This window comes from Streptomyces inhibens, from assembly GCF_003389455.1.
GTDB classification, from domain to species: domain Bacteria; phylum Actinomycetota; class Actinomycetes; order Streptomycetales; family Streptomycetaceae; genus Streptomyces; species Streptomyces inhibens.
Window position 1 is genome coordinate 1 of the sequence record NZ_QUAC01000162.1, and the last position, 47,803, is coordinate 47,803.

44 protein-coding genes and 1 tRNA gene are annotated in these 47,803 nt (G+C 70.4%); 24 read left to right on the top strand and 21 right to left on the bottom strand.

Annotated elements, in window-relative coordinates; translation table 11 throughout:
- Positions 1-181 precede the first annotated feature (181 nt).
- Both DY245_RS20630 and DY245_RS20635 read left to right on the top strand, forming a co-directional pair.
- Positions 182-697, top strand: a complete 516-nt coding sequence (locus tag DY245_RS20630; protein WP_128508725.1) for a YwqJ-related putative deaminase — start codon at positions 182-184, stop codon at positions 695-697.
- An 8-nt stretch (positions 698-705) separates the two neighbouring features.
- The gene (locus DY245_RS20635) at positions 706-1,263 is read left to right on the top strand and encodes an SUKH-3 domain-containing protein (protein WP_128508726.1); all 558 of its coding nucleotides are present in this window, start codon (positions 706-708) and stop codon (positions 1,261-1,263) included.
- 21 nt (positions 1,264-1,284) lie between these two features.
- Here the strand turns inward: DY245_RS20635 and DY245_RS20640 are convergent, their stop codons facing one another.
- The gene (locus DY245_RS20640) at positions 1,285-2,736 is read right to left on the bottom strand and encodes a sensor histidine kinase (RefSeq protein ID WP_128508727.1); all 1,452 of its coding nucleotides are present in this window, start codon (positions 2,734-2,736) and stop codon (positions 1,285-1,287) included.
- 157 nt (positions 2,737-2,893) lie between these two features.
- Between DY245_RS20640 and DY245_RS20645 the strand changes: the two genes are divergently transcribed.
- The 7 genes from DY245_RS20645 to DY245_RS20675 all read left to right on the top strand — a co-directional run bounded on the left by DY245_RS20645 (position 2,894) and on the right by DY245_RS20675 (position 8,614).
- Complete coding sequence (locus DY245_RS20645; RefSeq protein ID WP_128508728.1) at positions 2,894-3,748, top strand: hypothetical protein; 855 nt, start codon at positions 2,894-2,896, stop codon at positions 3,746-3,748.
- Between the two features lie 29 nt (positions 3,749-3,777).
- Positions 3,778-3,849, top strand: a tRNA-Gln gene (locus tag DY245_RS20650).
- 120 nt (positions 3,850-3,969) lie between these two features.
- Positions 3,970-5,427 carry a bifunctional UDP-N-acetylglucosamine diphosphorylase/glucosamine-1-phosphate N-acetyltransferase GlmU gene (gene glmU, locus DY245_RS20655; protein ID WP_128508729.1) on the top strand — a complete coding sequence of 486 codons (1,458 nt, stop codon included), beginning with the start codon at positions 3,970-3,972 and terminating at the stop codon, positions 5,425-5,427.
- 72 nt (positions 5,428-5,499) lie between these two features.
- Complete coding sequence (locus tag DY245_RS20660) at positions 5,500-6,474, top strand: ribose-phosphate diphosphokinase (RefSeq protein ID WP_128508730.1); 975 nt, start codon at positions 5,500-5,502, stop codon at positions 6,472-6,474.
- A 190-nt stretch (positions 6,475-6,664) separates the two neighbouring features.
- A complete protein-coding gene (locus DY245_RS20665) occupies positions 6,665-7,255 on the top strand; it encodes a 50S ribosomal protein L25/general stress protein Ctc (protein WP_128508731.1) in 591 nt (196 codons plus the stop codon).
- 166 nt (positions 7,256-7,421) lie between these two features.
- Positions 7,422-8,009: an aminoacyl-tRNA hydrolase gene (pth, locus tag DY245_RS20670; RefSeq protein WP_128508732.1), complete on the top strand. Its 588-nt coding sequence runs from the start codon at positions 7,422-7,424 to the stop codon at positions 8,007-8,009.
- An 80-nt stretch (positions 8,010-8,089) separates the two neighbouring features.
- A complete protein-coding gene (locus DY245_RS20675) occupies positions 8,090-8,614 on the top strand; it encodes a hypothetical protein (RefSeq protein ID WP_128508733.1) in 525 nt (174 codons plus the stop codon).
- Between the two features lie 69 nt (positions 8,615-8,683).
- On the opposite strand, the gene ppc is transcribed toward DY245_RS20675, so the two are convergent.
- On the bottom strand, positions 8,684-11,449 hold the full coding sequence (ppc, locus tag DY245_RS20680) for a phosphoenolpyruvate carboxylase (protein ID WP_128508734.1): 2,766 nt from the start codon (positions 11,447-11,449) through the stop codon (positions 8,684-8,686).
- Between the two features lie 307 nt (positions 11,450-11,756).
- On the opposite strand from ppc, the gene DY245_RS20685 reads away from it, so the two are divergent.
- From DY245_RS20685 to DY245_RS20710, 6 genes are all read left to right on the top strand, one after another.
- Positions 11,757-12,767: an acyl-CoA desaturase gene (locus DY245_RS20685; protein ID WP_128508735.1), complete on the top strand. Its 1,011-nt coding sequence runs from the start codon at positions 11,757-11,759 to the stop codon at positions 12,765-12,767.
- Positions 12,768-12,789: 22 nt separating this feature from the next.
- Positions 12,790-13,476, top strand: a complete 687-nt coding sequence (locus DY245_RS20690) for a TetR/AcrR family transcriptional regulator (RefSeq protein ID WP_181923783.1) — start codon at positions 12,790-12,792, stop codon at positions 13,474-13,476.
- A gap of 342 nt (positions 13,477-13,818) precedes the next feature.
- Positions 13,819-14,109 carry a WXG100 family type VII secretion target gene (locus DY245_RS20695; protein WP_128508736.1) on the top strand — a complete coding sequence of 97 codons (291 nt, stop codon included), beginning with the start codon at positions 13,819-13,821 and terminating at the stop codon, positions 14,107-14,109.
- A gap of 44 nt (positions 14,110-14,153) precedes the next feature.
- The gene (locus tag DY245_RS20700) at positions 14,154-15,410 is read left to right on the top strand and encodes a WXG100 family type VII secretion target (protein WP_128508737.1); all 1,257 of its coding nucleotides are present in this window, start codon (positions 14,154-14,156) and stop codon (positions 15,408-15,410) included.
- Positions 15,411-15,429: 19 nt separating this feature from the next.
- On the top strand, positions 15,430-16,563 hold the full coding sequence (locus tag DY245_RS20705; RefSeq protein ID WP_128508738.1) for a hypothetical protein: 1,134 nt from the start codon (positions 15,430-15,432) through the stop codon (positions 16,561-16,563).
- A gap of 15 nt (positions 16,564-16,578) precedes the next feature.
- Positions 16,579-17,211, top strand: a complete 633-nt coding sequence (locus DY245_RS20710; RefSeq protein WP_128508739.1) for a hypothetical protein — start codon at positions 16,579-16,581, stop codon at positions 17,209-17,211.
- Between the two features lie 32 nt (positions 17,212-17,243).
- Here DY245_RS20710 and DY245_RS20715 read toward each other — a convergent pair whose 3' ends face one another.
- Together DY245_RS20715 and DY245_RS20720 are read right to left on the bottom strand one after the other, a co-directional pair.
- Positions 17,244-17,642 carry a VOC family protein gene (locus DY245_RS20715; protein WP_128508740.1) on the bottom strand — a complete coding sequence of 133 codons (399 nt, stop codon included), beginning with the start codon at positions 17,640-17,642 and terminating at the stop codon, positions 17,244-17,246.
- Positions 17,643-17,667: 25 nt separating this feature from the next.
- Entirely contained in the window at positions 17,668-18,489 is an 822-nt protein-coding gene (locus DY245_RS20720; protein WP_128508741.1) for a trans-aconitate 2-methyltransferase, read from the bottom strand.
- A gap of 165 nt (positions 18,490-18,654) precedes the next feature.
- Here DY245_RS20720 and DY245_RS20725 point away from each other — a divergent pair, with 165 nt between their 5' ends.
- The 3 genes from DY245_RS20725 (at position 18,655) to DY245_RS20735 (ending at position 22,271) form a co-directional block, all read left to right on the top strand.
- On the top strand, positions 18,655-19,152 hold the full coding sequence (locus DY245_RS20725; protein ID WP_128508742.1) for a MarR family winged helix-turn-helix transcriptional regulator: 498 nt from the start codon (positions 18,655-18,657) through the stop codon (positions 19,150-19,152).
- Between the two features lie 274 nt (positions 19,153-19,426).
- Entirely contained in the window at positions 19,427-20,221 is a 795-nt protein-coding gene (locus DY245_RS20730; protein ID WP_128508743.1) for an SDR family NAD(P)-dependent oxidoreductase, read from the top strand.
- A 52-nt stretch (positions 20,222-20,273) separates the two neighbouring features.
- Positions 20,274-22,271 carry a beta-galactosidase gene (locus DY245_RS20735; RefSeq protein ID WP_128508744.1) on the top strand — a complete coding sequence of 666 codons (1,998 nt, stop codon included), beginning with the start codon at positions 20,274-20,276 and terminating at the stop codon, positions 22,269-22,271.
- Positions 22,272-22,294: 23 nt separating this feature from the next.
- Here the strand turns inward: DY245_RS20735 and DY245_RS20740 are convergent, their stop codons facing one another.
- The 4 genes from DY245_RS20740 to galT all read right to left on the bottom strand — a co-directional run bounded on the left by DY245_RS20740 (position 22,295) and on the right by galT (position 26,697).
- Positions 22,295-23,065: a response regulator transcription factor gene (locus DY245_RS20740; protein ID WP_128508745.1), complete on the bottom strand. Its 771-nt coding sequence runs from the start codon at positions 23,063-23,065 to the stop codon at positions 22,295-22,297.
- 269 nt (positions 23,066-23,334) lie between these two features.
- Positions 23,335-24,552: a galactokinase gene (gene galK, locus DY245_RS20745; protein WP_128508746.1), complete on the bottom strand. Its 1,218-nt coding sequence runs from the start codon at positions 24,550-24,552 to the stop codon at positions 23,335-23,337.
- Between the two features lie 97 nt (positions 24,553-24,649).
- Positions 24,650-25,615 (bottom strand): UDP-glucose 4-epimerase GalE, encoded by a 966-nt coding sequence (gene galE / locus DY245_RS20750; RefSeq protein WP_128508766.1) that lies wholly within the window; start codon positions 25,613-25,615, stop codon positions 24,650-24,652.
- An 8-nt stretch (positions 25,616-25,623) separates the two neighbouring features.
- Positions 25,624-26,697 carry a galactose-1-phosphate uridylyltransferase gene (galT, locus tag DY245_RS20755; RefSeq protein WP_128508747.1) on the bottom strand — a complete coding sequence of 358 codons (1,074 nt, stop codon included), beginning with the start codon at positions 26,695-26,697 and terminating at the stop codon, positions 25,624-25,626.
- A gap of 213 nt (positions 26,698-26,910) precedes the next feature.
- On the opposite strand from galT, the gene DY245_RS20760 reads away from it, so the two are divergent.
- Positions 26,911-28,584, top strand: a complete 1,674-nt coding sequence (locus DY245_RS20760) for a sodium:solute symporter family protein (RefSeq protein WP_128508748.1) — start codon at positions 26,911-26,913, stop codon at positions 28,582-28,584.
- Positions 28,585-28,614: 30 nt separating this feature from the next.
- A complete protein-coding gene (locus tag DY245_RS20765; RefSeq protein ID WP_128508749.1) occupies positions 28,615-28,923 on the top strand; it encodes a hypothetical protein in 309 nt (102 codons plus the stop codon).
- A 12-nt stretch (positions 28,924-28,935) separates the two neighbouring features.
- Here DY245_RS20765 and DY245_RS20770 read toward each other — a convergent pair whose 3' ends face one another.
- Together DY245_RS20770 and DY245_RS20775 are read right to left on the bottom strand one after the other, a co-directional pair.
- Positions 28,936-29,655: a response regulator transcription factor gene (locus tag DY245_RS20770; protein WP_128508750.1), complete on the bottom strand. Its 720-nt coding sequence runs from the start codon at positions 29,653-29,655 to the stop codon at positions 28,936-28,938.
- A gap of 203 nt (positions 29,656-29,858) precedes the next feature.
- On the bottom strand, positions 29,859-31,658 hold the full coding sequence (locus DY245_RS20775; RefSeq protein ID WP_128508751.1) for an ABC-F family ATP-binding cassette domain-containing protein: 1,800 nt from the start codon (positions 31,656-31,658) through the stop codon (positions 29,859-29,861).
- A gap of 122 nt (positions 31,659-31,780) precedes the next feature.
- Between DY245_RS20775 and DY245_RS20780 the strand changes: the two genes are divergently transcribed.
- The gene (locus tag DY245_RS20780; protein WP_128508752.1) at positions 31,781-32,512 is read left to right on the top strand and encodes an alpha/beta hydrolase; all 732 of its coding nucleotides are present in this window, start codon (positions 31,781-31,783) and stop codon (positions 32,510-32,512) included.
- On the opposite strand, the gene DY245_RS20785 is transcribed toward DY245_RS20780, so the two are convergent.
- The 6 genes from DY245_RS20785 to rsmI all read right to left on the bottom strand — a co-directional run bounded on the left by DY245_RS20785 (position 32,509) and on the right by rsmI (position 38,089).
- Positions 32,509-33,411: a 4-(cytidine 5'-diphospho)-2-C-methyl-D-erythritol kinase gene (locus DY245_RS20785; protein ID WP_128508753.1), complete on the bottom strand. Its 903-nt coding sequence runs from the start codon at positions 33,409-33,411 to the stop codon at positions 32,509-32,511. The genes DY245_RS20780 and DY245_RS20785 overlap by 4 nt on opposite strands.
- The gene (gene rsmA, locus DY245_RS20790) at positions 33,408-34,322 is read right to left on the bottom strand and encodes a 16S rRNA (adenine(1518)-N(6)/adenine(1519)-N(6))-dimethyltransferase RsmA (protein WP_128508754.1); all 915 of its coding nucleotides are present in this window, start codon (positions 34,320-34,322) and stop codon (positions 33,408-33,410) included. Before rsmA ends, DY245_RS20785 begins: the two co-directional genes overlap by 4 nt.
- Positions 34,319-35,473, bottom strand: coding sequence for a resuscitation-promoting factor (locus tag DY245_RS20795; protein ID WP_128508755.1), 1,155 nt, complete (start codon positions 35,471-35,473; stop codon positions 34,319-34,321). The genes rsmA and DY245_RS20795 overlap by 4 nt, the downstream gene beginning before the upstream one ends.
- Positions 35,474-35,588: 115 nt before the next feature.
- The gene (locus DY245_RS20800; RefSeq protein ID WP_128508756.1) at positions 35,589-36,491 is read right to left on the bottom strand and encodes a TatD family hydrolase; all 903 of its coding nucleotides are present in this window, start codon (positions 36,489-36,491) and stop codon (positions 35,589-35,591) included.
- A 33-nt stretch (positions 36,492-36,524) separates the two neighbouring features.
- On the bottom strand, positions 36,525-36,986 hold the full coding sequence (locus DY245_RS20805) for a hypothetical protein (RefSeq protein WP_128508757.1): 462 nt from the start codon (positions 36,984-36,986) through the stop codon (positions 36,525-36,527).
- Positions 36,987-37,201: 215 nt separating this feature from the next.
- Positions 37,202-38,089 carry a 16S rRNA (cytidine(1402)-2'-O)-methyltransferase gene (rsmI, locus tag DY245_RS20810; RefSeq protein WP_128508758.1) on the bottom strand — a complete coding sequence of 296 codons (888 nt, stop codon included), beginning with the start codon at positions 38,087-38,089 and terminating at the stop codon, positions 37,202-37,204.
- Positions 38,090-38,192: 103 nt separating this feature from the next.
- On the opposite strand from rsmI, the gene DY245_RS20815 reads away from it, so the two are divergent.
- The 3 genes from DY245_RS20815 to DY245_RS20825 all read left to right on the top strand — a co-directional run bounded on the left by DY245_RS20815 (position 38,193) and on the right by DY245_RS20825 (position 42,845).
- Positions 38,193-39,932, top strand: a complete 1,740-nt coding sequence (locus tag DY245_RS20815; RefSeq protein ID WP_128508759.1) for a dolichyl-phosphate-mannose--protein mannosyltransferase — start codon at positions 38,193-38,195, stop codon at positions 39,930-39,932.
- 165 nt (positions 39,933-40,097) lie between these two features.
- Positions 40,098-41,724, top strand: a 1,627-nt coding sequence (locus tag DY245_RS20820) for a penicillin-binding transpeptidase domain-containing protein (protein ID WP_244943167.1), incomplete at its 3' end; no start/stop codon positions are given.
- Between the two features lie 269 nt (positions 41,725-41,993).
- Complete coding sequence (locus tag DY245_RS20825) at positions 41,994-42,845, top strand: DMT family transporter (protein ID WP_128508761.1); 852 nt, start codon at positions 41,994-41,996, stop codon at positions 42,843-42,845.
- 90 nt (positions 42,846-42,935) lie between these two features.
- Here DY245_RS20825 and DY245_RS20830 read toward each other — a convergent pair whose 3' ends face one another.
- The 5 genes from DY245_RS20830 to DY245_RS20850 all read right to left on the bottom strand — a co-directional run.
- Complete coding sequence (locus DY245_RS20830) at positions 42,936-44,447, bottom strand: alpha/beta hydrolase (RefSeq protein WP_244943168.1); 1,512 nt, start codon at positions 44,445-44,447, stop codon at positions 42,936-42,938.
- A gap of 172 nt (positions 44,448-44,619) precedes the next feature.
- Positions 44,620-45,825 carry a serine hydrolase domain-containing protein gene (locus DY245_RS20835; protein WP_128508762.1) on the bottom strand — a complete coding sequence of 402 codons (1,206 nt, stop codon included), beginning with the start codon at positions 45,823-45,825 and terminating at the stop codon, positions 44,620-44,622.
- Positions 45,826-45,902: 77 nt separating this feature from the next.
- Complete coding sequence (locus tag DY245_RS20840) at positions 45,903-46,673, bottom strand: energy-coupling factor ABC transporter ATP-binding protein (RefSeq protein ID WP_128508763.1); 771 nt, start codon at positions 46,671-46,673, stop codon at positions 45,903-45,905.
- Complete coding sequence (gene cbiQ, locus DY245_RS20845; protein WP_128508764.1) at positions 46,670-47,431, bottom strand: cobalt ECF transporter T component CbiQ; 762 nt, start codon at positions 47,429-47,431, stop codon at positions 46,670-46,672. Before cbiQ ends, DY245_RS20840 begins: the two co-directional genes overlap by 4 nt.
- A gap of 1 nt (position 47,432) precedes the next feature.
- On the bottom strand, positions 47,433-47,803 hold a 371-nt coding region (locus DY245_RS20850; protein WP_181923784.1), incomplete at its 5' end, for a PDGLE domain-containing protein.

A 47,803-nucleotide genomic window follows, 5' to 3' on the forward strand; every position in this document is an offset into this window, starting at 1 on the left:
GGCCCACCACCCCCGAGCCCCCCGCGCACCACCCCGCCCACCAGCCCCGTTACCCCACCGACCAACACCCCGTCAGCTCCCAGTGAGATCACCGACAGTGCGCCCGACTACCGCAACACCCAGCACATTTGGCAGGCTGACCTCGCAACCGGGGTGGATTGCAGGGAGGGAAAGCACCACCATGAGCACCACTGCACGCCACCACAGCTCCGCCACCGGCGATCCACGCATCGGCTGGAGCGGCACCGCCGACGACGAACGCGCGCCCGTTCTGCACCACCGGCGCGACGGCATCCTCCCCACCATCGGCGCCGCCTTGTCCGTACGCGGACAAACCCTCACCTGCACCGCAAGCAAGGCGGAACAGCCCCCCGCCCTGCACCCCCTCGTCCAGGACTTCCTCGACACCCTCGCCACCGGACAACGCGAACGCTTCACCGGCCGCTGCCCCGAAGCCGTCCTGCTCTCCCGCCACCTCACCGCCGTCGAAAACAACCGCGGCAAACGCGCCTCCCGCAAACCCCTCACCAACGGCGAAGCCCGCCGCTCCCTGAAACACTCCAAAATCACCGCCCGCCACATCCGCGAGGACGGCGACCCCCAGCACGGCAGCTACGCCCCGCCCTGCCGCTCCTGCGACGCACTCCTCGCCCACTTCGGCGTCATGCCCATCGGCGCGACGCCCACAGGAAGCTGACCGCCACCATGCCGCCCACCACCCCCGGCCCCCGCACCCCCATCCACGACCGCACCGACTCCACCCGCTTCCCCGCCGCCGTCGACATCGCCCTCCACGAAGCAGGATGGCAACCCGGCCGCTGGGACATAAAGCAGGCCGAACACTGGGCCGACACCCTCCGCGCCCACACCTCCCCCGCAGGCCACCGCCACACCGTCTTCCCCGCCGCCGTCGAAGCCTGGGCCGAATTCGGCGGCCTGCGCATCGCCGGCCCCGGCCCCGGCCGCCACCTCGCCCCCGCCCCCTTCGTCATCGACCCCCTGCACGGCCTCCACCTCGCCCGCACCCTCGGCGACCTCGGCCGCGCCCTGGAAACCGACGTCGCCCCCCTCGGCCGCGAAGAACTCACCGCCCCCGACGGCACCACCTGCGCCCAGGCCACCCTCGCCATCGACACCGAAGGCCGCATCTACAGCCTCGACCACACAGGCGACTGGTACCTCGGCCCCACCATCGACACCGCCCTGAACACCCTCGTCCTCGGCACCCGGCCCACCCGCCTGGGCCTCACACCCCAGGGCTGACCACTCGGCGGTACGGCGACGTCACCCGGCGACATGCGACGCCGGCACCACGGCCGACACCCGAAAACCACCCGCCTCCGTAGGGCCGGAAACAAACACACCCCCCAGCGCCGTCACCCGCTCCCGCATCCCCACCAGACCGTTCCCACCGCTCGGCAGCCCCGCATCCGCCGCACCGCCCTCACACGGCCCGTTCTCCACCTGCACCGCCACCTCGCCGTCCCGATGCGCCAGCCGCACCCGCGCCCGCGCACCCGGCGCATGCTTGTGCACATTCGTCAGCGCTTCCTGAACCACCCGGTACACCGTCCGCTCCACCCGCGCCGCATACCGGCGCCCCACGACACCGACACCCTCCACCGACAACTCGACGACCATCCCCGCCGCCCGGGACTGCCCCACCAGATCCCCCAGCTCCGCCAGACACGGCCCCTCGGCATCCGACTCCCCCGCACCGGCCGCCGACACCGACGACGCCGACGACGACACCCCGGCACCGGCACCCTCATCGGACGGCGACCGCACAGAAGCCCGCTCCGCCGACGCCGACACCTGCGCCTTCGCCCCCACCTGCGAAGCCACCGCCGCCAACCGCTCCGGCGCATCCGACCCCGCACCACCACGCACCGCCGAACCCTCGGCCGTACGCAGCACCCCCAACATCTCGCGCAACTCCGTCAGCGCCTGACGCCCCATGTCCCCGACCAGACCCGCGTTCTTCGACGCCTTCTCCGGATCCTTCAACGCCACCGCCTGCAACGCCGCGGCATGCACCACCATCAGACTCACCCGGTGCGCCACCACATCGTGCATCTCCCGGGCAATCCGCGTCCGCTCCTCGTTACGGGCCCACTCCGCCCGCTCCTCGGCCCGGTCCGCCAGCAACGACAGCTCACGCTCCAGACCGTCCGCCCGCTCCCGCAAGCTCTCCACCAGCCGCCGCCGCGCCCCGATGTACAAACCCCACAGCACCGGCGGCGCCGTCAGCACCAGCCCCAGCGCAAGCGACATCGTCGGCACGAACCACATCGGCGGATTGAAGTCCTCCTGCGCCGCCACGTCCTGCCGCATGCTGAGGAACGTCGTCACCAACGTCCCCACCACGGTCATCGACGCCAACAGCGCCGTGATCCGACGCGGCACATCCGACGCGGCAAGCGTGTACAGCCCCACCACACTCAGCAGCCCGCCCATCTCCGCGGGCATCACCGCTATCGAGACCAGCACAACCACCACGGGCCACCGCCGGCGCACCAACAGCACCGGCCCCACCAACAGGCCGAGCAGCATCCCGAGCAGCTCGGGCAGCTGCGCATCCTGCGCGAACAGCACACCCTCGAACGCGCACTCCGCCGCCGAAGCCGCCGCCAGAAACACATCCAGCACGGCACTGCGCCGCCGGGCCCACCACCACGGCCCACTCACCGGCGCACCCCGCGCGCCCACACCTTCACTTGCCCCCGTCGCGGTCATACCGTCCAGCCTACGGGCGGCCCGCCCCCGTTCCCCCGGCGAGTTCCCGGGCACAGGTCAGGCCCATTACGAGCCCTTACCGCCGGTTATCCCTCGAACTGTTGAATCGACCACATTTTCCCCCTTTCCGCACACACGTACCCGACACCCTGTTCCCATGACGCACACCCGCCGGAACCACCCCGACTACGAATCGTTACGCCCCCAAGCCGTCACCCTGCGCCATGCCGGCCTCAGCCGCCGCCAGATCCGCGACCGCCTCCATGTCCACAACAACGACATCCTCAACCGCCTCCTGGAAGGCGTACCGGCCCCGGACTGGACCCGCCGGCCGAACGCCAAGGACGACCTACGGGCGAAGGCACGCGAGCTGCGCCTGCAGGGCATGACCTACGACGAGATCCAGGTCGAACTGGGCTGCTCGAAGAGCTCGATCTCGCTGTGGGTACGCGATCTGCCGAAGCCGGCCCCCCGCACACGCGAGGAGGCGTCCGCCATCGCCCGACGCGGCTGGGAGGCGACGCTCAAGCGACGGGAGGAGGAGCGCCAGGAGACGAAGCGCATCGCGACCGCCGAAATCGGCGAGCTCACCGACCGGGAACTGCTCCTGGTCGGCGTCGGGCTGTACTGGTCGGAGGGCAGCAAGAGCAAGCCGTACCGGCTCAGCGAACGCGCAGTCTTCATCAACAGCGACCCCGACATGATCCGGATCTATCTCAGATGGCTCCGCCTGCTGGGCGTGAAGCCAGAGCGACTGCGCTTCCACGTGCACATCCACGAGTCCGCTGACGTAGGCGCCGCCGAGCGATTCTGGGCGGATCTGGTCGGCATCGACCGTTCGGACCTGGGCAAGACCACGCTCAAGAAGCACAACCCCAAGACTGCGCGCAAGAACGTCGGCGAAAGTTACCGAGGGTGCCTCTCGATCAGAGTCACGCAAAGCGCGGACCTATACCGTCGCATCGAAGGCTGGTGGTACGGCATAGTGTTGGGAGCCGAGCGGCCAGACTGATGGGATGTCCGCTTTAGGTGGCTTTACCGTCCCCCGTGGTGTAATGGGCAACACTGTCGGTTTTGGTCCGACCATTAGAGGTTCGAGTCCTCTCGGGGGAGCAAGCAAAGTTCGGGTCCTGACCGCACGGTCAGGACCCGCGCGCGTTTCGGGTGCAATACGCACCGGTATCCTTCGGATGACCACCACCCGAAGTAGCCAAGAAGCCGAAGGGCATCCCCGTGAGCGCCAACCGCCCGGCAGCCGTCGTCGTTCTCGCAGCGGGTGAGGGAACCCGCATGAAGTCGGCGACCCCAAAGGTCCTGCACGCCATCTGCGGCCGCTCCCTCGTCGGACATGTCGTCGCCGCCTCCCGTGAGCTGGACCCCGAGAATCTCATCGTGGTCGTCGGCCATGCCCGTGAGCAGGTGCAGGCCCATCTTTCCGAGGTCGACCCGGCCGTGCGCACCGTGGTGCAGCACGAGCAGAAGGGCACCGGCCACGCCGTCCGTACGGCTCTGGACGAGCTGACCAACAGCGGTGTCGCCCTCGACGGCACCGTGATCGTGGTCTGTGGTGACACCCCGCTGCTGACCGGCGAGACCCTTGAGCAGCTCAGTGCCACGCACGCGGCGGACGGTAACGCCGTGACCGTTCTTTCGGCGGAGGTCCCGGACTCCACCGGCTACGGTCGCATCGTGCGGGAGGCGGGCACCGGTGCGGTGACCGCGATCGTCGAGCACAAGGACGCCAGCGACTCCCAGCGTGCGATCCGGGAGATCAACTCGGGGGTCTTCGCCTTCGACGCGCGGCTGCTCGTGGACGCGCTGGGCAAGGTGCGTACGGACAACAGTCAGGGTGAGGAGTACCTCACCGATGTGCTGGGGATCGTGCGGGAGGCCGGGCATCGGGTCGGTGCCGCGGTGGCTGCCGATCACCGGGAGATCCTCGGGATCAACAACCGGGTGCAGCTGGCGGAGGCGCGACGGCTGCTGAACGAGCGGTTGCTGGAGCGGGCGATGCTGGCCGGTGTGACGATCGTGGATCCGGCGTCGACGTGGCTGGATGTGTCGGTGTCGTTCGAGCAGGACGCGACGGTGCATCCGGGTACGCAGCTTCTTGGTTCGACGCATATCGGCACGGGTGCCGAGGTGGGTCCGCATTCGCGGCTGGCGGATACGTCGGTGGGTGCGGGTGCGGTGGCGTCGTTCACGGTGGCCGAGGGTGCGCGTATTGGTGAGGGCGCGAGTGTCGGTCCTTACGCGTATCTGCGTCCGGGGACGGATCTTGGTCCTCGTGCGAAGGCCGGTACGTATGTGGAGATGAAGAACGCGTCGATCGGTGAGGGCACGAAGGTGCCGCATCTTTCTTACGTGGGGGATGCGACGATTGGTGAGTTCACCAATATCGGCGCGGCGAGTGTCTTTGTGAACTACGACGGTGAGGCGAAGCACCACACCACGGTCGGTTCGCATTGCAAGACGGGGTCGGACAACATGTTTGTGGCTCCTGTCACGGTCGGGGATGGCGCTTATACGGCTGCCGGCTCGGTCATCACCAAGGATGTGCCCCCGGGTTCGCTGGCGGTCGCGCGTGGCCAGCAGCGGAATATCGAGGGTTGGGTCGCGCGTAAGCGGCCTGGAAGTGCCGCCGCGCAGGCCGCTGCGGCTGCTCGCCAGGAGTCCGAGGGCGAGCGGTGATCGTGCAAGGGGTGCGCCGTGCGGGGCGTACCGTGATAAGCGCAGGCAAACTGTGATTCGAGGAGATTTGCTGTGACCGGGATCAAGACGACCGGCGAGAAGAAGCTGATGCTCTTCTCCGGCCGCGCCCACCCCGAGCTGGCGGAGGAGGTCGCGGATCAGCTGGGTGTGGGCCTGGTCCCGACGAAGGCTTTTGACTTCGCCAACGGTGAGATCTATGTGCGCTATCAGGAGTCGGCGCGTGGTGCGGACTGCTTTTTGATTCAGAGCCACACGGCTCCGATCAATAAGTGGATCATGGAGCAGCTCATCATGATTGATGCTCTCAAGCGGGCTTCGGCCCGGAGCATCACTGTGGTGATCCCTTCCTACGGCTATGCCCGTCAGGACAAGAAGCACCGTGGCCGGGAGCCGATTTCGGCCCGGCTGATCGCCGATCTGCTCAAGACGGCGGGTGCGGACCGTATTGTCACGGTGGATCTGCACACGGACCAGATTCAGGGCTTCTTCGACGGCCCGGTGGACCACCTCTTTGCGCTGCCGATCCTGGCGGACTATGTGGGTGCGAAGGTGGACCGCGACAAGCTGACCGTGGTCTCACCGGATGCGGGCCGGGTGCGTGTGGCGGACCGTTGGTGTGACCGTCTGGATGCTCCTCTTGCGATTGTGCACAAGCGGCGCGACAAGGACGTGGCGAATCAGGTCACCGTCCATGAGGTCGTCGGCGATGTGCAGGACCGGGTGTGTGTCCTGGTCGACGACATGATCGACACCGGTGGCACGATCTGTGCGGCGGCGGATGCGCTGTTCGCCAATGGTGCGGCGGATGTCATCGTGACGGCCACGCACGGCATTCTGTCGGGTCCGGCGGCGGATCGTCTGAAGAACTCCAAGGTGAGTGAGTTCGTCTTTACGAATACGCTGCCGACGCCGGGCGAGCTGGAGCTGGACAAGATCACGGTGCTGTCGATGGCGCCGACGATTGCGCGGGCGATCCGTGAGGTGTTCGAGGACGGTTCGGTGACGAGCCTCTTCGAGGAGCAGTGAGCCTGATCTCGTAATCGGAGATCGACTTTGGGGCGGCCTCCCGGCCGGGTAGACTCGTGGAGTTGCTCGGCGAGGGAGGCCGTCCTCTTTGTGAGGTACGGCGGTCCGTTATCGACGCGCTCTTCGTAGCAGGTCTGTCGTGGGCCGGGTAACGCCCACCAGATGTTTCTGAGATACGAGGAGTGCAGTCATGGCTGAGGTCAAGCTTGCCGCTGAGGTTCGTACCAACTTCGGTAAGGGCGCTGCCCGCCAGACCCGCCGCGAGAAGAAGGTTCCGGGCGTCATCTACGGTCACGGTGCCGAGCCGCAGCACGTCGCGATCGACAGCCACGCGCTGATGATGGCTCTGAAGACCCCGAACGTGCTGCTCCGGCTGGACGTTGACGGCAAGAGCGCGCTGGTCATCCCGAAGGCCGTGCAGCGTGAGGCGATCCGTGGCTTCCTGGTCCACGTGGACTTCCTGGCCGTGAAGAAGGGCGAGAAGGTCACCGTCGAGCTGCCGATCCAGACCGAGGGCGAGCTGGCCCCGGGCGGCAACCTGCTGGAGCACATCCTCAACACCCTGCCGGTCGAGGCCGAGGCCACCCACATCCCGGAGTCGGTGACCGTCTCCATCGCGGGTCTGGACGCCGGTTCTTCGGTGCTGGCCAAGGACATCACGCTGCCGGCGGGTTCGTCGCTGGCCGTTGACGCGGACGCTGTGGTGCTGCAGGTCGTCGCGGCGCAGGCGGAGGCTCCGGCCGAGGAGGCCGCCGAGGCGGGCGAAGAGGCCCAGGCCTGAGTCGCTTTTGCCGGGACGGTTCTTGGCGTTTTCGCTGAGACGGCTCTTGGCGCTTTGTCCAACCGCTGCCGCGCGCCTTTGGGTGCGGGGTGGCGGTTGGGCTGTTTCATGGGCAAATTGTGGTCGGGGCCGGTGGGTGTTGCCGGCGGATGTGGGAGTGGCTGAGATGGCGGACGCTGATCCGTGGCTGGTTGTGGGGTTGGGTAATCCGGGTCCGGAGTATGCGGGCAATCGCCACAATGTGGGGTTCATGGTGGCTGATCTGCTGGCGGAGCGGATGGGTGGCCGTTTCAAGGCGCACAAGGCGCGGGCGCAGGTGGTGGAGGGGCGGATCGGTCCGCCGGGGCTGGGGAGTCGCCGGGTGGTGGTGGCGAAGCCGTTGTCGTTCATGAATCTGTCGGGTGGGCCGACGACGGCGTTGCGGGATTTCTACAAGGTGCCGGTGGCCAACATCATTGCGATTCATGATGAGTTGGACATTGATTTCGGTGCGTTGCGGTTGAAGTTGGGTGGTGGCGACAACGGTCACAACGGTTTGAAGTCGATCACGAAGTCGTTGGGTGCGGAGTATCACCGGGTGCGGTTCGGGATCGGGCGTCCGCCGGGTCGTATGCAGGTGGCGGATTTTGTGCTGAAGGATTTTTCTTCGGCGGAGCGCCGGGAGCTGGATTATTTCGTGGATCGTGCTGCGGATGCCGTGGAGACGTTGATCGTGGATGGTTTGGAACGGGCGCAGAGTACGTACAACACGTGAATGGGACAGCGGGGGTCAGGCTCTGACGAACCGTTGTCCGAGGTTGACCGGGTGCTGGTGGATGGCCAAGGATCGCCGCCATGCCCAGAAGCAGTGCGCGCACCAGTTCGGTCAGACGCAGTCGTTCCCGGCGGGTCGGTGAGAGCGCCTATGGGGTGCTGCTTGTCGCCAGGACCGGGTTGATGGGTCTGCTGGCGTTGCTCCTGCTGGTCGCGGGGGTGTGGACGTCGTGGAACACGGCGCAGTACGCGATGCTCGTCAAGGCGCGGGAGCGCGGGATGATGACGGTGTCGGCGTGTGCGGCGGAGCGGTGCACGGGGCCGTATGTGCCGACGGAGGGGGAGGGCCGGCGGCGGGCGAAGGTGACCATTGCGCAGGCTGCGGCGCCGGACAAGGGTGCGCGGGTCGAGGTGACGATCAAGCCGGGTACGGCGCATGCGGTGCGGACGGGGCCGGCCGGGATCTTGCATGCGTGGGTGCCGTTTGCCGGGTCGTTGTTGCTGGCGGCGTTGGTGGTGGCCGGGGGGATGCGGTTGCGGCGTACGGCGTGGGTGATGGGGTTGTTGGGGGCGGTGTTGCTCGGGGCGGCGTTTGCCGCGTTGTAGGGCCTGTACGGCGGCGGCCCGCCTCCTCTTTGGTGAGGGGGCGGGCCGCTGTCGTGTGGCGGGGGTGGGTCAGCCGGTGTTGCGCAGTCCGGCGGCGACTCCGTTGACGGTGAGCAGCAGGGCGCGGGCCAGTACCCGATCCGGCTCCTCGCTCCGTTCGGCGGCGGTGCGCTGGCGGTGCAGCAGCGAGACCTGGAGGTAGGAGATCGGGTCGAGGTAGGCGTCGCGGATGTGGAAGGTCTGCTTGAGGACCGGGTTGGAGTCGAGGAGTTCGGTCTCTCCGGTGATGCGCAGGACCTCGGCGACGGTGAGCTCGTGCTCGGCCTTGATGACGTCGAAGACGTGCTTGAGGTGGTCGGGGACGAGGGTGTCGACGTAGTGCTGGGCGATCCGCAGGTCGGTCTTGGCCAGCGTCATTTCGACGTTGGACAGGAAGTTGCGGAAGAAGTGCCAGTGCTCGTGCATCTCGTCGAGGACGGTGTCGAGTCCGGCCTCGCGGGCGGCCTTCAGGCCCGTGCCGACGCCGAACCAGCCGGGGACGATCTGGCGGGACTGGGTCCAGCCGAAGACCCACGGGATGGCGCGCAGTCCGTCGAGGCCGGCGCCGGAGTCGGGGCGGCGGGAGGGGCGTGAGCCCAGGTGGAGCTCGGCGAGCTGGTCCACGGGGGTGGAGGCGAAGAAGTAGGCGGGCAGGTCGGGGTCTTCGACCAGGCGCCGGTAGGAGCCGTGGGCGGCTTCGGAGACGGTTTCCATGGCCGCGTCCCAGCGGGCGAGGGCTTCGTCGGACTGCCGGGGCGCGGTGTGCAGGGCGGACGCCTGGAGCGTGGCGGCGACGGTCAGCTCCAGGTTCTCCCGTGCCAGCGACGGCACCAGGTACTTGTCGGAGATGACTTCGCCCTGCTCGGTGACCTTGATCTCGCCTTCCAGCGTCCCGTAGGGCTGGGCGAGGATCGCGTCGTGGGAGGGGCCGCCGCCTCGGCCGACGGTGCCGCCGCGGCCGTGGAAGAGGCGCAGTCGTACGCCGTGCCGGTGGGCGACGTCGCGCAGCAGGCGCTGGGCGCGGTGGATCTCCCACTGGGAGGTGGTGATGCCGCCGAACTTGGAGGAGTCCGAGTAGCCGAGCATGACTTCCTGGACGTCGCCGCGCAGGGCGACCAGGCGCCGGTACGAGGGGTCGGCGAGCATTTCGTCCAGCAGCTGGTCGGCGATCTTGAGCTCGTCGGTGGTCTCCAGGAGCGGGACGATGCCGATCTTGGCCCAGCCGGCGTGCAGGTCGATCAGGCCGGCCTCGCGGGCGAGGACGGTGGCGGCGAGGACGTCGTCGGAGCCCTGGCACATCGAGATGATGTAGGACTCGATGACCTCGGGGCCGAAGGTCCGCTTGGCGTCGAGGATGGTGCGGAAGACGCCGAGGGTCTTGGCGCCGGCCTCGTCGAGCGGCGGCGGGGTGGGGGCGAGGGGGCGGCGGGAGCGCAGTTCCTTGGCGAGGAGCTTGCGGCGGTACTCGCGCGGCATGTCCACATAGCGCCAGGATTCTTCGCCGAGGCGGTCGAAGAGCTGGCCGAGCGCGTGGTGGTGGGCGTCGGCGTGCTCGCGGATGTCCATGGTGGCGAGCTGGAGGCCGAAGGCGGCGATCGTGCGGATCGTGCGTTCCAGCTGGCCGTGGGCGACCAGGCCGCCGCGGTGTTCGCGCAGCGAGCTCTGGATGAGGGCGAGGTCGTCGAGGAGTTCCGCGGTGCCGAGGTAGTCGCGGCCGGGGACGTGGGGGGTGTCGGCGGCGAGGCGGTCACGGGTGTTGACGAGCTTTTGCCGGATGCAGGTCGCCTTGAGGCGGTAGGGCTCTTCGCTGTTGAGCCGCTTGTAGCGCGGGCTGATCTCCGGGAGGAGTTCGAGGTCGCGGTTGAGCGAGGCGAGGAGCTCGTCGGTGGCTCCGCAGTTGCGGATGGAGTTGGACAGCGCGCCGCGCAGCTCGTCGATGTGCTCCAGGGCGTCGGTGATGCCGTGCTCGTGCTGGAGGATCAGGACGTCCCAGGTCACCTGGGGGGTGACGTTGGGGTTGCCGTCGCGGTCGCCGCCGATCCAGGTGCCGAAGGTGAGCGGGCGGGTGCCGGCGGGCAGCTCGGTGCCGGCGCGCTCCAGCTCGGCGGCGAGGTCTTCGAGGACGTCGCCGACCGCGCCGCGTCCCAGCTCATCGAGGTAGTAGATGGCGTTGCGGGCCTCGTCGGTCGGCTCGGGGCGGGCCACCCGCAGCTCGTCCGTCTGCCAGATGAGGTCGATGTTCTCGGCGAGGCGGAGGTCGACGCGGCGGCGCTCGGTGGTGTCCGTGCGGTCCAGCAGCTCGGCGACCTTGCGGAGCTTGGTGAGGACGGAGCGCCGGGCGGCCTCGGTGGGGTGTGCGGTGAAGACGGGGCGGACGCCGAGGTTGGCCGCGGTTTCGCGCAGGTGCTCGGGGTCGGCGTCCTTGAGCATGTCGGCGGTGCGGGCGAGGATGCCGCCCTCGGCGGCGCGTCGGGCGCGCAGCTCGCGGCCGCGGTGGACCTGCTCGGTGACGTTGGCGAGGTGGAAGTACGTGGAGAAGGCGCGGACCAGCTTGGCGGCGGTGGCCAGGTCGGTGTCGCCCAGGAGGCGGGCCGCGGCTTCGCCGTCGGAGCGGGTCAGGGCGCGTACCTGCTCGACGAGGTCGAGCAGCTCCTGTCCCTCCTGTCGCACGAGGGTTTCGCCGAGGAGGTCACCGAGGCGGCGGATGTCGGCACGCAGGGCGATGTTGTCGCTGGTGCCGGCTTCGGGGCGCTCGGTGGGTGCGGTCTCGGCAGCGGTGTTGTCGGCACTGCTCACAGGTGCGGCTCCTTGCAGTGATCTAGGAGGGGCGTCGCACCGCGGCTCGTGGAAGGGTGGCGGCGGGCGACGGGTTGGCACGTCTGATGCGGGCGGGGTGCGGACCGCGCTGTCCGACGTCCCCAGGATAGGTCTGCCCGGCGTCGGCGGATCACACCGTCCGCTGGGTGGGCATCCGCGGGGGCAGGTGGGGTGCGGGGGCCTGTCACGGCCTTGCCCGTGGCGGTGTCGCTGCCATACTTACGAGACCGTAGGTTACGGTCCCGTAGCCGTAGCCGTGCCCCCGAGCCCCCCGACGAGGGACACCATGACCGCTGGCCCTGAAGCCGTAGAAGATCCACCGATTCCTGCCGGTTCGTCCGTTGATGCGGCTGCCGGCGCCCTGCCGTCCGCGACGCTGGGCGGCGAGCAGCGCAGGTCGCTCGAACAGATCACACTCCTGCTCTTCATCACCGTCCCGTTCGTGGCGCTGGTGGCCGCGGTGCCGCTGGCCTGGGGCTGGGGGGTGAGCTGGCTGGATCTCGGGCTGATGACGGCGATGTACTACGTCGGCTGCCATGGCATCACGATCGGCTTCCACCGCTACTTCACGCATGGTTCGTTCAAGGCGAAGCGGCCGTTGCGGATCGCGTTGGCGATCATGGGGTCCCTGGCCGTCGAGGGGCCGCTGGTGCGCTGGGTGGCGGATCACCGCAAACACCACAAGTTCTCCGATGCCGAGGGTGACCCGCACTCGCCGTGGCGCTTCGGCGAGACGGTGCCCGCCCTGATGAAGGGCCTGTGGTGGGCGCATATCGGCTGGATGTTCGACGAGGAGCAGACCCCGCAGCACAAGTACGCACCGGACCTGATCAAGGACGATGCGATCCGTACGATCTCCCGCCAGTTCGTCGTGTGGACGGCGGTGTCGCTGCTCATCCCGCCGCTGGTCGGCGGCCTGGTCACCTGGTCCTGGCAGGGCGCGCTGACCGCGTTCTTCTGGGGCTCGCTCGTCCGGGTCGCGCTGCTGCATCACGTCACGTGGTCGATCAACTCCATCTGCCACGCGGTCGGCAAGCGCCCGTTCAAATCCCGTGACCGTTCCGGCAATGTCTGGTGGCTGGCGGTGCTGTCCTGCGGTGAGTCGTGGCACAACCTCCATCACGCGGACCCGACCAGCGCCCGGCACGGTGTGATGAAGGGGCAGCTGGACTCCAGCGCCCGGTTGATCCGCTGGTTCGAGCTGGCGGGCTGGGCGTATGACGTCCGGTGGCCGAACGCGGCCCGTATCGATGCCCGGCGCAACGAGACGGCCGGTGGGGGTACCTCCCCGCGGTAGCCGGGGGAGGCATGATTGACGGGTGGCGATCGACAACAGCAGCGCGAGCAACAGCAAAGGCAAGCCGTCCCCGGCTGCGGGGACGCGGCGGGCCCGCAGGGTCCGGATGACCGGGGCGGAGCGCCGGGAGCAGCTGCTGGACATCGGTCGCACGCTCTTTGCCGAGCGGGGCTTCGAGGGCACGTCGGTGGAGGAGATCGCGGCCAAGGCCGGGGTGTCCAAGCCGGTGGTCTATGAGCACTTCGGCGGCAAGGAGGGCCTGTACGCGGTGGTGGTGGACCGCGAGATGCGGCAGCTGCTGGACATGGTGACGGGCGCACTGACCGCCGGCCATCCCCGCGAACTCCTCGAACAGGCGGCGTTCGCGCTCCTCGACTACATCGAGACCTTCACCGACGGTTTCCGCATCCTGGTCCGCGACTCCCCCGTGGCCCAGTCGACCGGCACCTTCGCGTCGCTGATCAGCGATATCGCCACCCAGGTCGAGGACATTCTGGGCCTGGAGTTCAAGGCCCGTGGCTTTGACCCCAAGCTGGCGCCGCTCTATGCGCAGGCCCTGGTGGGCATGGTCGCCCTGACCGGCCAGTGGTGGCTGAACGTCCGCAAGCCCAAGAAGGCCGAGGTCGCCGCCCATCTGGTGAACCTGGCCTGGCACGGCCTGGACGGCCTGGAACCGAAGCCACGGCTGATAGGGCACCGCAAGAACTGAGGAATCGCGCTCCGGTTTCCGCCCCAGCCAATATCCGCCGCTTTTCACGCCCCTCCCCAGCGCGCATGATCCCGGACATTTCCGAGAAAATACCGGGCTCACGCATCGCGCTGCACTAGCACGCGATCGCCCTGTCGCACCGCCCCCGACCTGGGCGTTTTCAGCCATTGTTCGATTTTCTCTCTCCCCGGAGTCACGCTACGGTGCCCTGATGCGCCGACCGCGACTCGTTGCACCGACCGGAGCAACCGATTCCGCTACACCGCGCATGGCGTTTCCGCGTAGCGGGCTACGGACCGGAAAGCGCCGGGAAACGGAAAACGCTGAAGGGGGAGTTTCGGCATGGCGTCAGACTTCAAAATCGATGTCGAACGTGTGCAGGGGATGCTCAATAAGCTCTCGAATGCCGACGATCGCATGCGGGACGCGCAGCAACGTCTCAACAAGGTGGGCCCGAAGACTCTGGGTACCGAGGGACTCGACGACGCCTGTGACGAATTCCAGGGTCAGTGGGGCGACGGGATCAAGCGGATCGCGGATGCCGCAAAGGACATCCACGAGAAGCTGAAGATGACGCTGGATGCCTATAAGGCGGGCGAAGAAGAGAACGCCAAGATGCTGGGCAAGAAGTAACCGCCGGCCCGGCGAGACAAACGATAGACATCAGGGGGAGACGCATGTCCTGGCGCAGCATGTTCATCGACGATGATTCGGCGTGGCCCGGCGTCGGTTTCAATCCGGCCAAGGGGGATCTGCATGCCATCCAGGCCCTTGCCTCGGACGTGAAGTCCGTGGGCGACGAACTGGATGAGCTGGATCACCTGCTCAAGTCGGTCGGCAAGAGCGATGGCGCCTGGGAGGGCGAGGCGGCGCAGAACTTCGCGAAGAAGCTCGGCGAACTGCCCAAGTACCTCAAGCAGGGCAGTGAGTCCATGGGCGACTGCGCCAAGGCGCTGCGCGGCTGGCACACCCACTTGCAGGGGTTCCAGGACAAGGCCGGAAAGATCGAGGCGGAGGCCGCGTCGGCCCGTAAACAGGCCGAGTCCGACCTCGATCACTTCAATGATGTCTACCGCAAGTACCAGCCCTACTTCGGTCAGCCGATGGATCCGGCGCAGGCGAAGCAGATCGACGACGAGATGGACGCGGCCAGGGACAAGGCCGACAACTCCAAGGACAAACTCGAAGATCTCATCCGCGAGGCCGAGCGCATCCACGCCCAGTGGAAGGACCGGGCCGGCGAGGCCGAGCGCGCGATCTTGAAGGCCTCGGAGAACCACCCGCCGGACATCCACTGGTGGAACCGCGCGGTGGACGGCCTCAAGAGCGCCTGGCGCGGCTTCAAGGACTGGCTGGTGGAGAACGCAGATCTCCTGTCGACCATCTCTTCCGGCCTGGCGGCTGCCGCTCTCGCGTGCCAGATCATCCCCGGTGTCGGCACAGCGGTGGGCACCGTGCTCGGCGGAGCTTCAGCGGTCTTCGCGGCGGGTGCCATGGCGGGCCACTGGATGGGCAACGCGCGGGGCAACGGCACATCGGGGTGGAAGATCGGGCTCGATGCGCTCGGGATCGTCCCGGGCGTCGGCGGAGCGATCAAGGCGGCGAAGGGCGGCTGGGGCGCGGCCGCCGCGGCCGGAGCCAAGTTCGGCGGAAAGCTGGCCGGGGCGGGCAAGGCGCTCGGGGCGGGGAACATCATCAAGAACACCCCCTCGGGCATGGCCGAGGCCCTCTCCGACGGTCTGGGCCAGAAGGGGATCAACTGGGTCTCCAGCAAACTCCTCAAGACGGAACTCCCGGGCGCCCCCACGCAGTTGATCATCAAGACGGGCTCCACCCTCAACGGCGCCTATCACCAACTCGCCGATGGCGGCGACACAAAGACCCAGGCGCCGGGCCCGTCCGGTGCGAAGTTCCATCAGACGCTGGCCGCCTGAGGGCTGAAGGGAGCGAAGAATGCCGTATCCATCCGCCCCCGCCGAAGAGACGGTCACCGCCACGCCTCCGGCACCTCGGCGGACCCGGCTGAACATTGGCTGGGTCATGCCGCCGTTCGTACGGGAACTGCCCGTGGACGCACCTGACTACGAGACCGGTGCGGAGCAGTTGTACACGCTGGTCACCGATCTGATGGCGGGCCGGTCGGACGAAGAGCGGTTCCGCTTCGCGCTGGCGCTCGGGTCCCAAATGGACCTGATGCTGGAAGCCAACGTCATCTACGCCGGCCTCTGCCTCCTCGAAGTGGAGGGCCGTCCGAGCGGCTCCACCATCATCGTCAGCCAGATCGAGCACGAGAGCGACGACGACGAGGAACTCCTGCGCACCACGCAGCAGACGCTGGAGCGGACCCACCCCGACGACGCGTACCAGCGCGTGGAACTGCCGTGCGGACCCGCTCTCAGCCGCATCGGCGCATCGGGCTTCATCATCTCCGCGCAATGGTCGCCCACGGGTCAGGAGGTGGCGGTCCAGCAGTCACAGATCCAGGTGTACATACCGTTGCCCGGCACGGGCGAGATGCTGATCTTCGCGCTCGACTCCCCGTCCAGCGAGGACTGGGAGCTGCACTCCGAGCTCTTCGCCGAGATCCTGAAGACCATCGACTGGGGTACCGATCAGGAGGTCGAGGACTACCGGGCCATGCGGCAGAGCGCCCCGGCCACGGTCGAGCCGGCGGACGGAGTGAAGCAGGAGCTGTACTGGCACTCCAGCCGGTTGATGGATGCCGTCGCGCTGCACGGCAGCATGGGCGGCGGAGAGATCACCTCCCTCACGTGTGCCCCATGCTGGGCCAAGGGCCTGCGGTCCGCGTGCTCGGCACGGCACGGCTGGTACATCGGCGATGTGACGAGTGACGCTCTCATGGGCGCACTGCCGCGGGTGGTCGAGTCCTTCGCCTCGCAAGGATGGCGGACGGACGGGGAAAGCACCGGGGAAAGAGTCCGCGTATGGGCCGGGGACGAGGCGCCCGAGCGGTCGGTGGGGCATGCGTTCACCGCCTCCGTGGATACCGGAGCCGGCACGTTCACCGCTGAGGTGACCGCGCCGTGTATCCGCGCCTCCGCCACGACTGATTCCCTGTTCGGCTGAGAGGAGCTGAAAGCATTGCGGGCCGATCTGGAGCAGAAGGTCGCCGCGGTACTGCCCGCGGGCGAGGTTTACCTGGGCGGGTTCACCACGGCGCGCTCGCCGTTGTCCAGCGGTACGGACGGCTGCGATGTGCCGGACAGGCGGCGGCCCGTGGTGCTGGCCGACGGCCGGTCCAGCTCGGGAGATTTCCTGGGAAAGCTCGGGGAGTTCTTCTTCCGGGCCGCGACCTCCGATGTTCCGTCGCCCGGTCGGGCGGATACGACGCTCGATCCGGCCAAGAGGGCGAAGAGCCAGAAGAAGAAAAAGCCGTTCTTCGGCGGCTGGGACAGCATGGCCGGCCAGTGGCTGGCAGCCGCTCAGCCGCGGGCCAAGGTGGGCGTCATCATCGCGGTCGCGCTCACCGAAAGGAATTTCCAGTTCGTGTACGCCCAGCACAACCGCTGGAACGGGAAACTGGACGAGGCGATCGAACTGGGTGCGTCTTTCCGCCGGGAGATCCTTTCCTGGACCCGGCTCAAAGACGGCAGCTTCAACGAGGTCCAATTCGGTTTCTCGGACGGCTCGTGGGGGACGTTGCTGGGCCCCGATACGGAGGAACGCGCGCGATTCTTCCCGCACATGCTCGGCGAGGGTGACGCCATCCCGTAGCCGGCTCTGCCGTCCACGGGCCGCGGGCCTGCTCAGATCTGCGCCTCCAGGAACTCCAGCCGGTTGCCCGCCGGGTCGAGTGAGTAGAACCGCCGGTGTCCCGGCAGGTTGTCGTCCCAGGTGACGGGGGCGCCGGCGGCGGTGAGGCGGGCGGCGAGGGCGGCGATGCCGGTGACGCGGATGCCGGGGTGGGCCTTGGCCGACGGGCGGTGGTCCGGGTCGATGCCGAGGTGGAGGTGGGCCGCGCCGGCCTCGAACCAGCATCCCCCACTCACGGCTTCGCTTGAGCGGGAGGTACCCCCATCGCGGGCCGCGAGTGCCGGGGGCTTGGGGATCTCCGTCATGCCGAGGAGGTCCGCGTAGTAGGCCCGCAGGGCGTCTTCGGTGCCGGGGGGTGCGGCGAGCTGGATGTGGTCGAGGCCGGTGATCACGGTGCGTCACCTCGGGGTGTGGGGGTCAGATGGCCGGCTTCTGGGCGACGGCGAAGATGCGGCGGAACGGGAAGACCGTGCCGTGGCGGCTGGTGGGGTAGGCCTTGCGGAGCAGATCCCGGTATTCGGCGAGGAAGGCCTCGCGGGCGGCGGGGTCGTTCTCCAGTGCCGTCAGGACGGGGCGCAGGGCGGTGCCCTTGACCCAGTCGAGGACCGGGTCGTCGCCCTCCAGGAGCTGGACGTAGGTGGTTTCCCATACGTCGGCGGCGCAGCCGAGGTCGGTGAGGCGTTCCAGGTAGTCGGCGGGTTCGAGGATGTGGACGAAGCGGCGGCCGTGGGTATTCAGGCGCTCGCGCCATTGGGGGGCGTCGCACAGTTCGCCGAGGAGGGCGTGGCTGGGTGAGGTGAAGTTGCCGGGGACCTGGAAGGCGAGGGTGCCGCCGGGGGTGAGGGCGTCGATCCAGCGGGGGAAGGACTCGGGGTGGTTGGGGACCCATTGCAGCGCCGCATTGGAGACGATCAGGTCGTAGCGCTCGTCGGGCGCCCAGTCGGCGGCGTCGGCGGGGGCGAAGTCGAGGTGGCCGCCGCCCGGGGTGGGGCCGGCGTGGGTCTCGGCTTCCTTGAGCATCTCGGGGGAGTTGTCGTAGCCGGTGATGTGCGCGTCGGACCAGCGGGCGGCGAGGTGGGCGGTGACGTTTCCGGGACCGCAGCCGAGGTCGGCGATGCGGGCGGGGCGGCCCTGCAAGGGGGGTTCCGGTATCCGGGCCAGCAGGTCGTGGAAGGGACGGGTACGGTGCCCGGAGTGGCGGAGATATTGCTGCGGATCCCAGGTTGGTGCGTCGTGCATGTTCGAAACCCCTTTGCTGGTGCAGGGCTGACACAAGGCCGGCACGGTCTGATTCGGGCCGTCTCGGCTGGAAACCGAGCCCCCGCCGACGATGCCCCATAGTCCAGCGAAATATATCTCGACGTCAAGAGACTTCATGTCGACAGACCCTCTACACTGATCGTCATGGAGGACGAGGTCGACCGACTGGTCGCAGCATGGCGGCGTGAGCGCCCGGACCTCGACGTGGAACCACTTGAGGTCCTCAGCCGCGTCTCCAGGCTGGCCAGGCACCTCGACCGGGCCCGCCGCATCGCGTTTGCCGAGGTGGGCCTGGAGCCCTGGGAGTTCGACGTACTCACCGCGCTGCGCCGCGCCGGGGCGCCGTACCAACTCTCCCCCGGGGCACTGCTGACCCAGACCCTGGTCACCTCCGGCACGATGACCAACCGCATCGACCGGCTCGCCAAGAAGGACCTCGTCGAGCGGCTGCCCGACCCCAGTGACCGGCGTGGAGTGCTGGTCAGGCTGACCGCCGAGGGCCGTGACAAGGCCGATCAGTCGCTGGCCGGACTGCTGATACAGGAACGCGCCATTCTCGCCGAGCTCTCCCGCCAGCAGCGCGGCGAACTGGCCGGATTGCTGCGGCGGTTGACCGCTCCCTTCGACAACACCCCCGGGTAGACGTCCGGCGCCGTCCCCGGCCGGATGCGCGGCACCTTTCCGGGGTGGGTGAGAGGCGCACGCTCCCGGGCGAGCGTCGCGGGCGCTGTCGGCCGAGGTGGCGGACCGGCCCGCGCACACCTCCGGGCAAGGCCCCGCAACGGCGTGCGGCAGGGTGGTGCACGCCCTTTTTGAGGGCGCATGAACATGCCTCGCGCGCCCCCTGTTTCGGCACGCGCCCCTCCCGTACCACGTCCTCTTGCCCGCCGCTCCTCTCGTGGGCTTGGATCGCGCCATGAGCCAGCAGCGCGTACCGCATCCGGCGAACGGCCCGTACGGCAGGCGGTTCGAGGGCCGTACGGTCGTGGTGACCGGGGCCGCCGGCGGGATCGGGGCGGCCACCGCCGACCGGCTGGCCGCCGAGGGCGCCGGCGTACTGCTGCTGGACATCGACGACGCGCGCGGCGAACACACCGCGCGGCGCATCCGGGCGGCCGGCGGCCGGGCCTCGTACGAGCACTGCGATGTGGCCGGCGAGGACGACTGGCGGCGGGCCATCGAGGCGGCGCGGCAGCGCTACGGGCCGGTGGACGGGCTGGTCAGCAACGCCTATCTGCCGTATGTGGCGGCCGCCGACCGCACCCCGCTCGCGGACTGGGACCGGCAGCTGGCGGTCAATCTGACCGGCGCGTTCCTCGGCGTACGCACCGCCCTGGACGATCTGCGGGCGCGCTGCGGCGCGGTCGTGCTGACCTCCTCGGTGCATGCGCTGATCGGACTGCCGGGGCGGCCCGCATACGCCGCGTCCAAGGCCGGGCTGACCGCTCTGGGGCGCCAACTGGCCGTGGAGTACGGGCCCGAGGTGCGGGTCAACAGCGTGCTGCCGGGCCCCGTCCTGACGGCGGCCTGGGAGGACATCGGCGAGGAGGAACGGCAGGCCAGCGCCGCGGAGACGGCGGCCCGGCGGCTGGGACGGCCCGAGGAGATCGCCGCCGCCATCGCCTTTCTGCTCTCCCCCGAGGCGTCCTTCGTCACCGGTGCGAGCCTCGTCGTGGACGGCGGCTGGAGCGTGTACAAGAACTCTTCGTGAACCGGGCGGCGGGGCCGCGCGCCTCGTCCCGAGCTTCGATGCAGGGGGTCCGATGGGCATCCAATTCGGCGGCGACTACAACCCCGAGCAGTGGCCCGAGGAGGTGTGGGCCGAGGATCTGAAGCTGATGAAGGCGGCCCATGTCACCATGGTCACCGCCGGGATCTTCTCCTGGGCGAAGGTCGAACCCCGGTCCGGGGAATGGGACTTCGGCTGGTTCGACCGGGTCATGGACGGTCTGGCGGGCGCCGGTATCGCCGTCTGTCTGGCGACCATGACCGCCTCCCCACCCCCCTGGCTCTCCCGCGCCCACCCCGAGATCCTGCCCGAGGGCCCCGACGGGCAGCGTCGCTGGCCCGGCGGCCGGCAGCACTACTGCCCCTCCAGCCCCGTCTACCGCGCACACGCCGTACGCCTCGTCGAGCAGCTCGCCACCCGCTACGCCGGCCACCCGGCGCTCGCCATGTGGCATGTGGGCAACGAATACGGCTGCCACACCCGCCAGTGCTTCTGCGAGGTGTCGGCCGACGACTTCCGTCGCTGGCTGCGTGCGCGCTACGACAGCGTCGACGCGCTCAACGCCGCCTGGTCGACGGCCTTCTGGTCGCAGGCGTACGGCGACTTCGACGAGGTGCTGCCGCCCCGCGCCGCGCCCACCTTCCCCAACCCCGCCCAGCAGCTGGACTATCTGCGCTTCGGCGACGAGGCGCTGCGCGCCTGCTATCTCGCCGAGAAGGCGGTCCTTACGCGGCTGACCCCCGAGGTGCCCATCACCACCAATCTGATGCCGCAGCACAAGCCGGTCGACGCCTTCGCCTGGTCGGCGCACATGGACGCGATGGCGCTGGACTTCTACCAGGACCCGTACGCGTCCGACGACCACATCCGGGCCGGCTATGTCTTCGACCTGATGCGTTCGGCGCGCTCGGGGCAGCCCTGGATGCTGCTGGAACAGGCGCCGAGCGCCGTCAACTGGCGGCCCCGCAACGGCCCCAAGCCGCCCGGTGCGATGCGGCTGTGGAGCTGGCAGGCCGTCGCCCAGGGCGCGGACGCGGTGCTGTACTTCCAGTGGCGGCAGTCGCTGGGCGGCGCGGAGAAGTTCCACTCGGCGATGCTGCCGCACGGCGGGACCGACACCCGCATCTTCCGCGAAGTGGCGGACCTGGGGCGGGAGCTGGCGTCGCTGCCGGGCATCGAGGGGACGCGGTCACGGGCCGAGGTGGCGCTGCTGGCGGACTGGCACAGCTGGTGGGCGCTGGAGCTGGACTCCAAGCCGTCGACCGCACTGGACCATTCGCGGATCGCGCTGGACCACTACCGGCCGCTGTTCGAGGCGGGCGTGGCCTGCGATGTGGTGCCGCCGCAGCGCGAGCTGTCCGGCTACCGGCTGGTGGTCGTGCCCAATCTGTATCTGCTCACCGCGTCCGACGCCGAGCGGCTGGCCGCCTATGTGCGCGCCGGCGGGCAGCTGCTGGTGTCCTTCTTCTCCGGGATCGTCGACGCGCACGACCGGGTGCATCCGGGTGGCTATCCGGCGCCGCTGCGGGAGCTGCTGGGGCTGCGGGTGGAGGAGTTCTGGCCACTGGACGCGGGCCGGTCGGTTTCGGTCGGCGACGGAGCGTATACGGGGCGGGCGGACCTGTGGTCGGAGGCCATCGACCTCGAAGGAGCCGAGGCGCTGGCCCACTTCACGACCGGAGAGCTCGCCGGGCGGCCCGCGGTGACCCGGCACACCTACGGACAGGGCACCGCCTGGTACGCCGGCACCCGGCTCGACGCGGCGCTGATGCGGGCCCTGCTGGACGACATCCGCGCGGCCGCCGGCGTCGCGCCCGTACTGCCCGGGCTGCCGGCGGGCGTCCAGGCCACCGTCCGCGAGGGCGCCGGCGAGCGGTATGTCTTCCTGCTCAACCACGGGGCCGAGGCCGTCGAGGTCGATCTGCCGGCGCCGATGCGGGACGCCCTCGCAGCAAAGGACGCGGCCGGAGCCACCGGCCGGGTCGCGCTGGCGGCCCGGGGCGTGGCCGTGCTGACGGATCCCGTCGCGTAAGGCCACGCGCCCGTGCGGCGGCCTCAGGGCACCGGCACCGAGGCCGCCGCGGCCGCCGCCTCCAGTTCGACCGGCCCCACCCCGGCCCGGCGGGCCAGCGCCACCGCCGCGAGGGTGGAGTGCACCCCGAGCTTGCCGAGCACATTCTGCATATGGGTGCGGACCGTGTGCGGGGAGAGGAACAGCCGCTCGGCGACCGCCTTGCGGCCCAGGCCCGCCACCATGCAGCGCAGCACCTCGCGCTCGCGCGGCGTCAGCGACTCCACCAGCCGCTCGCTCTCCGAACGGTGCTTGCGGGCGGCCGTCAGCTCGCGCAGCACACCCGTCAGCAGGGCGGGCGGCAGATGCGTCTCGTCGCGCAGTACGCCGCGGATCACGGCGAGCAGCCGGGACAGCGAGCAGTCCTTGGCGACCCAGCCGGAGGCGCCGGCCTGCAGGGCCGCTGCCGCGCGGCGGGCGTCGTCGCGGTCGGCGAGAACGACGGTGCGCAGATATGGGTGGCTGGTGCGCAGGCCGGAGACCAGCGCGATGCCGTCCCGCGGGCAGCCGCGCGGTGCGGCCTCGCGCACCGCGGCCTGCGCGGGCACCGCGAGCAGCGGCGCGGCGAGGTCGGCGTCGGCGAGCAGCACGTCGAAGCGGCGGCCGTCGGTGGCCGCCCGGTCCAGATTGCGCAGGGCCGCCGGGGCACTGCCCGCGGCCGCCACGTCCACGTCCTGTTCCGCGGCGAGCGCGGCGGCCAGGGATTCGGCGAAGATGCGGTGGTCGTCGACCACCAGAACCCGGATGCGTTGCACAGAGACCCCCTGTCTCGGTGAACGGACCATAGCGGGCACGACGCGCGGATTGAAGATCGCCTCAGCCGCACGGCCGCCGCCGTGCCGACATGACTACCCCACCCCGGGCGCCGTACCCGAACGGTCTCGCCCCCTGATCACACCGGCCCCCACCGGTGCTGGATCTCAGAGTACGGACAGGGTGCGGCGAGGGAAGGTGATTGGCGAAACTGCTCCCCCACCCCGGCCATTTGGCGCTTTCCCGGTGGCCGCACGCCGTCGGTCGCGCCCTACCGCAGGCGGTGCGCTCCCGCGCTCGGGACGGCTTCGAAGATCCTCGGCGCGGCATGTCCGGCCGCCGCGAACGCCTCGGTGACCGCCGTGCTGACGGCCGTCGCGTCCGCCGCCTCGACCAGCACGATCGCCGAGCCGCCGAAGCCGCCGCCGGTCATCCGGGCCCCGAGGGCGCCGGCCGCGTGGGCGGTGTCGACGGCGAGATCGAGCTCGCGGCAGGAGATCTTGAAGTCGTCGCGGAGCGAGGCGTGGCCGGCGGTCAGCAGCGGGCCGATGGCGCGGGTGCGGCCGGCGTCGAGGTGGTCGATGACCTCTTCGACGCGGTGGTTCTCGGTGACGATGTGCCGGACGAGGGCCTGTACGACCGGCTCGTCGGCCAAGGTGGCCAGCGCCTCGGGAAGGTGTGCGTAGGGCACCTCACGCAGGGCCCGTACGCCGAGCGCCCGCGCGCCACGCTCACAGCCGGCGCGCCGCTCGGCGTATGCGCCGTCCCCCAGCTCGTGCTGCACCCGGGTGTCCACGACCAGGAGCCGCAGCCCCTCCTGCGCCAGATCGAACGGCACCTGGCGCCGGGTGAGGTCGCGGGTGTCCAGGAACAGGGCGTGGCCCTCGGTGCAGCAGGCCGCGGCGGTCTGGTCCATGATCCCGCAGGGCACGCCGACGAACGCGTTCTCGGCCCGCTGGGCGAGCTGCGCCAGTCGTTGCGGGGCCAGGTCCAGCCCGTAGAGGTCGTTGAGCGCGAGCGCGGTGGCGACCTCCAGGGCGGCGGAGGAGGAGAGTCCGGCGCCGGTGGGCACCGTGCTGTCGTAGTGCAGATCCGCGCCGCCCACGGGCAGGCCGGCCTCCCGCATCGCCCAGACGATGCCCGCCGGGTACGCGGCCCAGCCGCCGCTCCGCTGCGCTCCGCCTCGGCTCTGTTCCAGCACCTCGGAGGCCGAGCCCGGCGCCGGGCGCAGAGCGTCGACGCGCAGCTCGACGATGCCGCCGTCGGCGCCGCCGGAGTGCAGTCGCAGCACCCCGTCGGTGCGGGCCGAGGCGGCGGCCAGGGTGGTGTGCGGGAGGGCCAGTGGCATCACGAAGCCGTCGTTGTAATCGGTGTGTTCACCGATCAGGTTGACCCGGCCGGGCGCCGCCCAGATGCCCTGGGGCTCCGCCCCGTATATGTCGCGGAAGGCGGCTGCGGTGCGGCTGAGACCGTGCTCCGTGGCTGTCACGTGGAATCCTTCGTCCTGTGTGTCGTGGTGCGGGCCGCGAACTCCGGCCCGTCCGGCGCTTGAGGACGAGCCCGGAGGGCGATCGGGCCCGCGGGATCTACGCGGTCCGGCTCTCCTGGGCGAAAGCCCATGCATCGGCGACGATTCCGGCGAGGTCGGCACGGCTGGGCCGCCAGCCGAGGCGGTCGATGGCGGTCTGTGCGGAGGCCACCAGGACGGCGGGGTCGCCGCCGCGGCGCGCGGCGGTGATCTCGGGGATGGGGTGTCCGGTGACCTTGCGGACGGTCTCGATGACCTCGCGGACGGAGAAGCCGTTGCCGTTGCCGAGGTTGCAGATCAGGTGCTCGCCTGACGTCGCCGCTTCGAGGGCGAGGAGGTGGGCCTCGGCGAGGTCGGCGACGTGGATGTAGTCGCGGACGCAGGTGCCGTCGGGGGTGGGGTAGTCGTCACCGAAGACGGAGATCGCCTCGCGCTTGCCCTGGGCGACCTGGAGGACGAGCGGGATGAGGTGCGACTCGGGGTCGTGGCGCTCGCCGCAGCTGCCGTAGGCGCCGGCGACGTTGAAGTAGCGCAGCGAGACGGCGGCCAGGCCATGGGCGGCCGCCTCGCCGCTGATCATGTGGTCGACGGCGAGCTTGCTGGCGCCGTAGGGCGAGGTGGGGGCGGTCGGGTCGGTCTCGGTGATCGGGGTGTTCACCGGCTCGCCGTACGTCGCCGCGGTGGAGGAGAAGACGAGCTTGCGCACGCCCGCCGCACGCATGGCACCCAGCAGCGCCATGGTGCCGCCGACGTTGTTGTCCCAGTACTTCTCGGGCTTCACGACGGACTCGCCGACCTGCGAGAACGCGGCGAAGTGCAGCACCGCGTCGTACGAGTCGTCCAGCCGCTTGGATGCGTCGCGGATGTCGCCCTCGATGAACTCGGCGCCCGCGGGGACGCCGGCCCGGAAGCCGGTGGAGAGGTTGTCGAGGACGGTCACCGCGTGACCGGCCTCCAGCAGGTGCTGGGCCACCACGCTTCCGACGTATCCGGCCCCGCCCGTCACCAGGTACTTGGAAGACACAGGCTTGCTCATGACTCGCTTGCTACCTCTCGCAGTCGCTCGGCCGCGGCCTCCGGCGGCACATCGTTGATGAACACGTTCATGCCGGATTCGGAACCCGCGAGGAACTTCAGCTTGCCGGAAGTACGGCGAATGGTGAAAAGCTCAAGGTGAAGTGCGAATTCGGCACGGTGCTCGGCGCGCAGCGGCGCCTGGTGCCAGGCGGCGATGTACGGCGTGCGGGCGGCGCCGGCCGCGCGCTCTCCCCGGCCGTTCCCCTCGTCGAAGATCCGGTCGAAGCGTCGCAAGACTTCCAGGTAGATCTGTGGGAATTCTGTGCGCGCGGCGTCGTCGAGGGCGAGCAGGTCGGGGACCCGGCGCTTGGGGTAGAGGTGCACCTCGTAGGGCCAGTGGGCGGCGTAGGGGACAAAGACCACCCAGTGCTCGCCTTCGAGGACGATGCGGCGGCCGTCGGCCAGCTCGTCGGCGACCACGTCGTCGAAGAGGTTGCCGCCGGTGGCCTCGCGGTGGGCGGCGAGCGAGCGCAGCATCCGCTCGGTGCGCGGGGTGGTGAAGGGGTAGGCGTAGATCTGGCCGTGCGGGTGGCCGAGGGTGACGCCGATCTCCTCGCCGCGGTTCTCGAAGCAGAAGACCTGTTCCACGCCCGGGAGTTGGGAGAGTTCCGCGGTGCGGTCGGTCCAGGCTTCCAGGACCAGGGCGGCCTGCTCCGCGGTGAGGTCGGCGAAGGAGGCGTCGTGGTCGGAGGTGAAGCAGACGACCTCGCAGCGGCCGCTGTCGCCGGCGAGGGAGGGGAAGCGGTTCTCGAAGACGGCGACGTCGTAGTCGGGGGCGGGGATCTCGGAGAGCCGGCCCCCGAGGGAGGGGCAGAGCGGGCATTCGTCGGCCGGCGGGTGGTAGGTGCGGGCCTGGCGGTGCGAGGCGATGGCGACATCGTCGCCGAGGAGGCGGTCGTGGCGGATCTCGGAGGCGGTGGCGACGGGGTCGAGGGGGCGGTGGTCGACGGCGTCGCGTACGACATCGTCACGCGAGTCGTAATAGATCAGCTCCCGGCCGTCCGCGAGCCGCGTCGTCGTCTTCTTCACGGGAGCTCCTCACCCTCCGACCAAACACAAACAAACACAATGAAGCACAACTAAACAGTTGCGTCAACGCCGGGTCCACCACCGGGCATTGCCTGACATATCGGCCGCGTCCATCACGATCCAACAACTCAACCGAACAAAAGTGTTCAGTTTCTGACCGGCCGCGCGTAGCTTTCTGTGCGTTCCGATCGCGCAACGAAGCGAGTTCCCACCATGATCACCCTGGCCGAAGGGCTACGACTCCCTACCAACGGGCTCGACTACACGATCCTCGCCCTCTACTTCGTCGTCGTCCTCGGCATCGGATTCGCGGCCAGACGCAGCGTGAAGACGAGCCTGGACTTCTTCCTCTCCGGGCGGTCACTGCCCGCCTGGGTCACCGGGCTGGCGTTCGTCGCCGCCAACCTCGGCGCCACCGAGATCCTCGGAATGGCCGCCAACGGCGCGCAGTACGGGGCCTACACCGTCCACTGGTACTGGATCGGCGCCATCCCGGCCATGGTCTTCCTCGGCCTGGTGATGATGCCGTTCTACTACGGCTCCAAGGTCCGCTCGGTGCCCGAGTTCCTGCTGCACCGCTTCGGGCCCTCCTCGCACCTGCTGTCCTCGGTGATCTTCGCCGTCTCCTCGGTGCTGATCGCGGGCGTGAACCTGTACGCCATGGCGATCGTGCTCCAGGCGCTGCTCGGCTGGCCGCAGTGGATCGCGATCGTCGTCGCCGGCTTCTTCGTGCTGGCGTACATCACCATCGGCGGTCTGACCTCGGCGATCTACAACGAGGTGCTGCAGTTCTTCGTCATCCTGGCCGCGCTGATCCCGCTGACCATCGTCGGCCTCAAGCGGGTCGGCGGCTGGGACGGTCTGACCCACTCGCTGAACTCCTCGCACGGCGATGCGTTCCTGACCGCCTGGAAGGGCACCGGCATCGGTGAGGGCAACCCGCTCGGCGCGAACTGGCTGACCATCGTCCTCGGCCTCGGCTTCGTGATGAGCTTCGGCTACTGGACCACCAACTTCGCCGAGGTGCAGCGCGCACTGTCCGCGAAGAACCTCTCGGCCGCCAAGCGCACCCCGCTGATCGCCGCCTTCCCCAAGATCTTCATACCCATGGTGGTCGTCGTACCGGGCCTGATCGCGCTGGTCATGGAGCCGACGCTGGGCAAGGCGGGCGCGGACGGACTCCAGTACAACGACGCGATCCCGGTGCTGATGCGGGACCTGCTGCCCAACGGTGTGCTCGGCATCGCGGTGACCGGTCTGCTGGCCGCGTTCATGGCCGGTATGGCCGCGAATGTGTCGTCCTTCAACACGGTCTTCACCAACGACATCTGGGCCGCGTACCTCAAGAAGGGCCGCGAGGACGCGTACTACCTCAAGACCGGACGGGTGGTCACCGCGGTCGGCGTGCTGATCGGCATGGGTACGGCCTTCATCGCCTCGTCGTTCAGCAACATCATGAACTACCTGCAGACGCTGTTCTCCTTCTTCAACGTCCCGCTGTTCGTGGTGTTCATCATCGGCATGTTCTGGAAGCGGACCAGCGCCGCGGCCGGCTTCTGGGGGCTGCTCTCCGGCACCGTGGCCGCAATGGTCAACTACTTCTGGCTCTACAAGCAGGGCATCATCTCGATCCCCTCCGACCAGGGCGCCAACTTCGTCTCCTCCATCGTCGCCTTCGTCGTCGGTGCGCTCGTGATGTTCGTGGTCACCATGGTCACCAAGCCCAAGTCGACCGAGTCGCTGGCCGGCCTGGTCTACGGCACACGGTCCCCCGACATGGAGGAGCTGCCGGCAAAGGGCGACGACGCCTGGTACCGCAGGCCCGCGCTGCTGGGCTGGGGCGCGATCGTCCTCGCCGCCGTCTGCTACCTCCCCTTCTCCTTCTGAACCTGCCTGAACCAGCGGAGTTGACGCACCATGAGTGACTACCAGCACGAGGTCGAGGAGCTGGAGCGCGAGTCCGCGACCGCCGCGCGCCTCTTCGACGTCCGGCGCATCATCGGCGGCCTGTTCGTCGTCTACGGCGTGATCGTCACCATCGCCGGTCTGATGGCCGACGACGCGGACCTCAAGAAGGCCCAGGACATCAACATCAACCTGTGGACAGGCCTGGGCATGCTTGCCCTCGGACTGTTCTTCCTCGTCTGGCTGAAGCTGCGGCCGGCCGTCCCGCCGACGGCCGCGGAGCTCCAGGGCGAGAGCGAGGAGCGGCCCACCGAGGGCTGAGTTGGGTGGGTGTCACTGCGGCGGGGCCGGATCGTCCGGTCCCGCCGTCGTCATGCGCGCGGCGCGGCCGCCCACCGCCCGGTCCAGCAGCCCGGTACGCGCCGCCAGCGCGGCGGCCTCCAGCCGGGAGCCCACCTCCAGCTTCATCAGCACCCGCTGGACGTGCGTACGCGCGGTGCTCGGCGCGATGTCCATACCCGCCGCGATCAGCCGGGTGTCCTCGCCGTCCGCGACCCGTATCAGCACCTCGACCTCGCGCGGGGTGAGCAGCTCCAGCAGCCGCGCGCCCTCGTCGTCCGGCTGCGCCGCGGGGTGCAACAGCTCCTCGAAGGCCTGCTGGAGCAGCTGCGGGGAGACCGCCGACTCGCCCGCCCGCGCCTTCATCATGGCGCGCTCCACGCCCTCGATCCGCTCGTCGTTACGGACGTACCCGGAGGCCCCGGCCGCGAAGGCGGCGGCGATACCGCGCGGGCTGGGCACCGGGCCCAGCACCACCACCGCGACCTGCGGCCGCTCCTTCTTGATCCGTACGATCGGGTCGAAGGCGCCCGGCTCGGCGGGCGCCGCGGTGCCCAGCAGGCACACCTCGGGCGCCCGGCTCACCACCAGATCCGCGGCACCGGCGCTCGGCGCGGCGGCAGCCAGCACACGGTGCCCCCGCAGCTTCAGCGCCGAGGCGAGCGCCTCCGCGAGCAGACGATGATCGTCGACCACCATGAGCCGCACGCCCATCGAGCAACCCCCTCCACCCCGGCGGGCCCCGGCGCGGCCCCCCGGCCGGGCCGCTTGTCCCCGGGAAGCTACACGCTCGGATCGCCGAGCGCGCCCCCTACCGGGGAGAAGACCCCCGGAATGCTGGAATCCCGGCCAATCCGGGGCCGATTGCCGCCGTCAACGGGCGCACGAGGAGGGCAGCCGGTGCCGCCCGGCGTGCCTTACGCGTCCTCCGCCAGCTCCAGCCAGCGCATCTCCAGCTCGTCCCGCTCACCGCTCAGCTCACGCAGCTGGGCGTCGAGTCCGGCGACCTTCTCGAAGTCGGTGGCGTGCTCGGCGATCTGCGCATGGAGCTTGCTCTCCTTCTCGCCGATCTTGTCCAACTGCCGCTCGATCTTCTGGAGTTCCTTCTGCGCGGCGCGGTTGACGGCGGCGGCCTTCTTGGGCGCCGCCGTCTGCTGCGCGGGGACGGGCGTGGCGGCCTCGACGACCTGCCGGCGGCGTTCCAGGTACTCGTCGATACCGCGCGGCAGCATCCGCAGCGCGGCGTCGCCGAGGAGCGCGAAGACCCGGTCGGTGGTGCGCTCGATGAAGTACCGGTCGTGGCTGATGACGATCAGCGAGCCGGGCCAGCCGTCGAGCAGGTCCTCGAGCTGGGTGAGGGTCTGGATGTCGAGGTCGTTGGTGGGCTCGTCGAGGAAGAGGACGTTCGGCTCGTCCATGAGGAGGCGCAGGATCTGGAGGCGGCGGCGCTCACCGCCCGACAGGTCGCCGACCGGCGTCCACTGCTTCTCCTTGGTGAAGCCGAACTTCTCGCACAGCTGCCCGGCGGTCATCTCCCGGCCCTTGCCGAGGTCGACCCGGTCGCGCACCTTCTGGACGGCTTCCAGCACCCGCCACGACGGGTCGAGCTCGGCGACCTCCTGCGAGAGATACGCCAGCTTGACGGTCTTGCCGACGACGATCTTGCCGGCCGCGGGCTGCGCCTCGCCCTGCGTACGGGCCGCCTCGGACAGCGCCCGCAGCAGCGAGGTCTTGCCGGCGCCGTTCACGCCGACCAGGCCGATCCGGTCGCCGGGGCCCAGCTGCCAGGTCAGATGCTTCAGCAGCTGCTTCGGGCCGGCCTGGACGGTGACGTTCTCCAGCTCGAAGACGGTCCTGCCGAGGCGGGAGTTGGCGAACTTCATCAGCTCGGCGGTGTCCCGCGGCGGCGGCACATCGGCGATCAGCTCGTTGGCGGCCTCGATACGGAACCGCGGCTTGCTCGTACGGGCCGGGGCGCCGCGCCGCAGCCACGCCAGCTCCTTGCGCATCAGGTTCTGCCGCTTGACCTCTTCGGTGGCGGCGATCCGCTCCCGCTCGGCCCGCGCGAAGACGTAGTCGCTGTAGCCGCCCTCGTACTCATGGATCGCGCCGCGCTGGACGTCCCACATCCGCGTACAGACCTGGTCCAGGAACCACCGGTCGTGGGTGACGACCACCAGCGCGCTGCGGCGCGCCCGCAGATGCCCGGCGAGCCACGAAATGCCTTCCACGTCAAGGTGGTTGGTGGGCTCGTCCAGGACGATCAGGTCCTGCTCGGCGATCAGCAGCTTGGCCAGCGCGATCCGCCGCCGCTCGCCACCGGACAGCGGCCCGATGACGGTGTCCAGGCCCTTGTCGAACCCCGGCATGTGCAGATCGCCGAACAGTCCGGTGAGCACATCGCGGATCTTGGCGTTGCCCGCCCACTCGTGGTCGGCCATGTCCCCGATGACCTCGTGCCGGATGGTCGCGGCCGGGTCGAGGGAGTCGTGCTGGGTGAGCACGCCCAGTCGCAGGCCGCCGCTGTGCGTGACCCGGCCGTTGTCCGCGTGCTCCAGCTTGGCGAGGATCCGGATCAGGGTGGTCTTGCCGTCCCCGTTGCGCCCGACGACGCCGATCCGGTCCCCCTCGTTGACGCCGAGGGAGACACCGTCGAGCAGGGCACGGGTTCCGTACACCTTGCCGACGGCTTCCAGATTGACGAGGTTGACGGCCATCTCACTCCTGCGGTTCACATCGATCGACGTTCCCAGCCTAGTCGGCGTGCGGAAGGGCTCCGGCCGGAGCCGAGTATCCGTACCGGATGACCTGGTGATCACTGTTGGATAGCGTGCCCGCCATGGCAACGGACACATGGGTGGAGACGGAACGCGGGCTGGTCTACGGCCCGAGCGGCAAGCAGCTGGACGCCTACCGTCCGGCGGGGGCGCCCGGGCCGGTGCCGACCGTGCTGCTGTGGCACGGCATCGGCCCCGACGAGCGGGATGTCCTCGAACCGCTGGCGCGGACCGCGGCGGCGCACGGCCTGCTGGTGCTCGTACCGGACTGGCGCTCGGACCCCGCGGACGGCGCCCGGGCACAGCTGCTGGAGTCGCTGGCGTTCGCCCGCAAGGAGGCGGGCGGGCTGGGCGGCGACGGGGAGTCGTTCGTGCTGGCCGGCTGGTCGGCCGGTGCGCCGGCCGCGCTGGGGGTCGCACTGCGGCCCGAGGTGGCGGACGGCCGGCGGCCGGCGGCGGTGGTCGGCATCGCGGGCCGCTACGACCTCCCGGCGTTCATCAGCGGCGGCGTTGCGCTGGCCGACCTCGCCGCGGGCCTGGACCCGGCCGTACCGGTCCACCTCGTCCACGGCAGCCGCGACACCATCGTGGACGCCGGGCACTCCCGCGACCTCGCCGAGGCGCTGCGCGCCGCGGGCCGGGAGGTGACGCTGCGGGAGACCGGGACGGACCACGCGGGCGTGATCATGACCGAGTACGACCCCGCGGTGAACCGGTGCCGCCCGACGACGGCGGAGCACGCCGTACGGGCGGGCAGGCTGGTGGCCGAGGTGCTGGTCGCGGCGGCCGGTTAGACGAGCGTCGCGCCCGGGGCGGGCGAGTCCGTCGTCCGCACCGCGCGGCAGGTGCCCGACGCCAGCAGCGCCTCCGCCACCTGCTGGGCCGACTCCGCGTCCTTGACCAGGAAGGCGGTGGTCGGCCCGGAGCCGGAGACCAGCGCGGCCAGCGCACCGGCGGCGGTGCCCGCCTCCAGCGTCGCGGCGAGCGCGGGGCGCAGGGAGAGCGCCGCGGGCTGCAGATCGTTGGCGAGCGTCGCGGCGAGTGCGGTGGCGTCGCCGGCCTCCAGCGCGGCCAGCAGTGCGGGGGCCGCCTCGGGCGCGGGCACGTCCGTGTCCGCCGTCAGCCGGTCGAACTCGCGGTAGACGGCCGGGGTGGACAGCCCGCCGTCGGCGACCGCGAAGACCCAGTGGAAGCCGCCGCCGACGGTGAGCGGCGTCAGCAGCTCGCCCCGGCCCCGGCCCAGCGCCGCCCCGCCGACCAGGCTGAACGGCACATCGCTGCCCAACTCGGCGCAGATCTCCAGGAGTTCGTCGCGCGAGGCGCCCGTCGACCAGAGCGCGTCGCAGGCCACCAGGGCACCGGCGGCGTCCGCGCTGCCGCCTGCCATACCGCCGGCGACCGGGATGTCCTTGGTGATGTGGAGGTGGACGTGCGGTTCGATGCCGTGCCGGGCGGCGAGCAGCTCGGCGGCGCGGGCCGCCAGGTTCGTCCGGTCCAGCGGGATCCGGTCGACGTCATGGCCCTCGGCGGTGATCCGCAGGGTGTCCGAGGGGGTGGCGGTGACCTCGTCGTAGAGGCCGACGGCGAGGAAGACATTCGCCAGGTCGTGGAAGCCGTCCGGGCGGGCGGCGCCGACCGCCAGCTGGACATTGACCTTCGCCGGTACCCGGACGGTGATCGCTGTGGTGGTCATGCGGCCGCTCCCCCGCTCTGCCGGATGCCGGGTGTGCCGCCCGGTCCCTTGTGCTCGGCGATCCGCGCGAACTCCTCGACGGTCAGTGCCTCACCGCGGGCCTGCGGGGAGACCCCCGCGGCGACCAGCGCGGCCTCCGCCGCGGCGGCCGAACCGGCCCACCCCGACAGCGCGGCCCGCAGCGTCTTGCGGCGCTGGGCGAACGCGGCGTCGACGACCGCGAAGACCTCGTCGCGGCTCGCCGAGGTCTCGATCGGCTTGTCGCGGCGTACGAGGGAGACCAGACCGGAGTCGACGTTGGGCGCGGGCCAGAAGACCTTGCGGCCGATGGCGCCGGCCCGCTTGACCTCGGCGTACCAGTTCGCCTTGACCGAGGGCACGCCGTAGACCTTGTTGCCGGGGCGGGCCGCCAGCCGGTCGGCGACCTCGGACTGCACCATGACCAGGGTGCGGTCGATGCTCGGGAAGGTCGCGAGCATGTGCAGCAGCACCGGCACCGCGACGTTGTAGGGCAGGTTGGCGACCAGCGCGGTCGGCGCGGGGCCGGGCAGCTCGGTGACGTGCATGGCGTCGCTGTGCACCAGCGCGAAGCGGTCGGCGCGCCCGGGCAGCCGGGCCGCGACGGTGTCCGGCAGCGCGGCCGCCAGCACCTCGTCGATCTCGACGGCGATGACCCGGTCGGCGGCCTCCAGCAGTGCCAGGGTCAGCGAGCCGAGGCCGGGGCCGATCTCGACGACGACATCGTCGGGCCCGACATCGGCGGTCCGCACGATACGGCGGACGGTGTTGGCGTCGATGACGAAGTTCTGGCCGCGCTGCTTGGTGGGACGAACGCCCAGCGCGGCGGCCAGCTCGCGGATGTCGGCGGGCCCCAGCAGGGGACCTGACTCGTCGGTGGGGCTGTTACTCACCCGTGAAGCTTACGGCCGCAGACCGGCCAGGGGCTCGCCCCCCGGGTGATGTAGAGCTTCTTGGCACGGTACGTCTGCTCCTGGGCGGGTGCGTCCTGCGGGCGGCCCCGGCCGCCCAGGGCCCGCCAGGTGGCGACATCGAACTGGTAGAGCCCGCCATAGTTGCCCGACGCGTCGACGGCGTCCAGCCTCCCGCCCGCCTCGCACTGGGCCAGCGCGTGCCAGGCGAGATGGTCGGCGCCGCGCACGGAGGTGGGCAGCACCCTGGTGCCGATGTGCACGATCTGCGGGCGCGGGGCGTGCACGACCTCGGTGTGCAGCCGCTTCGGCTTCTGCTTGACGCCGTTGACGGTGCGCAGCTTGTAGGTGACCCGGCGCACGCCGGGCCGCCCCTGCTGGACGACCGACTCGGTGCCGAGCGCCAGCTGCGGGTCGGTCCGTTTGACCGTACGGAACGCGATGGGCTCCTCGCGGACCTCCTTGGAGCCGGTGATCCGCAGTACGGAGACGGTCTGGCCCTCGCGCGGGAAGCTGTCCGGCGGCACCGAGGTGGTGTCCTGGTCGCGCAGGGCGAGACCGGCCTCGGCCAGCGCCTCGCGGACGGTGGCGGCGTTGGTGCGTACCCGGTACTCGCGGCCGTCGGCGACGAAGACCACCGAGCGTTCGGTGCGTACCGCCAGCTCCATGCCGTGCCGGCCGATGCGCCGGGAGCGGGAGGTCGACAGATAGGCGCCCTCGGCGCGGACGCCGAGCTGGTGGAGCGCGCCGGCGACGGTGTCGGCGGTGGTCCACACCCGGCGGCGCCGGCCGTCGATGGTGAGGACGACCGGGCGGCCGTGCCGGACGACGACCGCGTCGCCGCTGTCGAGGTCGGTGCCGGGGGCGGGCGCGACGATGTCGTGTGCGCCGATGTCGAGGTGCTCGTCGGCCAGCAGGTCCTCGACGTCGTCGGCGAAGGTGTGCAGGGTGCGCGGGGTGCCGTCGACGCTGAGCCGGATCGCCTTGTCGTGCGCGATGAAGGCGCTGGTGCCGCCTGCGAGGAAGGCGACGACCAGGGCCCGGGGCACCAGCCGGCGCAGCGCTTCGGGGCCATCGGCGCGGCGTCTACGACGGCCGCGCGCGGCGCGGTGGCTGCTCTGCGAATGACTCACGGCGCGCTCCACATGCCACGGATGCGGTTGACGGCCGGAATGTAGCGGAGCGGCGGTGACTCTCCAAAGTTGATCCGATACGGAAAGTGACTTTTCCGGGGGACGGCGGTTCCATTCAGAGGCCGAAAGCGCGCGCCGTATTGGCCGCTATGGCGGTGGCCAGCGCATCCTCCGTCGCCCCCTTGACCTCGGCCATCGCCCGCAAGGTGACCGGAATGAGGTACGGGGCGTTGGCCCGTCCGCGGTACGGCGCGGGGGTGAGGAAGGGCGCATCGGTCTCGACGAGGACGAGTTCGGGCGGGGCGACGGCGAGTGCGTCGCGCAGCGGCTGGGCGTTCTTGAAGGTGACATTGCCGGCGAAGGACATGTAGTAGCCGGCCGCCGCGCAGATCTTGGCCATCTCGGCGTCGCCGGAGTAGCAGTGGAAGACGGTCCGCTCGGGCGCGCCCTCCTCGCGCAGGATCCGCAGCACGTCCTCGTGCGCCTCCCGGTCGTGGATGACCAGGGCCTTGCCGTGCCGCTTGGCGATCTCGATATGGGCGCGGAAGGACCGCTCCTGCGCCGCCATGCCTTCAGGACCTGTACGGAAGTAGTCCAGCCCGGTCTCGCCGACGCCGCGCACCTGCGGCAGCGCGGCGAGCTTGTCGATCTCGGCGAGCGCGGCGTCCAGGGCGCCGTCGCCGCCGGCCTCCCGGGAGCCCTGCCGGGACCAGCCTTCGGGGTCGCCCAGCACGATCCGGGGCGCTTCGTTGGGGTGCAGCGCGACGGTGGCGTGCACGCTGTCGTACGCGGCCGCGGTGTCGGCGGCCCACCGCGAACCGGCCAGGTCGCAGCCCACCTGGACGACGGTGGTCACGCCGACGGAGGCGGCCTTGGCGAGCGCCTCCTCGACCGTGCGTGTGGGGGCACCTCCCAGCGGTAGCTGGGGGAGCATGTCCAGGTGGGTGTGCGAATCCGCCACCGCCACCCGAAGCGGTTCGGGCAGCGGCGGCGGGGTGTTCTTGTCCTGCGGGGCCATGGCCGAGATCCTACGAGGACCGCGGCCGGAACCTCACTTGCGGTGGCTCTGGAAGGGGTGCAGCAGGTCGGACAGGTGCCAGTGGTGGCGCCCGCCGTCCGCGCCCTCGGCGGTGCTGCCGCCACAGTCCGCGGCGCCCTCGGAGGCCGGCTGCTTCTTCTTCTGGTTGCCGTTATGGCGCTGATGCATGTTCGCGATCGCGTCGGAGACCATCGAGACCTGGCCGGAGCGCATGATGCGTACGACGTTGGTGCCGCAGTTGAGGCAGGTGGGGCAGGTCAACGGCGACGGCACCCGCTCGCCGTCCGCGTAGTAGACGACATGGAGCTCGCCCTTGCCGTCGACCTGGTGGACTATCTCGTACGCCTGCTCCCAGCCGTAGCCGCATTTCATGCAGGCGAAGGAGTACGCCTCGTGCGCGGCGGCCTCCGGCTGGGGAATCGGGTGGACTCCGCTGGTGGTGGAAACGCCAGTGGTCTTAGCGATCTCGCTCATGTGCGCTCCTCTTGTCCGCTGGACAAGGTCTCCGGGAACCGTTCGTCCCACGCACCAGTGGACGCCTTTCCCGGCCGCAACGCAGCTGTTCAGCGACGCTATTGGCCCAGATTTGGCCAACGGTAGGAAAATCACCCTATTGCCTCGGCCTGCGCTTTACCTTTCAAGCCAGCCATTTACCTTCTGATGAGTCGGTTTTCGCCGTGGCCCGCGCATCATTTCTCGCCAGGGGCCTTCGCGGAGTTCTTCGCCGGGTCCTTCGCCGCGGTTTTCGCCGCGACCACGGCATCGAAGACCTCCCGCTTGGGCAGCCCGGCCTCCGCGGCGACCGCGGCGATGGCTTCCTTGCGCCGCTCCCCGGCCTCCTCACGGACCCGCACCCGGCGCACCAGCTCCTCGGCTCCCAGATCCTGCGGCCCGCTCTCCGGAGCGCCCTCGACCACGATGGTGATCTCCCCGCGTACGCCCTCGGCCGCCCACGGCGCGAGTTCGCCCAGCGATCCGCGCTTGACCTCCTCGTACGTCTTGGTCAGCTCGCGGCAGACCGCGGCGCGCCGCTCGGCGCCGAAGATCTCGGCCATCGCGGCCAGGGTGTCGTCCAGGCGGTGCGGAGCCTCGAAGTAGACCAGGGTGCGCCGCTCGTCCTCGACCTCGCGCAGCCGGGAGCGCCGCTCTCCGGCCTTGCGGGGCAAGAACCCCTCGAAGCAGAAGCGGTCCACCGGCAGCCCGGACACGGCCAGGGCGGTGAGCACCGCGCTGGGGCCCGGTACGGCCGTGACCTTGATGTCGCGCTCGACGGCCGCGGCGACCAGGCGGTAGCCGGGGTCGGAGACCGAGGGCATCCCCGCGTCGGTGACCAGCAGCACCCGCGCGCCACCGGCCAGCGCATCGGCCAACTCGGGCGTCCTGGCCGCCTCGTTGCCCTCGAAGTACGACACGATCCGCCCGCGCGGCTGGACATCCAGCGCCTGGGTCAGCCGGCGCAGCCGCCGGGTGTCCTCTGCGGCGATCACATCGGCGGCCGCCAGTTCGGTGGCGAGCCGCGGCGGCGCGTCCGCGATCTCACCGATGGGCGTCCCTGCAAGTACCAGCGTTCCAGTCACCTCCCCATCCTCCCAGCCCGTCCTCCCAAGAACGCCGCCGCGCCCCGATCCGCCGTCATCCCCCGGTGGCGCTCCGCGCCGGCCCACAGGCCACTTCCCTACGATGGGCCGGGTGACAAGTGACACCACCGCGACCGACGCCGCCGTGCAGCGCGCCCCGGAGCCGGCCGAGCAGCCCCCTGTGTGGCAGCGGCGGCTGCGCCGCTTCGGGTATCCCGGCCGCCCGCAGGCCGATGTCCGCGCGCGGCTGGTGCCCGCCTTCCCCGAGCCCAGCGGCCGGCTGTGGGCGGTGTTCGGCGCGGGCCCGGACACCGCGGCCCGGCTGACGCGCTGGTCGGGCTGGGCCGGTCCGCTGCTGGTGACGCTATTCGCGGGGGTGCTGCGGTTCTGGGACCTGGGCAGCCCGCGGAAGGTCATATTCGACGAGACGTACTACCCCAAGGACGCCTGGTCGCTGCTGCAGTACGGCTACGAGGGCACCTGGGCCAAGAACGCCAATGACGCGCTGGTCGGGCATCCGTCGCAGATCCTGCTCTCGCCCGAGCACTCGTACGTCGTGCACCCGCCGATGGGCAAGTGGCTGATCGCGCTCGGCGAGTGGGCGTTCGGGATGAACCCCTTCGGCTGGCGGTTCATGGTCGCGCTGCTCGGCACGCTGTCGGTGCTGCTGATCTGCCGGATCGGCCGCCGGCTGATGCGGTCGACGGCGCTCGGCTGTCTGGCGGGCACCTTGCTGGCGCTGGACGGGCTGCACTTCGTGATGAGCCGGACCGCGCTGCTCGATCTGATCGTGATGTTCTGGGTGGTGGCCGCCTTCGGCTGCCTGCTGGTCGACCGGGACCGCACCCGGGCCCGGCTGGCGGCGGCGCTGCCGATCGGCCCGGACAGTCTTGCGCGCCCGGACGACGAGGTCGGCGACCGGCTGCGGCTGGGGTGGCGGCCGTGGCGGATCGCGGCGGGGCTGTGCCTGGGCCTGTCCGCCGCGACGAAATGGAACGGCCTGTATTTCCTCGCGGCGTTCGCCCTGATGTCGGTGCTCTGGGACGTCGCGGCCCGCCGTACGGCCGGCGCCCGCCGCCCCTTCCGCTCGGCCGTGCGCCGCGATGTGCTGCCCGCTTTCGGGTCCACCGTCGTCGTCGCGCTCGCCGCCTACCTCGCGTCCTGGTCGGGCTGGATCGCCACCAAGGGCGGCTACTACCGCGACTGGGCGACCACCGCCGACGGCCAGCGGGCCGGCTGGACCTGGCTGCCGGACTGGCTGCGCAGCCTGTGGCACTACCAGACCGAGGTCTACGCCTTCCACACCGGACTGACCACCCCGCACACCTACCAGTCCAACCCCTGGAGCTGGCTCGTCCTGGGCCGCCCCGTCTCGTACTTCTACGAGGACCCCAAGGCCGGCCAGGACGGCTGCGCCGCGGCCGAGGGCTGTGCGCGCGAGGTGCTCGCACTGGGCACCCCGCTGCTGTGGTGGGCCGCCTGCTTCGCGCTGCTCTACGTCCTCTACCGCTGGCTGTTCCAGCGGGACTGGCGGGCCGGCGCCATCGCCTGCGGGATCGCGGCGGGCTATCTGCCGTGGTTCCTCTACCAGGAGCGGACGATCTTCCTCTTCTACGCGGTGGTGTTCGTCCCGTTCCTGTGTCTGGCGCTGGCCATGATGATCGGCGCGATCATCGGCCCGCCGGGTTCGAGCGAGCGCCGCCGCACCATCGGCGCGGTGGGCGCCGGCGTCCTCATCCTCCTCATCGCCTGGAATTTCATCTACTTCTACCCCCTCTATACGGGTATGCCGATCCCCAAGAGCGCCTGGCACCACCGGATGTGGTTCGACACCTGGGTGTGAGCGGGGCCCGCGGCCGCATGCGACAACTCCGTAACAGACATACAACAGCGCGTCACCGGACCGTGCCCTGATCGAGACGCACGGCCTCGCCCCGTGTCCCTTAGAGTGCGGTGCACGTTCTTGTGTGCGTATTCAAGGACGAGACTCCGGGAGGGAATCGGTGGCATGCGCCGTGAGGTGAAGTACGGGCTGATCGGCGGATCGGTGGCCCTGGTGGCGGGAGTCGTGGGCGGCCTCACGCTGTTCGGCGGCTCGGACGAGTCATCACCGACGGAGGTGAGGTCGGCGGACGCCAAGGCGGGCGACAGCGCGCCCAAGGTGCCGACCGGGCCGCTGTCGGCCAAGGAAGTACAGACGACGGCACAGGAGTTCCTGACCGCCTGGCAGACCGGCGACGCCGCCAAGGCCGCCGCGCTGACGGACAGTCCGGAGGCCGCCAAGAGCGCGCTTGCGGCCTTCGCCAAGCAGGCGCGGTTCTCGAAGGTGACGGTGACGCCGGGCACACCGGCCGGCGCCAAGGTGCCGTACACCGTCGCCGCGCAGATCGACTTCAACGGCACCAAGGCGCCGTACTCGTACCGCACCTCGGCGACCGTGCAGCGCGACAAGACCACCGGGAAGCCGCGGATCGCCTGGCAGCCGGCCGTGCTGCACCCGGGCCTCGCCAAGGGCGACCAGCTGCGTACGGGCGAGGCCGAGGCGCCGCCGATCAAGGCCGTGGACCGCAACGGCAAGGAGCTGACGCCCAAGGCGCATCCGGCGCTTGCCGGGGTGCTGGACAGCCTGCGCGACAAGTACGGTGACAAGACCGACGGCAAGCCCGGTGTGGAGCTGTTCATCCACCGCGCCAAGAGCGCCAAGCCCGCCGACCAGCTGCCCGAAAAGACGCTGAAGGTGCTCTCCAAGGGCACCCCCGGCACCCTCAAGACCACGCTGGACGCCACGCTCCAGTCGGCGGCGGAGAACGCCGTCAAGGGCAAGAAGGCGGCGTCCGCGGCCGCGATCAAGCCCAGCACCGGCGAGATCCTGGCGATCGCCAACTCCCCGACGAAGGGCTTCAACGTCGCCACCCAGGGGTCGCTGGCCCCCGGTTCGACGATGAAGATCGTGACCTCGGCGATGCTGATCGACAAGGGCATGACCACGCCGAACAAGCCGCACCCGTGCCCCAAGTACGTGACGGTCGGCGGCTGGAAGTTCCAGAACCTCGACAAGTCCGAGATCCCGCACGGCACCTTCGCGCAGAGCTTCGCCGCGTCCTGCAACAACGCCTTCATCTCGCAGGCCAAGGACCTCAGCGACGACGATCTGACGAAGGAGGCCCGGGACGTCTTCGGCATCGGCCTCAACTGGCAGACCGGTATCCCCACCTTCGACGGCGCGGTGCCGGTGCAGCACGACGCGCAGATGGCCGCCTCGCTGATCGGCCAGGGCGGGGTGCGGATGAACCCGCTCAATGTGGCCTCGCTCGCCGCGACGGTCCGCGCCGGCTCCTTCCACCAGCCGTACATCGTCGCGCCGCAGCTGGACAACCGGACGTTCGCCAAGGCGGCCCGCACGATGAAGCCGGGCACCGCGTCCGCCCTGAAGTCGCTGATGAGGCTGACCGCGACCGCCGGTACGGCGGCCGAGGCGATGTCCGGGATCGGCGGTGACATCGGCGCCAAGACCGGCTCCGCCGAGGTCGACGGCCAGAAGAAGCCCAACGCCTGGTTCACCGCCTACCGCGACGACCTCGCCGCGGCGGCCGTCGTCCCGGCCAGCGGCCACGGCGGCTCCAACGCGGGCCCGGNGCCGCGGCGGCCGTCGTCCCGGCCAGCGGCCACGGCGGCTCCAACGCGGGCCCGGTGGTCCGCGCCATCCTCACCGCGGGCTGACCGGTAGGGGGCGCCCCCACGGCGCCCCCGCAGCCCCGCCACCGGATTTCGTTCGCATGGCCCGTACAGCTTTCGCTAGCGTGCGGGCCATGAGCGATTCCGCGTCCGACGCCGCCACCCCACAGACCATCAGCTCACCGGCCCACCCCCGGTTCGCCGAGGCGCTCACCGGGCTGGGCCTTTCGTGACGCCGCTCGTCGTCGCGGCCGTCCTGGTCGCCGCTATCACCCACGCCAGCTGGAACGCCATCGCCCACGGCATACGCGACCAGCTGCTGGCCTTCACCCTGGTCGGCGGCGGCGGCACCGTCTGCGGCATCGCGATGGCCGCGTTCACCCCGCTGCCCGCCGCCGGCGCCTGGCCCTGCCTGCTGGCCTCCGCCGTCCTGCACATCGTCTACCAGGCCCTGCTCATGCGGTCGTTCCGGCTGGGCGACTTCGGCCAGATGTACCCCATCGCCCGCGGCACCGCGCCCCTGGTCGTCACCGTCCTGGCCGCCGTCTTCGTCCATGAACTCCCCGACCGCTGGGCGCTGGCGGGCGTCGCCCTGGCCTCGGCGGGCCTGGTCGGCGTCGCCCTGTGGGGCATCCGCGGCTCCGGGGCACGGCCGCACTGGCCGGCCATCATCGCCGCCCTGGCCACCGGCCTGTCCATCGCCGCCTACACCACCGTGGACGGCCTGGGCGTCCGCGCCTCCGGCACCTCCCTCGGCTATATCGCCTGGCTGATGATCCTGGAAGGCACCGCGATCCCCGCCTACGCGCTCGCCACCCGCCGCGGCCGACTCCTCGCCGAACTACGCCCGTTCGCGCTGCGCGGCATGGCCGGCGGCATCCTCTCCGTCTTCGCCTACGGCCTGGTCCTGTGGGCCCAGACCCGCGCCCCGCTGGCCCCCATCGCCGCGCTGCGCGAGTCCTCCATCATCGTCGGCGCCGCCATCGGCGCCCTCTTCTTCAAGGAACGCTTCGGCGCTCCCCGCATCGCCGCGGCCGGCCTGATGGTCATCGGCATCGGCCTGATGCTGCACACGGGGTGAGGCGCCGGGGGCGGCACCGGCCTCGGTCACCCACCCTTCAGGTGGGAGCACCACCCCCGGCAACAAGCAGATGCCGCCGGCCCGGCCCCGTCAACGGTGGGGGTACACCGTGCCGCGGGGCGGGGTCTTCAGCGTACGGAGATAGGTGTCGATCGCCTGTGCCGGGAGCGGCGACTGGCACTTGCGGTAGAGCCAGTGGTCCACCGCGTCGAGGACGGCGAGCCTCCCCTTCGGGAATTCCTGTGCCATGCGCCGCGCACCCGGCAGCGGGGTCGCCAGGTCGTGTGTGGCGTTCACCACCAGGACCGGCGGGAGCGTGCCCTTGGCCTGGGCCGGCTCCGGTTCGGGCGCGGCCGGCCATCCCTGGCAGCCGAGGATCATGTCCAGGGCCTGGGAGTTGTACCGACTGTGCGGGTTGGCGGACATCGCCCGCTGACGCAGCTCGCGGTAGTGGGCCCAGTCACGGAGGCGGAAGTCGTAGTCCCGGCAGATCACGGTGCGCCAGGCGAGCTGCGGAGTGCTGTCGGTCCAGTAGACCTTGCCCGTGCCGCTGTTCAGGGCGTCCAGCTGCTCAGCGGTGGTCTGCGGGTTCCACTTCCCCAGATAGGAGGTGAGGAAGCCGGACAGCTGGTCAGCGGTGACCTTCTTCCGCGTGGGGCCGTGCCGCCCCGGTTCGAACAGCCTGCCCGCATCGGCGCGTGCGAAGAGCCCGCGGACGACGGCCTGCACGTCCTGGCCTTTCAGGGCGCACGAGGTGTCCTTCGCGCACCAGTCCGCGAGCTGCTGCACCCCGCCCTCGGCGGCGGCGGAACCGTCCATGAGGAAGCGCTCGGCGTCCGGCCGGGACGGGTCCATTGCGCTGTCGAGGGCGAGCGCGCGGAGCTTCTGCGGGAAGAGGCGGGCGTATTGCCGGCCGATGAGCGTGCCGTAGGAGTGGCCGAGGAAGCTGATCTTCTTCTCGCCGAGGGCGGTGCGGATCGCGTCCATGTCGCGGGCGACGCTGACGCTGTCCATGTGGTCGGCGAGCGGCCCGCTGCGCGTCCGGCAGCTGTCGGCGAGCCGCTTGTTGAGGGTGCGCATCCGCTGGAACTCGGCGGCGCTCTCCGGGCGGGTGGGGATCTTCGCAGCGAGCTCGTCGTCGCACCGGAGCTGCGCGCTGCGGCCGATGCCGCGCGGGTCGAAGCCGATGATGTCGAAGCGGCTCCGGATGTTCTTGTCGTAGCCGTCGACCGGGCTGTCGGCGTAGTAGGCATCGTCCAGGCCGGAGCTCCCGGGGCCGCCCGGGTTCGAGAACAGAACACCGAGGCGCTTCTTGGGGGCGGTGGCCTTCTGGCGGGCCACGGCGATCTTCATCGTCGGCCCGTCCGGCTTCGCCCAGTCGACCGGAACCTCCACCGTCCCGCACCGGGCCCGTTTGCTCGGGGAGGGGAAGGGCGGCTCGGCCTTGGGGCAGGCGGACCAGTGGATCGTCCGCGCCGGGGCTGCGGCCGTCTCCGCCCCCGGACTCGCCGACGCGCTCGACGGGACGAGAAGTGACGTGGCAAGCACTGCCGCTCCCGCCACGGCCGTGATGCCGACCGTGCCGCGCTTTACAGGGGACATCGACCTGTGGTTCACCACGGGCCGGGAAGGGGGATCCGAAGCGTTCATGGCACATACCCTCACGGCCCCGCATGATGACCGTTCCATGGGCACATGATGGCGACGTAACAGCGATGTCCTCCGGCCGGCCCGCCCCGGCGGGTACACCGCGGCCGCGCGCCGCAACCCCACCTCATACAGCGGCAACGGCCCGCAGCAGCGCCTGGGCCCGCGGGTCCGCCGTCACGTTCTTCTGCATCCCGTTGGTGATGTAGCCGAAGGCGATACCGCTCTCCGGGTCGGCGCCGGCCAGTGCGCCCCCGCGTCCGGGATGCCCGAAGGAGCCGGGGGCCAGGAGCGGTGAGGCCGGTCCGTGGAGCATGAAGCCGAGGCCGAAGCGGGTGTTGACCAGGAGGGTGCGGTCGGGGCCGGCGGACTCCTCGGTGCGGGCGAGGGTGAGGGTCGCGGGCGCGAAGAGGCGCGGGTGCTCGTCGACGGCGCCGATGAGCGCGGCGTAACAGCGCGCCAGCGAGCGGGCGGTGGCGATGCCCGCGGAGGCCGGCAGCTCGGCGGCCCGGTAGGCGGGCGCATTCTCGTCGGGCGCCGGGGAGATCGCCGCGAAGGAGCGGCTGGTGAGCGAGTCCGGATCGGCGTACGCATCGGCGACGGTCCGCTTCGGACGCACCCGCAGGCCGGTCGAAGCCGGCGGCAAAGGTGTCTCGACGGAGGCGAGCCGGCCGACGTGGGACTGGGCCGCCTCGGGGAGGCCGAGCCACAGGTCGAGGCCGAGCGGCCCGGATATCTCCTCGGCGATCCAGCTGCCGATGGTGCGGCCGGTGACCCGCAGCACCAGCTCGCCGATCAGCCAGCTGTAGGTCTGGGCGTGGTAGCCGTGGTCCGTGCCGGGCTCCCAGACGGGGGCCTGGGCGGCGACCGCGGCGGGGCCGCTGACGCCGTCGATGGCCTGGGCGGGGGTGAGCGGGGTGTCCAGCACCGGCAGCCCGGCGCGGTGCGAGAGCAGATGGCGGACCAGTACGCGTTCCTTGCCGGCGGCCTTGAACTCGGGCCAGTACGTGCCGACCGGTGCGTCCAGGTCGAGCTGTCCGCGCTGGTGCAGCAGCAGCGGGACGATGGCGGCGATGCCCTTGGAGGCGGACCGGATCAGCTGGGAGGTGCCGGCCTCCCAGGGCGCGGGCGCGACCGGCCCGTCCGCGGCCGCGTCGCCGTCCTTCGTACCGCCCCACAGGTCCACGACCTTGTGCCCGTGCCGGTACACGGCGACCGCCGCTCCCCGCTCTCCGCGCCGCGCGAAGTTGGCTGCGAAGGCGTCCCGGACCGGCTCGAAGCCGTCCTCGACCGTGCCCTGGACGTCCACCACTGATTCCCGCTTCCCACTCATCCGTCGCTTTCGTGACCCATCAATGGTGCAACGCGCGGATCAGTGCTGATGACCAGGGCGACGGCTCGTGGTGTTCGTCACAGGGGAACGTCGACCGACCGCGGATCGAACCCGAAGGGCAGTTCGAGCCGGTGGGTGCGCATCAGTTCCTCGTCGCACAGCAGCTCCTGGGTGGTCCCGTCGGCGACGATCACACCGCCGGAGAGCACGACGGACCGCGGGCACAGCTCCAGTGCGTACGGCAGATCGTGGGTGACCATCAGGACGGTGACGTCCAACGACCGCAGGATGTCGGCGAGTTCACGGCGGGAGGCCGGGTCGAGGTTGGACGACGGCTCGTCGAGGACGAGGATCTCCGGGCGCATCGCCAGTACCGTCGCGACGGCGACCCGGCGGCGCTGCCCGAAGGAGAGGTGGTGCGGCGGCCGGTCGGCGAAGTCCGCCATGCCGACCCGGGTGAGCGCCTCGGTGACCCGTGCTTCGAGTTCGGCGCCGCGCAGCCCCGAGGAGGCCGGCCCGAAGGCGACGTCTTCGCGGACGGTGGGCATGAACAGCTGGTCGTCGGGGTCCTGGAAGACGATGCCGACGCGGCGGCGGATCTCCGCGAGGTGGTCCTTGGCGACCGGGAGCCCGGCGACCGCGACGGTGCCGGCGCCCGCTTCGAGGATGCCGTTGAGGTGGAGTACGAGGGTGGTCTTGCCGGCGCCGTTGGGCCCGAGCAGCGCGACCCGCTCACCGCGGCCGACGGTCAGATCGACGCCGAAGAGCGCCTGATGGCCGTCGGGGTAGGCGTAGGCGAGGCCGGAGACGGCGAGGGAGGGGGCGGATGCGGGCGTGGCGGTACTCAAAGGGTCCATCCCAGGAGGCAGACGGCGAGCGCGGCGAGGGGGAGGGCGGCCGCGCGGGTCCATTGTGTGCGGCCTGCGGTGGTCGCGTCGACGACGGGCATGGTGCCGGTGTAGCCGCGGCTGACCATGGCGAGGTGGACGCGTTCACCGCGCTCGTAGGAGCGGATGAACAGCGCACCGGCGGATTTGGCGAGCACACCCCAGTGACGTACGCCACGCGCCTCGAAGCCGCGGGAGAGGCGGGCGATCCGCATCCGCCGCATCTCGTCGGTGATCACATCGCCGTAGCGGATCATGAAGGACGCGATCTGGACGAGCAGCGGCGGCATCTTGAGCCGCTGGAGGCCCAACAGGAGTTCACGCAGCTCGGTGGTGGAGGCGAGCAGCACGGACGCGGCGACGCCCAGCGTGCCCTTGGCGAGGATGTTCCAGGCGCCCCACAGTCCGGACCCGCTCAGGCTCAGCCCGAGGACCTGGACCTGCGGCCCTTCTGCGACGAACGGCATCAGCAGGGCGAACGCGACGAACGGCACCTCGATCAGCAGCCGCTTGAGCAGAAACCCGGCCGGGATCCGGGCGGCCCCCGCGACGGCCGCGATCAGCACCGCGTACAGCCCGAACGCCCAGGCCGCCTCGCGCGGCGTGGAGACGACGATCAGTACGAAGCAGAAGACCGCCGCGATTTTGCAGTGCGCGGGCAAGGCGTGCACCGGCGAATGCCCGTGCCGGTAGAGCTTGTGCGCGTGCCCGGCGCCCATCTCAGGCGTTCTCCGGCGCCGGACGCTCGGCGCCCGCGCCCGTCTGCCCGGCGGTGCCGGCGCTCCGGCGGCGCCGGATCACCACGAACACGCCCGTCCCGACGGCCAGCGTGGCGCCGACCCCGATGACACCGGCGAGGCCGCCGGCCAGACGCGGGTCGGCGATGTCCTTGATGCTGTAGTCGGCGAGCGGGGAGTCCTTGGTGGCGTGGTCCTCGGCCTTGGCGTCGATGCCGTGGTCGTGCGCGACCTTCTCCAGGCCGTCGGGGCTGGCGGAGGCGTAGTAGCTGAGGCCGCCGGCGCACACCAGGGCGGCGGCGAGCCCGGCCAGCCAGACGCGGCGGGCCGAACGGCGGGGGGCGGCGCCGGCCG

What these genes read in the sequence shown, in the direction of transcription:
- DY245_RS20630 (WP_128508725.1), top strand. Translation starts at nt 182, where the DNA reads ATGAGCACCACTGCACGCCACCACAGCTCCGCCACCGGCGATCCACGC.
- DY245_RS20635 (WP_128508726.1), top strand. Translation starts at nt 706, where the DNA reads ATGCCGCCCACCACCCCCGGCCCCCGCACCCCCATCCACGACCGCACC.
- DY245_RS20640 (WP_128508727.1), bottom strand. Translation starts at nt 2,736, where the DNA reads ATGACCGCGACGGGGGCAAGTGAAGGTGTGGGCGCGCGGGGTGCGCCG.
- DY245_RS20645 (WP_128508728.1), top strand. Translation starts at nt 2,894, where the DNA reads ATGACGCACACCCGCCGGAACCACCCCGACTACGAATCGTTACGCCCC.
- DY245_RS20665 (WP_128508731.1), top strand. Translation starts at nt 6,665, where the DNA reads ATGGCTGAGGTCAAGCTTGCCGCTGAGGTTCGTACCAACTTCGGTAAG.
- pth (WP_128508732.1), top strand. Translation starts at nt 7,422, where the DNA reads ATGGCGGACGCTGATCCGTGGCTGGTTGTGGGGTTGGGTAATCCGGGT.
- DY245_RS20675 (WP_128508733.1), top strand. Translation starts at nt 8,090, where the DNA reads ATGCCCAGAAGCAGTGCGCGCACCAGTTCGGTCAGACGCAGTCGTTCC.
- DY245_RS20685 (WP_128508735.1), top strand. Translation starts at nt 11,757, where the DNA reads ATGACCGCTGGCCCTGAAGCCGTAGAAGATCCACCGATTCCTGCCGGT.
- DY245_RS20695 (WP_128508736.1), top strand. Translation starts at nt 13,819, where the DNA reads ATGGCGTCAGACTTCAAAATCGATGTCGAACGTGTGCAGGGGATGCTC.
- DY245_RS20700 (WP_128508737.1), top strand. Translation starts at nt 14,154, where the DNA reads ATGTCCTGGCGCAGCATGTTCATCGACGATGATTCGGCGTGGCCCGGC.
- DY245_RS20705 (WP_128508738.1), top strand. Translation starts at nt 15,430, where the DNA reads ATGCCGTATCCATCCGCCCCCGCCGAAGAGACGGTCACCGCCACGCCT.
- DY245_RS20720 (WP_128508741.1), bottom strand. Translation starts at nt 18,489, where the DNA reads ATGCACGACGCACCAACCTGGGATCCGCAGCAATATCTCCGCCACTCC.
- DY245_RS20725 (WP_128508742.1), top strand. Translation starts at nt 18,655, where the DNA reads ATGGAGGACGAGGTCGACCGACTGGTCGCAGCATGGCGGCGTGAGCGC.
- DY245_RS20730 (WP_128508743.1), top strand. Translation starts at nt 19,427, where the DNA reads ATGAGCCAGCAGCGCGTACCGCATCCGGCGAACGGCCCGTACGGCAGG.
- DY245_RS20735 (WP_128508744.1), top strand. Translation starts at nt 20,274, where the DNA reads ATGGGCATCCAATTCGGCGGCGACTACAACCCCGAGCAGTGGCCCGAG.
- DY245_RS20760 (WP_128508748.1), top strand. Translation starts at nt 26,911, where the DNA reads ATGATCACCCTGGCCGAAGGGCTACGACTCCCTACCAACGGGCTCGAC.
- DY245_RS20765 (WP_128508749.1), top strand. Translation starts at nt 28,615, where the DNA reads ATGAGTGACTACCAGCACGAGGTCGAGGAGCTGGAGCGCGAGTCCGCG.
- DY245_RS20770 (WP_128508750.1), bottom strand. Translation starts at nt 29,655, where the DNA reads ATGGGCGTGCGGCTCATGGTGGTCGACGATCATCGTCTGCTCGCGGAG.
- DY245_RS20775 (WP_128508751.1), bottom strand. Translation starts at nt 31,658, where the DNA reads ATGGCCGTCAACCTCGTCAATCTGGAAGCCGTCGGCAAGGTGTACGGA.
- DY245_RS20780 (WP_128508752.1), top strand. Translation starts at nt 31,781, where the DNA reads ATGGCAACGGACACATGGGTGGAGACGGAACGCGGGCTGGTCTACGGC.
- DY245_RS20785 (WP_128508753.1), bottom strand. Translation starts at nt 33,411, where the DNA reads ATGACCACCACAGCGATCACCGTCCGGGTACCGGCGAAGGTCAATGTC.
- DY245_RS20800 (WP_128508756.1), bottom strand. Translation starts at nt 36,491, where the DNA reads ATGGCCCCGCAGGACAAGAACACCCCGCCGCCGCTGCCCGAACCGCTT.
- DY245_RS20805 (WP_128508757.1), bottom strand. Translation starts at nt 36,986, where the DNA reads ATGAGCGAGATCGCTAAGACCACTGGCGTTTCCACCACCAGCGGAGTC.
- DY245_RS20815 (WP_128508759.1), top strand. Translation starts at nt 38,193, where the DNA reads ATGGGCCGGGTGACAAGTGACACCACCGCGACCGACGCCGCCGTGCAG.
- DY245_RS20830 (WP_244943168.1), bottom strand. Translation starts at nt 44,447, where the DNA reads ATGTCCCCTGTAAAGCGCGGCACGGTCGGCATCACGGCCGTGGCGGGA.
- DY245_RS20835 (WP_128508762.1), bottom strand. Translation starts at nt 45,825, where the DNA reads ATGAGTGGGAAGCGGGAATCAGTGGTGGACGTCCAGGGCACGGTCGAG.
- cbiQ (WP_128508764.1), bottom strand. Translation starts at nt 47,431, where the DNA reads ATGGGCGCCGGGCACGCGCACAAGCTCTACCGGCACGGGCATTCGCCG.